The organism is Pseudomonas sp. XK-1 (assembly GCF_038069885.1).
GTDB lineage: Bacteria > Pseudomonadota > Gammaproteobacteria > Pseudomonadales > Pseudomonadaceae > Aquipseudomonas.
In genome coordinates this window covers 113,931-167,781 of the sequence record NZ_JBBPES010000010.1, presented here as the reverse complement: position 1 = coordinate 167,781, position 53,851 = coordinate 113,931, and the positions used below count along the sequence as shown (strand labels likewise).

At 63.2% G+C, this 53,851-nt stretch carries 60 protein-coding genes, 1 tRNA gene and 2 pseudogenes (2 of these 63 only partly in view); 38 read left to right on the top strand and 25 right to left on the bottom strand.

Features of this window, described 5'->3' with window-relative positions:
* Together pap and WMW70_RS21950 are read left to right on the top strand one after the other, a co-directional pair.
* Positions 1–495, top strand: partial view of a polyphosphate:AMP phosphotransferase gene (gene pap, locus WMW70_RS21955; RefSeq protein WP_341439583.1) — the end only. Its footprint begins 993 nt before the window's first position; the window shows 495 of its 1,488 coding nt (coding positions 994–1,488); the start codon falls outside the window, past its left edge; its stop codon occupies positions 493–495.
* A gap of 155 nt (positions 496–650) precedes the next feature.
* Positions 651–1,835: a thiolase family protein gene (locus tag WMW70_RS21950; protein WP_341439582.1), complete on the top strand. Its 1,185-nt coding sequence runs from the start codon at positions 651–653 to the stop codon at positions 1,833–1,835.
* A gap of 87 nt (positions 1,836–1,922) precedes the next feature.
* Here the strand turns inward: WMW70_RS21950 and WMW70_RS21945 are convergent, their stop codons facing one another.
* The gene (locus tag WMW70_RS21945) at positions 1,923–2,135 is read right to left on the bottom strand and encodes a DUF6316 family protein (protein ID WP_341439581.1); all 213 of its coding nucleotides are present in this window, start codon (positions 2,133–2,135) and stop codon (positions 1,923–1,925) included.
* A gap of 270 nt (positions 2,136–2,405) precedes the next feature.
* Here WMW70_RS21945 and WMW70_RS21940 point away from each other — a divergent pair, with 270 nt between their 5' ends.
* Positions 2,406–3,368 carry a DMT family transporter gene (locus WMW70_RS21940; RefSeq protein ID WP_341439580.1) on the top strand — a complete coding sequence of 321 codons (963 nt, stop codon included), beginning with the start codon at positions 2,406–2,408 and terminating at the stop codon, positions 3,366–3,368.
* Positions 3,369–3,436: 68 nt separating this feature from the next.
* Here the strand turns inward: WMW70_RS21940 and WMW70_RS21935 are convergent, their stop codons facing one another.
* Complete coding sequence (locus WMW70_RS21935) at positions 3,437–4,225, bottom strand: hypothetical protein (RefSeq protein ID WP_341439579.1); 789 nt, start codon at positions 4,223–4,225, stop codon at positions 3,437–3,439.
* A gap of 69 nt (positions 4,226–4,294) precedes the next feature.
* On the bottom strand, positions 4,295–5,266 hold the full coding sequence (locus WMW70_RS21930) for an alpha/beta hydrolase (protein WP_341439578.1): 972 nt from the start codon (positions 5,264–5,266) through the stop codon (positions 4,295–4,297).
* A 161-nt stretch (positions 5,267–5,427) separates the two neighbouring features.
* On the opposite strand from WMW70_RS21930, the gene aroC reads away from it, so the two are divergent.
* The 5 genes from aroC to WMW70_RS21905 are packed head-to-tail and all read left to right on the top strand — an operon-like array spanning position 5,428 to position 9,129.
* A complete protein-coding gene (gene aroC, locus WMW70_RS21925) occupies positions 5,428–6,519 on the top strand; it encodes a chorismate synthase (RefSeq protein WP_341439577.1) in 1,092 nt (363 codons plus the stop codon).
* A 58-nt stretch (positions 6,520–6,577) separates the two neighbouring features.
* Positions 6,578–7,729, top strand: coding sequence for an MFS transporter (locus WMW70_RS21920; RefSeq protein WP_341439591.1), 1,152 nt, complete (start codon positions 6,578–6,580; stop codon positions 7,727–7,729).
* 51 nt (positions 7,730–7,780) lie between these two features.
* Positions 7,781–8,329: an acireductone dioxygenase gene (locus WMW70_RS21915; protein ID WP_341439576.1), complete on the top strand. Its 549-nt coding sequence runs from the start codon at positions 7,781–7,783 to the stop codon at positions 8,327–8,329.
* Positions 8,330–8,363: 34 nt separating this feature from the next.
* Positions 8,364–8,555 (top strand): PLDc N-terminal domain-containing protein, encoded by a 192-nt coding sequence (locus WMW70_RS21910; protein WP_275961538.1) that lies wholly within the window; start codon positions 8,364–8,366, stop codon positions 8,553–8,555.
* A 31-nt stretch (positions 8,556–8,586) separates the two neighbouring features.
* Positions 8,587–9,129 (top strand): histidine phosphatase family protein, encoded by a 543-nt coding sequence (locus WMW70_RS21905; protein WP_341439575.1) that lies wholly within the window; start codon positions 8,587–8,589, stop codon positions 9,127–9,129.
* Here WMW70_RS21905 and WMW70_RS21900 read toward each other — a convergent pair.
* The 4 genes from WMW70_RS21900 to WMW70_RS21885 form a co-directional block, all read right to left on the bottom strand.
* Positions 9,126–9,623, bottom strand: a complete 498-nt coding sequence (locus tag WMW70_RS21900; protein ID WP_341439574.1) for a methylated-DNA--[protein]-cysteine S-methyltransferase — start codon at positions 9,621–9,623, stop codon at positions 9,126–9,128. The two genes, WMW70_RS21905 and WMW70_RS21900, sit on opposite strands and share 4 nt — an antisense overlap.
* 4 nt (positions 9,624–9,627) lie before the next feature.
* On the bottom strand, positions 9,628–10,512 hold the full coding sequence (locus tag WMW70_RS21895; RefSeq protein ID WP_341439573.1) for a DNA-3-methyladenine glycosylase family protein: 885 nt from the start codon (positions 10,510–10,512) through the stop codon (positions 9,628–9,630).
* Between the two features lie 191 nt (positions 10,513–10,703).
* Positions 10,704–11,246, bottom strand: coding sequence for a methyl-accepting chemotaxis protein (locus tag WMW70_RS22205; protein ID WP_445942183.1), 543 nt, complete (start codon positions 11,244–11,246; stop codon positions 10,704–10,706).
* A 993-nt stretch (positions 11,247–12,239) separates the two neighbouring features.
* The gene (locus tag WMW70_RS21885) at positions 12,240–13,292 is read right to left on the bottom strand and encodes an AraC family transcriptional regulator (protein WP_445942182.1); all 1,053 of its coding nucleotides are present in this window, start codon (positions 13,290–13,292) and stop codon (positions 12,240–12,242) included.
* A 198-nt stretch (positions 13,293–13,490) separates the two neighbouring features.
* On the opposite strand from WMW70_RS21885, the gene WMW70_RS21880 reads away from it, so the two are divergent.
* The 9 genes from WMW70_RS21880 (at position 13,491) to WMW70_RS21840 (ending at position 22,676) form a co-directional block, all read left to right on the top strand.
* Positions 13,491–14,336 (top strand): glycosyltransferase, encoded by an 846-nt coding sequence (locus WMW70_RS21880; protein WP_341439571.1) that lies wholly within the window; start codon positions 13,491–13,493, stop codon positions 14,334–14,336.
* A 234-nt stretch (positions 14,337–14,570) separates the two neighbouring features.
* Positions 14,571–16,046, top strand: coding sequence for a flavin-containing monooxygenase (locus WMW70_RS21875; RefSeq protein WP_341439570.1), 1,476 nt, complete (start codon positions 14,571–14,573; stop codon positions 16,044–16,046).
* A complete protein-coding gene (locus WMW70_RS21870) occupies positions 16,030–16,983 on the top strand; it encodes an alpha/beta hydrolase (RefSeq protein WP_341439569.1) in 954 nt (317 codons plus the stop codon). Before WMW70_RS21875 ends, WMW70_RS21870 begins: the two co-directional genes overlap by 17 nt.
* Positions 16,984–17,745 carry an SDR family oxidoreductase gene (locus WMW70_RS21865; RefSeq protein ID WP_341439568.1) on the top strand — a complete coding sequence of 254 codons (762 nt, stop codon included), beginning with the start codon at positions 16,984–16,986 and terminating at the stop codon, positions 17,743–17,745. It begins immediately after the preceding gene.
* A 249-nt stretch (positions 17,746–17,994) separates the two neighbouring features.
* The gene (locus WMW70_RS21860) at positions 17,995–18,336 is read left to right on the top strand and encodes a ribonuclease E inhibitor RraB (protein ID WP_341439567.1); all 342 of its coding nucleotides are present in this window, start codon (positions 17,995–17,997) and stop codon (positions 18,334–18,336) included.
* A gap of 123 nt (positions 18,337–18,459) precedes the next feature.
* Entirely contained in the window at positions 18,460–19,167 is a 708-nt protein-coding gene (locus WMW70_RS21855) for a type 1 glutamine amidotransferase (RefSeq protein WP_341439566.1), read from the top strand.
* Between the two features lie 352 nt (positions 19,168–19,519).
* Positions 19,520–20,929, top strand: coding sequence for a circularly permuted type 2 ATP-grasp protein (locus tag WMW70_RS21850; RefSeq protein ID WP_341439565.1), 1,410 nt, complete (start codon positions 19,520–19,522; stop codon positions 20,927–20,929).
* 2 nt (positions 20,930–20,931) lie between these two features.
* Entirely contained in the window at positions 20,932–21,882 is a 951-nt protein-coding gene (locus WMW70_RS21845) for an alpha-E domain-containing protein (RefSeq protein ID WP_341439564.1), read from the top strand.
* A complete protein-coding gene (locus tag WMW70_RS21840; protein ID WP_341439563.1) occupies positions 21,879–22,676 on the top strand; it encodes a transglutaminase family protein in 798 nt (265 codons plus the stop codon). The genes WMW70_RS21845 and WMW70_RS21840 overlap by 4 nt, the downstream gene beginning before the upstream one ends.
* Before the next feature lie 171 nt (positions 22,677–22,847).
* Here WMW70_RS21840 and WMW70_RS21835 read toward each other — a convergent pair whose 3' ends face one another.
* Positions 22,848–23,657 carry a cytochrome c gene (locus tag WMW70_RS21835; RefSeq protein ID WP_341439562.1) on the bottom strand — a complete coding sequence of 270 codons (810 nt, stop codon included), beginning with the start codon at positions 23,655–23,657 and terminating at the stop codon, positions 22,848–22,850.
* Positions 23,654–24,001, bottom strand: a complete 348-nt coding sequence (locus WMW70_RS21830) for a rhodanese-like domain-containing protein (protein ID WP_341439561.1) — start codon at positions 23,999–24,001, stop codon at positions 23,654–23,656. The genes WMW70_RS21835 and WMW70_RS21830 overlap by 4 nt, the downstream gene beginning before the upstream one ends.
* A 690-nt stretch (positions 24,002–24,691) precedes the next feature.
* On the opposite strand from WMW70_RS21830, the gene WMW70_RS21825 reads away from it, so the two are divergent.
* From WMW70_RS21825 to WMW70_RS21815, 3 genes are all read left to right on the top strand, one after another.
* Positions 24,692–25,897 (top strand): acetyl-CoA C-acetyltransferase, encoded by a 1,206-nt coding sequence (locus WMW70_RS21825; protein ID WP_341439560.1) that lies wholly within the window; start codon positions 24,692–24,694, stop codon positions 25,895–25,897.
* Positions 25,898–26,060: 163 nt separating this feature from the next.
* Positions 26,061–28,205: a 3-hydroxyacyl-CoA dehydrogenase NAD-binding domain-containing protein gene (locus tag WMW70_RS21820; RefSeq protein WP_341439559.1), complete on the top strand. Its 2,145-nt coding sequence runs from the start codon at positions 26,061–26,063 to the stop codon at positions 28,203–28,205.
* A 195-nt stretch (positions 28,206–28,400) separates the two neighbouring features.
* Positions 28,401–28,874: a hypothetical protein gene (locus WMW70_RS21815; RefSeq protein ID WP_341439558.1), complete on the top strand. Its 474-nt coding sequence runs from the start codon at positions 28,401–28,403 to the stop codon at positions 28,872–28,874.
* A gap of 33 nt (positions 28,875–28,907) precedes the next feature.
* Here WMW70_RS21815 and ptrC read toward each other — a convergent pair whose 3' ends face one another.
* Positions 28,908–29,102, bottom strand: coding sequence for a type III secretion system co-regulatory protein PtrC (gene ptrC / locus WMW70_RS21810; protein ID WP_341439557.1), 195 nt, complete (start codon positions 29,100–29,102; stop codon positions 28,908–28,910).
* A gap of 26 nt (positions 29,103–29,128) precedes the next feature.
* Positions 29,129–29,263, bottom strand: coding sequence for a hypothetical protein (locus tag WMW70_RS21805; protein WP_341439556.1), 135 nt, complete (start codon positions 29,261–29,263; stop codon positions 29,129–29,131).
* 220 nt (positions 29,264–29,483) lie between these two features.
* Between WMW70_RS21805 and WMW70_RS21800 the strand changes: the two genes are divergently transcribed.
* On the top strand, positions 29,484–30,212 hold the full coding sequence (locus tag WMW70_RS21800) for an amidotransferase (protein WP_341439554.1): 729 nt from the start codon (positions 29,484–29,486) through the stop codon (positions 30,210–30,212).
* A gap of 105 nt (positions 30,213–30,317) precedes the next feature.
* Here WMW70_RS21800 and WMW70_RS21795 read toward each other — a convergent pair whose 3' ends face one another.
* From WMW70_RS21795 to WMW70_RS21785, 3 genes are all read right to left on the bottom strand, one after another.
* Positions 30,318–31,289: a magnesium and cobalt transport protein CorA gene (locus WMW70_RS21795; RefSeq protein WP_341439553.1), complete on the bottom strand. Its 972-nt coding sequence runs from the start codon at positions 31,287–31,289 to the stop codon at positions 30,318–30,320.
* A 134-nt stretch (positions 31,290–31,423) separates the two neighbouring features.
* On the bottom strand, positions 31,424–32,149 hold the full coding sequence (locus tag WMW70_RS21790; protein WP_341439552.1) for a lysophospholipid acyltransferase family protein: 726 nt from the start codon (positions 32,147–32,149) through the stop codon (positions 31,424–31,426).
* A gap of 202 nt (positions 32,150–32,351) precedes the next feature.
* On the bottom strand, positions 32,352–33,041 hold the full coding sequence (locus tag WMW70_RS21785; protein ID WP_341439551.1) for a crotonase/enoyl-CoA hydratase family protein: 690 nt from the start codon (positions 33,039–33,041) through the stop codon (positions 32,352–32,354).
* Positions 33,042–33,246: 205 nt separating this feature from the next.
* Between WMW70_RS21785 and WMW70_RS21780 the strand changes: the two genes are divergently transcribed.
* The 5 genes from WMW70_RS21780 to efp all read left to right on the top strand — a co-directional run bounded on the left by WMW70_RS21780 (position 33,247) and on the right by efp (position 35,784).
* Complete coding sequence (locus WMW70_RS21780) at positions 33,247–33,474, top strand: hypothetical protein (protein WP_341439550.1); 228 nt, start codon at positions 33,247–33,249, stop codon at positions 33,472–33,474.
* 92 nt (positions 33,475–33,566) lie between these two features.
* A tRNA-Ser gene (locus tag WMW70_RS21775) sits at positions 33,567–33,656 on the top strand.
* A gap of 98 nt (positions 33,657–33,754) precedes the next feature.
* The gene (locus tag WMW70_RS21770) at positions 33,755–33,979 is read left to right on the top strand and encodes a hypothetical protein (RefSeq protein ID WP_341439549.1); all 225 of its coding nucleotides are present in this window, start codon (positions 33,755–33,757) and stop codon (positions 33,977–33,979) included.
* 52 nt (positions 33,980–34,031) lie between these two features.
* Positions 34,032–35,165 carry an elongation factor P maturation arginine rhamnosyltransferase EarP gene (gene earP, locus WMW70_RS21765; protein WP_341439548.1) on the top strand — a complete coding sequence of 378 codons (1,134 nt, stop codon included), beginning with the start codon at positions 34,032–34,034 and terminating at the stop codon, positions 35,163–35,165.
* A gap of 46 nt (positions 35,166–35,211) precedes the next feature.
* Positions 35,212–35,784 (top strand): elongation factor P, encoded by a 573-nt coding sequence (gene efp / locus WMW70_RS21760; RefSeq protein WP_325506236.1) that lies wholly within the window; start codon positions 35,212–35,214, stop codon positions 35,782–35,784.
* Positions 35,785–35,930: 146 nt separating this feature from the next.
* Here the strand turns inward: efp and WMW70_RS21755 are convergent, their stop codons facing one another.
* On the bottom strand, positions 35,931–36,887 hold the full coding sequence (locus WMW70_RS21755; protein WP_341439547.1) for a LysR family transcriptional regulator: 957 nt from the start codon (positions 36,885–36,887) through the stop codon (positions 35,931–35,933).
* Between the two features lie 106 nt (positions 36,888–36,993).
* Here WMW70_RS21755 and WMW70_RS21750 point away from each other — a divergent pair, with 106 nt between their 5' ends.
* Positions 36,994–37,749, top strand: a complete 756-nt coding sequence (locus WMW70_RS21750) for a sulfite exporter TauE/SafE family protein (protein ID WP_341439546.1) — start codon at positions 36,994–36,996, stop codon at positions 37,747–37,749.
* On the opposite strand, the gene WMW70_RS21745 is transcribed toward WMW70_RS21750, so the two are convergent.
* Positions 37,739–38,593, bottom strand: coding sequence for a LysR substrate-binding domain-containing protein (locus WMW70_RS21745; protein WP_341439545.1), 855 nt, complete (start codon positions 38,591–38,593; stop codon positions 37,739–37,741). The genes WMW70_RS21750 and WMW70_RS21745 overlap by 11 nt on opposite strands.
* 96 nt (positions 38,594–38,689) lie before the next feature.
* Here WMW70_RS21745 and WMW70_RS21740 point away from each other — a divergent pair, with 96 nt between their 5' ends.
* The 5 genes from WMW70_RS21740 (at position 38,690) to queF (ending at position 42,135) form a co-directional block, all read left to right on the top strand.
* Entirely contained in the window at positions 38,690–38,920 is a 231-nt protein-coding gene (locus tag WMW70_RS21740; protein ID WP_341439544.1) for a DUF1127 domain-containing protein, read from the top strand.
* Positions 38,921–38,968: 48 nt separating this feature from the next.
* Positions 38,969–39,907, top strand: coding sequence for a DMT family transporter (locus WMW70_RS21735; protein ID WP_341439543.1), 939 nt, complete (start codon positions 38,969–38,971; stop codon positions 39,905–39,907).
* Between the two features lie 19 nt (positions 39,908–39,926).
* Positions 39,927–40,400, top strand: a complete 474-nt coding sequence (locus tag WMW70_RS21730; RefSeq protein WP_341439542.1) for a DUF3291 domain-containing protein — start codon at positions 39,927–39,929, stop codon at positions 40,398–40,400.
* Between the two features lie 163 nt (positions 40,401–40,563).
* Positions 40,564–41,262 carry an orotidine-5'-phosphate decarboxylase gene (gene pyrF / locus WMW70_RS21725; RefSeq protein ID WP_341439541.1) on the top strand — a complete coding sequence of 233 codons (699 nt, stop codon included), beginning with the start codon at positions 40,564–40,566 and terminating at the stop codon, positions 41,260–41,262.
* A gap of 42 nt (positions 41,263–41,304) precedes the next feature.
* A complete protein-coding gene (queF, locus tag WMW70_RS21720; protein WP_341439540.1) occupies positions 41,305–42,135 on the top strand; it encodes an NADPH-dependent 7-cyano-7-deazaguanine reductase QueF in 831 nt (276 codons plus the stop codon).
* A 45-nt stretch (positions 42,136–42,180) separates the two neighbouring features.
* Here the strand turns inward: queF and WMW70_RS21715 are convergent, their stop codons facing one another.
* Positions 42,181–42,447 carry a DUF4404 family protein gene (locus WMW70_RS21715; RefSeq protein WP_325506254.1) on the bottom strand — a complete coding sequence of 89 codons (267 nt, stop codon included), beginning with the start codon at positions 42,445–42,447 and terminating at the stop codon, positions 42,181–42,183.
* A 158-nt stretch (positions 42,448–42,605) separates the two neighbouring features.
* The gene (locus WMW70_RS21710; protein ID WP_341439539.1) at positions 42,606–43,316 is read right to left on the bottom strand and encodes an HAD family phosphatase; all 711 of its coding nucleotides are present in this window, start codon (positions 43,314–43,316) and stop codon (positions 42,606–42,608) included.
* A 217-nt stretch (positions 43,317–43,533) separates the two neighbouring features.
* Between WMW70_RS21710 and WMW70_RS21705 the strand changes: the two genes are divergently transcribed.
* Entirely contained in the window at positions 43,534–44,235 is a 702-nt protein-coding gene (locus tag WMW70_RS21705) for an MlaA family lipoprotein (protein WP_341439538.1), read from the top strand.
* A 62-nt stretch (positions 44,236–44,297) separates the two neighbouring features.
* On the opposite strand, the gene WMW70_RS21700 is transcribed toward WMW70_RS21705, so the two are convergent.
* On the bottom strand, positions 44,298–44,597 hold the full coding sequence (locus WMW70_RS21700) for a PilZ domain-containing protein (protein ID WP_325506260.1): 300 nt from the start codon (positions 44,595–44,597) through the stop codon (positions 44,298–44,300).
* Positions 44,598–44,813: 216 nt separating this feature from the next.
* Between WMW70_RS21700 and rssB the strand changes: the two genes are divergently transcribed.
* The gene (rssB, locus tag WMW70_RS21695; RefSeq protein WP_341439537.1) at positions 44,814–45,998 is read left to right on the top strand and encodes a two-component system response regulator RssB; all 1,185 of its coding nucleotides are present in this window, start codon (positions 44,814–44,816) and stop codon (positions 45,996–45,998) included.
* 8 nt (positions 45,999–46,006) lie between these two features.
* Positions 46,007–46,489: an anti-sigma factor antagonist RssC gene (rssC, locus tag WMW70_RS21690; protein WP_325506578.1), complete on the top strand. Its 483-nt coding sequence runs from the start codon at positions 46,007–46,009 to the stop codon at positions 46,487–46,489.
* A 242-nt stretch (positions 46,490–46,731) separates the two neighbouring features.
* On the opposite strand, the gene tal is transcribed toward rssC, so the two are convergent.
* Entirely contained in the window at positions 46,732–47,658 is a 927-nt protein-coding gene (tal, locus tag WMW70_RS21685; protein ID WP_341439536.1) for a transaldolase, read from the bottom strand.
* 41 nt (positions 47,659–47,699) lie between these two features.
* Entirely contained in the window at positions 47,700–48,710 is a 1,011-nt protein-coding gene (gene dusA, locus WMW70_RS21680) for a tRNA dihydrouridine(20/20a) synthase DusA (RefSeq protein WP_341439535.1), read from the bottom strand.
* 116 nt (positions 48,711–48,826) lie between these two features.
* On the opposite strand from dusA, the pseudogene WMW70_RS21675 reads away from it, so the two are divergent.
* Both WMW70_RS21675 and WMW70_RS21670 read left to right on the top strand, forming a co-directional pair.
* Positions 48,827–48,964 (top strand): annotated as a pseudogene (locus tag WMW70_RS21675) (site-specific integrase); the annotation flags it as partial.
* 227 nt (positions 48,965–49,191) lie between these two features.
* Positions 49,192–49,442 (top strand): annotated as a pseudogene (locus WMW70_RS21670) (RND family transporter); the annotation flags it as partial.
* A 68-nt stretch (positions 49,443–49,510) separates the two neighbouring features.
* Here the strand turns inward: WMW70_RS21670 and WMW70_RS21665 are convergent.
* From WMW70_RS21665 to WMW70_RS21650, 4 genes are all read right to left on the bottom strand, one after another.
* Entirely contained in the window at positions 49,511–50,026 is a 516-nt protein-coding gene (locus WMW70_RS21665) for a hypothetical protein (protein WP_341439534.1), read from the bottom strand.
* A gap of 160 nt (positions 50,027–50,186) precedes the next feature.
* The gene (locus WMW70_RS21660) at positions 50,187–51,374 is read right to left on the bottom strand and encodes an acetyl-CoA C-acetyltransferase (RefSeq protein ID WP_341439533.1); all 1,188 of its coding nucleotides are present in this window, start codon (positions 51,372–51,374) and stop codon (positions 50,187–50,189) included.
* Between the two features lie 126 nt (positions 51,375–51,500).
* Positions 51,501–52,157, bottom strand: a complete 657-nt coding sequence (locus WMW70_RS21655) for a CoA transferase subunit B (protein ID WP_341439532.1) — start codon at positions 52,155–52,157, stop codon at positions 51,501–51,503.
* Positions 52,158–52,190: 33 nt separating this feature from the next.
* Positions 52,191–52,889 carry a CoA transferase subunit A gene (locus tag WMW70_RS21650; protein WP_341439531.1) on the bottom strand — a complete coding sequence of 233 codons (699 nt, stop codon included), beginning with the start codon at positions 52,887–52,889 and terminating at the stop codon, positions 52,191–52,193.
* 125 nt (positions 52,890–53,014) lie between these two features.
* On the opposite strand from WMW70_RS21650, the gene WMW70_RS21645 reads away from it, so the two are divergent.
* Positions 53,015–53,851: the 5' portion of a LysR family transcriptional regulator gene (locus tag WMW70_RS21645; protein WP_341439529.1), read on the top strand. The gene runs 66 nt beyond the window's last position; the window shows 837 of its 903 coding nt (coding positions 1–837); its start codon is at positions 53,015–53,017; its stop codon lies off the right edge, out of view.

Sequence of the window (53,851 nt, the reverse complement as noted above, 5' to 3'; positions counted from 1 at the left end):
GTGGCCGCACCCACCGAGGAGGAGCGTGCGCAACCCTACCTGTGGCGCTTCTGGCGGCATATTCCGGCGCGCGGCAAGTTCACTTTGTTCGACCGTTCCTGGTATGGCCGGGTGCTGGTGGAGCGGGTCGAGGGTTTTTGTAGTCCGGCCGACTGGCTGCGTGCCTACAGCGAGATCAACGATTTCGAGGAGCAACTGATTGACGCGGGCGTGGTACTGGTGAAGTTCTGGCTGTCGATCGATCAGGATACCCAGCTTGAGCGTTTCAAGGCTCGCGAGCAGATCCCCTTCAAGCGTTTCAAGATCACCGAAGAAGACTGGCGCAACCGCGACAAGTGGCCGCTGTACCGCGATGCGGTGGGCGATATGGTCGACCGGACCAGCACCGAGATCGCGCCCTGGACCCTGGTGGAAGCCAACGACAAGCGCTTTGCCCGGATCAAGGTCTTACGTACCGTCAACCAGGCACTGGAGGCAGCGTTCGAAAGGGATTAACGGCTGAGCCTTGCTGGGGGCAGGCACCACGGGGCTGCGCCTGAAACCATGGTTAACGATGTTTGCGCATACGTCTGCTGAATGATCGTCGCCGGCTTGGATTGTTCGGTTTTATTCTCACCCTAATTCAAACCCCAACAACAATGAGGTGCGGCATGCGTGAAGTGGTGATAGTGGACAGCGTGCGGACTGGTCTGGCCAAGTCCTTCCGTGGCAAGTTCAACCAGACACGTCCGGACGACATGGCGGCCCATTGCGTCAATGCGCTGCTGGCTCGCACGGGTATCGACCCGGCGCTGGTGGACGACTGCATCGTCGGTGCCGGCTCCAACGAAGGGGCCCAGGGCATGAATATCGGCCGCAACGTGGCAGTGCTGTCCGGTCTGGGCACCAACGTGGCGGGCATGACCCTCAATCGCTTCTGCTCCTCGGGCCTGCAGGCCATTGCCATCGCCGCCAACCAGGTGGCCTCGGGCTGCAGCGACATCATTGTCGCCGGTGGGGTCGAGTCGATCACCATGACCCTGAAAAGCATGAACACCGACAACCTGTTCAACCCCATCCTGCAAAAGGATGTGCCGGGTATCTACTACCCCATGGGGCAGACCGCCGAGATCGTCGCCCGGCGCTATAACGTCAGTCGCGAAGCCCAGGATGCCTATGCCCTGCAGAGTCAGCAGCGCACCGCGCGGGCCCAGGCCGAGGGCCTGTTCGACGACGAAATCGTGCCGATGAGTGTCAAATACCTGGTCGAGGACAAGGCCACCGGCGAGAAGAAGATCGTCGAGGGCGTGGTCGATCGCGATGACTGCAACCGTGCCGACACCACCCTCGAAAGCCTGGCCGCGCTCAAGCCGGTATTCGCCGACGACGGTTCGGTCACCGCCGGCAACGCCTCGCAGCTGTCCGATGGTGCGTCCATGACCCTGGTCATGACCCTGGAAAAAGCCATCGAACTGGGCCTCAAGCCGATAGCCTTCTTCCGCGGCTTTACCGTCGCCGGTTGCGAGCCGGACGAGATGGGTATCGGTCCGGTGTTCTCGGTGCCCAAGCTGCTCAAGGCTCGCGGTTTGAGCGTGGCCGATATCGACTTGTGGGAGCTCAACGAAGCCTTCGCCTCGCAGTGCCTGTATGCCCGCGACCGCCTGGACATCGACAACGCCAAGTACAACGTCAACGGTGGCTCGATTTCCATCGGCCACCCGTTCGGCATGACTGGCTCGCGCCAGGTCGGCCATCTGGTGCGTGAGCTGCAGCGGCGCAATCTGCGCTATGGCATCGTCACCATGTGCGTGGGCGGCGGTATGGGCGCAACCGGTCTGTTCGAAGCGGTGCGCTGAAGACGCGGGCAATGGCCCGATCTTTTGCTTGAACGAACGCAAACCCCGGCGCAGTCGAACTGCCCGGGGTTTGCTCGTTATGACGGACTAGAAACGATTGGATCGTGCGTAGAGTGCGTTGGAGACCTGCATGCGCTGGATATAGGCGTCTATTCCGTGTAGCGCATCGATGCGGGTGAAGTAGGGGCCTTCAAGGGTGCCTTCCCGGGTGGAAAAGAAGTATTGGCCATTGACCGAGCTGACCCGCTCGCTGCGGTAATGGGTGCCGGGGCTGGGATCCACATTGCGCTGACCAAACATGCTTACTCCTCCCACGTTAGTAGTCATTGACTTCAGTCTAATCGGCACCCGGTCTGATACGTGTTTTGGCGACCAATGGTCGCATATTGTTGGTTTTTCTCAGGTTTTCTTGAGTATTGACGCCATTTTCGTGGCGATTGCCGATGGCCATCAGCACAGTTCTGCTGTCTGACGGCCTGCAACTGTGACTGTAGTGCCATCTGGCCAGGCCCTAGAATGCGTCTTTGCGCCACCCGCGTAGCGGTTCTCGGGCGCGTACTCGAGGCTGTCATGCATATATCTTCCGGTCGCTGGCTCTACGGCATGTTTCTCGCGCTGGTCACCGCGGTGTTGTGGGGCGTGCTGCCGATCAAGCTCAAAGAGGTGCTGCAGGTGATGGATCCGGTCACCGTGACCTGGTATCGCCTGCTGGTTTCAGGCTCGATTCTGCTCGCTTACCTGGCCGCCAGCCGGCGCTTGCCGACCTTGCGTCTGCTGGGGAACAAGGGCCGCTGGTTGCTGGTTCTGGCGATTGCCGGGCTGAGTGCCAACTATGTGCTCTACCTGATTGGCTTGAACCTGCTGAGTCCGGGCACTACGCAGCTGGTGATCCAGGTCGCGCCGATTCTGCTGCTGATCAGCAGCCTGTTCGTCTTCCGTGAGCGTTTCAGCCTGGGGCAGGGCATGGGCCTGGCGGTGTTGCTGCTGGGGTTCGGCTTGTTTTTCAATCAGCGCCTGGGTGAGTTGCTGACTTCCCTGAGCGACTACACCGCCGGGGTGCTGATCGTGCTGCTGGCGGCACTCGTCTGGACGTTTTATGGCCTGGCGCAGAAGCAGCTGCTTACCGCCTGGAACTCGCTGCAGGTGATGATGGTGATCTACCTGGCCTGTGCCCTGTTGCTTACGCCCTGGGCGCAGCCGGCACAGGTGTTCGAGCTGAGTTCGCTGCAGGCCTGGCTGTTGTTCGCCTGCTGCCTGAACACCCTGGTGGCCTATGGCGCGTTTGCCGAAGCCCTGGCGCACTGGGAGGCGTCGCGGGTCAGCGCCACCCTGGCCATTACCCCGCTGGTGACCTTCGCCTCGGTGGCATTGGCGGCAAGCTGGTGGCCGGACCATGTGCAGCCCGAGCAGATCAACTGGATCGCCTATGGCGGTGCCGTGCTGGTGGTGCTGGGCTCGGCGCTGACCGCCCTGGGTCCCTCGCTGATGGCAAGCCTGCGCAACCGCCGCGCTCGCCTGGCCGCCCAGCTGTAGCCTCGGAGCCTGTCGGACTTAACGCTGTTTTACTGCGGAAAAGCCCGACAGGCTCCTAGCAGGTTGGCTCAGCGGGTGGCGATCCAGATCAGCAAGCCGGCCTGAAACAGGCAGAAGGCGATCAGGCAGGTGATGGTAAAGCGCAGGCTGCCATCTTCGCGGCGCAAGCGGTCGATGCGCTCATTGAGTTGACGGAGTTTGATGTCCTGCTCGCGCAGGCTCTGGTCGGCCTGTTGCAGCATGCCAGCGGCGTCGAGCAGTTCGACGATCTGCACCTTGTCGGCATTCCAGTCGCTGTGCAGCGTGCTGACCCGGGGTGCGCCATAGCGCGCCTTGAGCTGCAGCGGGTCGAGGTATTCGATGATAAAACCCTGGGCCTGCAGGCAGTGGTCGCGGCGCGCCCGGGCTTCTTCACTAAAGGCGTCCCGGCTCGGCAGATCGCCACCCTGCACCTGGTAATGGCTGTAATGCCGACGCGCCCAGGCAATGCCCTGGGCCAGGATAAAGCGGCCCAGGCCGCGGTTTTCCGGCTCCAGCTGCAGGCCGTTGTCCGGGGCGAAGCGCAACAGCTTCTGGCTGTGGTCGGCCCAGACCTCCAGCACATTCTGTTCCTTGCGCAGGTGCTGCCCGGGCAGCTGCAGGGTCAGGCGCAGCAGACTCTGTCGCGGGCTCTGGCGTTCGAGGCGGCCCATCTGGATAAAACGCAGGGGCCGCGGACCGGTATGGCGGTCGATGGGCAAGGGTGCCAGCCTTAACAGGCTGAACTGTTCCGGGCCGAGCTCGGCCCAGGGATGGGCTTTTTCCGCCTCTGGCGGGGCGGCCTCTTTAGAGGTGGGCTGCGTTTGCTGGTCAGTCATACACGCGGATCCTGTGCGCTATGCCGGTGCTTGCCGCACCTGTCATCCGGCTTATCGGCTGACCTGCGGTTATCTGGAGTCTGCGGCTGAGGTGCTGCGCTGGATAAAATCGGCAATTTCTGCACCGAGCACGCCTGCCAAGGGTAGCCGAGGGTTGTTGTAACTGGCCAGTTGCGCCGGCATGGCCAGCGGTACGATACGCAGAACATGGTTCATGCCGGGCACTATCAGCAGCTCGGCGTCCGGCTTGGCGGCGTGCAGGGCCTGGGCATCGGCGACGCTGACCTGGATGTCATGGCTGCCCTGGACAATCAGTGCGGGTATTTTCAGCCTGGCGAAGGCCTCGGCGGGATGCTGTTTGAACAGCGAAATCAGATAGGGCTGGACGCTGGGTCTGAACAGTACCCGCAGGGCGTCGGGCACCTGTGTGCTGGTCTGCCCGGCCAGCAGGCTGTCGAGCAGCCGGTTGCTCTGCGCCAGCAGGGGCGGCGGCAGGCGATAGGACAGTTGCTCGCGCAGCACCTGGTCGATCGGGCGGGCGCTGCCGGCCAATGTCACCAGGGCGTCGGCCCCGGCCTGTGGCGCGGCCAGGCTGGCGATCAATGCGCCTTCGCTGTGGCCGATCAGGATCAGCCGGTCGAAGGCCTTGTCACGCTTGAGCAGCCGGCCCCAGGCCACCGCGTCGGCGACATAGGCGTCTACGCTGAGGTCGCGTTCGTTGGGCGTCGCCGCACGGCTGGCGGCCACGCCGCGTTTGTCGTAGCGCAGGCTGGCAATGCCGTGTCGGGCCAGGTTCTGGGCCAGCTTCTTGAGGCTGTCGTTATGGCCGTCGGCGGGGTTGTTGCCATCCCGGTCGGTCGGCCCGGAGCCGGCGATCAGCAGGGCCACGGCCAGCGGCTCGTCACTGCGCGGCTGGAGCAGGGTGCCATGCAGCGTGCCCTGGGCGGTTTCCAGGCTGAGTGGGCGTTGCTCCAGGGTGTTGGGGGCGGCCTGGGCCAGGCCGGCAAGCAGGGGGAGGGTCACTAGAAGGGCTCGAAACATGGCGGGACACTGCAAGGGCGGGAGCATTTCGACGTTTTTCCAAGGCTAAGGTTCGAGGATGAACTCAATGGACGCCAAAGGGTATACTCGCCGCCTTATTTAACGAGGCCGGGCGCGGGTATGCGCCCGGCCTGTGGTCGATTCTTGCGGAGCCTTTGCACATGTCCGGCAATACCTACGGCAAGCTGTTCACTGTCACCAGCGCGGGCGAAAGCCATGGGCCGGCGTTGGTCGCCATCGTTGACGGCTGCCCGCCGGGGCTGGAGCTTTCCCTGGAGGACATGCAGCGCGACCTCGACCGGCGCAAGCCGGGCACCAGCCGCCACACCACCCAACGTCAGGAAGACGATGTGGTGGAAATCCTCGCCGGGGTATTCGAAGGCAAGACCACCGGTTGCTCGATCGGCCTGCTGATCCGCAATACCGACCAGAAGTCCAAGGACTACTCGGCGATCAAGGATTCCTTCCGCCCGGCCCACGCCGATTACAGCTATCACCACAAGTACGGCATTCGCGACTACCGCGGTGGTGGCCGCAGCTCGGCGCGCGAGACCGCCATGCGCGTGGCCGCCGGTGCCATCGCCAAGAAGTACCTGGCCACCCAGGGCATTGTGATTCGCGGCTATATGAGCCAGCTCGGCCCCATCGAGATTCCGTTCAAGAGCTGGGAGTCGGTGGAGCAGAACGCCTTCTTCAGCCCCGACCCGGACAAGGTGCCCGAGCTTGAAGCCTATATGGACCAGCTGCGCCGCGATCAGGATTCGGTGGGGGCGAAGATCACCGTGGTCGCCGAAGGGGTGATGCCGGGCCTGGGCGAGCCGATCTTCGACCGTCTGGACGCCGAGCTGGCCCATGCGCTGATGAGCATCAACGCGGTCAAGGGCGTGGAAATCGGCGCAGGTTTCGCCAGCGTGGCCCAGCGCGGTACCGAACACCGTGACGAGATGACCCCCGCGGGTTTCCTCTCCAACAACGCCGGCGGCATCCTCGGCGGCATCTCCAGTGGCCAACCGATCGTTGCCCATCTGGCGCTCAAGCCCACTTCCAGCATCACCACGCCGGGGCGTTCCATCGATGTCGACGGTAACCCGGTGGATATCATCACCAAGGGGCGTCACGACCCCTGTGTGGGCATCCGTGCCACGCCGATCGCCGAGGCGATGATGGCCATCGTGCTGATGGACCACCTGCTGCGCCACCGCGCGCAGAATGCCGATGTGCGGGTCAGCACGCCGGTACTGCCACAGCTGTGATAAGCATTGCTGCGCGGCCAGCCGCGTCCCGCAGCAGGGTTCCGGGTTTATGCACAGCATGAGCCCGGCACTGCCTTACTGGCGGCTGTCCGGTTTCTACTTCTTCTATTTCTCCCTGCTCGGTGCCACCGCGCCGTTTCTGGCGCTGTATTTCGACCACCTGGGGTTTTCCGCCGCGCGGATCGGCGAGCTGATCGCCATTCCCATGCTGATGCGCTGCATCGCGCCGAATCTGTGGGGCTGGCTGGGGGATTACAGTGGTCGCCGCCTGGCCATCGTGCGCTTCGGCGCGATCTGCACGCTGCTGTGCTTTGCCGGCATCTTTATCAGCCAGAGCTATGCCTGGCTGGCGCTGATCATGGCGTTGCACGCGTTCTTCTGGCACGCGGTGCTGCCGCAGTTCGAGGTGATCACCTTTGCCCATCTCAAGGAACAGGCCACGCGCTACAGCCAGATCCGCCTGTGGGGCAGCATCGGCTTTATCTTCGCGGTGGTGGGCCTGGGCAAGCTGTTCGAGCTGCTCAGCCTGGACGCCTATCCCTGGGCGCTGATCCTGATCATGGGCGGCATCGTGCTGAGCAGCTGGTGGGTGCCCAACGCCCAGCCGCAGATGCGTCCCAATACCCAGGACCAGGGCGGCTTTATCCGCCAGTTGCGCCGCCCGGGGATTCTCGCCTTCTACTTAAGCGTCGGCCTGATGCAGCTGAGCAACGGCCCCTATTACACCTTTCTGACCCTGCATCTTGAGAGCCTCGGCTACTCGCGTGGGTTGATCGGCCAGCTCTGGGCCCTCGGGGTGCTGGCCGAGATCGTGCTGTTTATGGTCATGGCCAAGCTACTCGCCCGCTACTCGCTGCGCAGCGTGCTGCTGGCCAGTTTTCTGATCACCGCCGTGCGCTGGCTGCTGCTGGGCAATCTGGCCGACCACCTGCCGGTGTTGCTGTTCGCCCAGCTGATGCACGCGGCGACCTTCGGCAGTTTCCATGCGGCGGCCATCCACTTCGTTCAGCGCAGCTTCGCCGACCGCCAGCAAGGCCAGGGCCAAGCCCTGTATGCCACCCTGGCCGGGGTGGGCGGTGCCCTGGGCGCACTGTATTCCGGCTACAGTTGGAATACCCTGGGGCCGGCCTGGACCTTCGCCATCGCCAGCCTGATTGTCCTGGCGGCGGCCTTGATCACTGTCATCTATATGCGCGAAGAACAGCCCTGAACGCCTTGCCGCGCCCATTGCAGCCCTTATCGAGAGTGCGAGAACCCGACCATGAGCAGCCTGACCGTCTATCACCAGTCCTCACCCGAAGCGCCGAACAAGCTGCTGACCCACGCCGAAGACATCGCCAGTACCCTGGCCGCGGTCGGCGTGCAGTTCACCCAGCTGCCGGTATCGGTGTCTGTGCAGGCCGGCAGCGCGGTCGAAGAGGTGATCGCGGCCTGTCGCGTCCAGCTCGACCAGCTGATGAGCGAGCATGGCTTCGCCAGTTTCGATGTGCTCAGCCAGCGTACCGAACCCCGTTATCAGCACGGCCCGCGTACCAGCCTGCCCACGGCGCAACGCTATGACGTGGCGCAGCTGCATTACTGCCTGGCGGGGCGGGGCCTGCTTTGCCTGCATATCGACGACTATGTCTATGCTCTGCTGTGCGAGAAGAACGACCTGGTGCGACTGCCGGCCGCCACCCTGTATTGGTTCGACACCGGCGAGCAACCGCGGGTTACTCTGTTGCGTCTATTCGACAGCGCTCAGTTGCCAGTCGCCGAACCTGCCGATGATGCAATGGTCGCAAGCATTGCCGGGCTGGATGACTGCTAACTGATCCGCGCACCCCACACTCAGGAGAGTCAACATGGGTTCCACTTTTAACGGTTTACTGGGCTTGGTCATTCTGGCTCTGGATATCTGGGCGATTCTCAGCGTCATCAAAAGCAACGCCGAAACAGGTATCAAGGTGTTGTGGATATTGCTGATCGTATTGCTGCCGGTGATCGGCCTGATCATTTGGGCGTTGATGGGGCCCCGTGGCACGGTCAAGTTTTAACCATGTGACGTGGCGGGCCGGCGCTTGGCTTTTGGCGCTGTGCCTGCTGAGCGGCGCGGTCCAGGCCAGCGATGAGCACGCCTGGACGGCGCTGCGTGAAGGCCGCGCCGTTCTGCTGTTGCGCCATGCCACCGCGCCTGGCACGGGGGATCCGGCGAATTTCCAGCTGGGTGACTGCCGCACTCAGCGCAATCTCAATCAGCTCGGCCGTGAGCAGGCGCAGCGCTGGGGTCAGCTGTTGCGCAGCCAGCGTATCGAGCGCCCGCGAATACTCAGCAGTCGTTGGTGCCGGGCTCTGGATACCGCACAGGAGATGGGCCTGGCTGCCGTCGAACCCTTGCCGGCGCTGGACTCCTTTTTCGTGACACAGGCGCGGGCCGGCGAGCAGACCCGGCAACTGCTTGAGGCGGTCAACCGCCTGGCTCGCGGCGCGCCGTTGGTACTGGTGTCGCACCAGGTCAATATCACCGCCCTGAGCCGGATTTATCCCGCCTCGGGCGAAGGCCTGATCCTCGCTCTACCGCTCAGTGCACCGGCCCGGGTGTTGGCTCGAATTCCTCCCCCTGATATTTAGAACCCCAGCAGCTTCTGCTCCGGTAGTTGCGCACCTTCCAGTTTGAGCAACAGGGCCTTGCGCGGCAGGCCGCCGGCATAGCCGGTGAGGCTGCCATCGCGGCCGATTACCCGGTGGCAGGGGATGATGATGGCGATTGGGTTGGCCCCATTGGCTGCGCCGACCGCGCGCACCGCCTTGGGCCGCTCGATCTCGGCGGCCAGGGCGCTGTAGCAGCGGGTCTGGCCAAATGGAATCTGCAGCAGTGCCTGCCATACGGCCTGCTGAAACGCCGTGCCCTGAGGCGCTAAGGGCAGCTCGAAGCGTTGTCGGCGTCCGGCGAAATACTCGTCCAGCTGCCTGCACACCTGATCCAGCTCAGCGCCGGCGCTGCGCCACTGCTCGGCGATTGGCCAGGGCTTGTCGTCGATATCCATCAACACGTGCTGCAGGCCGCTGGCATCGCCGCTTAGCAGCAGACGGCCGATAGGGCTGTCGTGGTAGCGGTAGAGCATCGGTTTAGCCCTCCGAGTAGTTGTGCCACAGGTGCGCCGCCGCATAAGCGCGCCAGGGTCGCCAGGCTTCGGCACGGGCCTTGAGCTGTTTGGCCTCGATACCGACCGGCCCCCAGAGCGGTGCCTTGAGCAGGCCCAGGTCGCTGGCGGGAAAGGCGTCGGCCTCGCCGAAGGCGCGCAGGGCGATATATTCCGCGGTCCAGGGGCCGATGCCGGGCAGGGCGCAGAGACGTTCGATCAAAGCGGCGCAACCGTCGCGCAGATCCAGCTGCAGTGCGCCGCTGGCCACCTCGGCGGCAAAGTGCTGCAGGGTCTGCACCCGTTTACCGGGCATGCCGATATTCTCCAGATTGGCTTCGGCGATGGCCGCCGCGCTGGGGAACAGCCGTTGAATCTCTGCCGCATCGGCAAACTGCAGTGGCTCGCCCAGGCGTGTGACCAGACGGCCGGTGATGGTTACCGCGGCCTTGACCGTGACCTGCTGGCCGACGATGGCACGCACCGCCTGCTCGAACGGCTCGAAGGCGGTGGGCAGGCGCAGGCCGGGGTTGCGGGCGACCAACGCACCGAGTTGCGGGGCGGTGGCAAGGTGAGCGGCTATCTGCTGTGGCTGGCAGTCGAGGTCGAACATCTTGCGCACCCGGGCAATCAGCACAGGCAGGCAGGGGCGCAGCGATTTGCTGTAGTGCAGCTGCAGCGCGTGCTGATCATCCAGCACTTGCACGCGGAACCAGCCGCGCTGGCCATCGAGCAGCACGCTGCGTGCGTAGCTGCGCGGCTGCAGGCTTTCGACCCCGGCCAGCGCGCGCAGGGCGAAATGACCGTGGAACTGCTGCCACTGCCAGGGCGGCTGGTAGTCGAGCAGTAGGGGGGCAGGGGACAGGTTCATGGCTGGACGATAAACGCCGCCGGGGTGCTTGTCAGCGCCGAACTGACTTTCAAACAAATCCCTTCCAATCCTTAAGGCTTCCACAGCCCGCTGGCACCTTGGGGGTGCTGTGCGCATCAGGCGCTAGCGCGCATGGGCGGTGCGCCTGGCCTATCCGACTTCTTGCTGAAGCAGGCGGGCTGGCGCGGCACTCAGTGCTGCTCGGCCATCCGCTGATGCAGCTGGTGGGACAGCTGTTCGAGCTGTTCGCCAAGCAGCACCAGCGATTCCTGCGAGCTGAGCAGCTCGGCGCTGGCGACCCGTTGACGCTGGCTGGCCTCGCGCTGTGCGGCGCTGTTGTCACGTACCTGGGCCAGCTGCCGGTGGGCGCGGTCGAGGCTCTGGCTGTGGTGCAGGATGGCATCGGATAGGTTGTCGGTCAGCCCGGCATTGCTGGACAGGGCGGTGCCGACTTCACTGACCTGGTCCGCGCCGGTGTCGACTATCTGTTGCGACTGGCCCAATACGTTTTGCACGGTTTCGGCGGTGGCGTTGCTGCGCTGGGAAAGGTTGCGCACCTCGTCGGCGACCACCGCGAAGCCACGCCCGTGTTCGCCGGCGCGGGCCGCCTCGATGGCCGCGTTGAGTGCCAGCAGGTTGGTCTGCTGGGCAATAGCGCTGATCATCTGCATGGATTCGGCGATGCGCTGGTTGCTCTGCTGGATGGCCTGCATGCTGCTCTGGGCCTCCTGCATGCGCTGGGCGCAGACATTGACCTGGCTGCTGCTGTGCTGGGTGTCCTGGCTCAGGCGCTGCATTTGCCCAGTGCTTTCGGCCAGGTTTGCCAGCACCTCATGCAAAGCCAGATCCAGTTGTTGCATGGCGTCAGCCTGTTGCTGCACATCGGTGTCGATGCTCTGGCAGCGCAGGCGGATACCGCCCAGGGTTTGCTGCAGTTGCCTGGCCATCTGCAGCAGGTCGCCGGCACTGCCGCGCACTTCGTCGACCATTGCCGCCAGTTGCTGCTGATTGCGTGCGGCGCTGTCGCCGAAGGTGCGGGATTCGTTCAGGGCCTGCTCGGCATCGGTCAGGGCCTGGTTGCGCAGTTTGGCGCTGTACCACTGGGCCAGCCAGACGGTGAGTACCGGCAGGATGTAACCGGAGTAGGTGTTGACCGCGGCATCCCTGGGGCTCAGTTCGAAAACCGGCAGCGCCGCGCCACTGCGTTCCAGGTGAATCAGCCAGAACACGAAGATCGCCTGCACCAGGCTCCAGAACATGGCGCTGCGATTACCGGCCAGCAGGTAGGCGAAAACGATGATCACCACCGGCCAGTAGATATGCGCCGAGTGCAGACCGCCCAGCTGGTCGATCAGGATCATCGAGTAGCTGGCCATACAGGCCAGGGCCAGATTGGCCGCCAGTGCCAGGGGGAACAGGGCGCTGCGCAGGAGCAGCAGCATCAGCGGCATGCCCAATACCAGCAGCAGCGAGCCATACATCAGCGGCTCGTTACCCAGGCGGCCCCACTTGATGCAGCTGTACAGGCCGATGACCACACTGCACAGGCCGCTGAAGGCCAGGGTACGGGCCAGCAGCAGGCTGGCCTGGTCGTTGAGATCATGTGGCAGGAACTGCCCGAGGAAACCCTGGCGCATGAATACTCCGAATGGGTGAGTTGCCCAGATTATCGGCGCATATGGCTGCTTGCTTTAGTGTGGAAAGCGCCAAAGTCGCGGCGTAAATGATCAATGCCTACCGGGCCCTCTGCTCCCGGTGGAGCCGAGGCTGCGACGGTACTGGCCCGGGGGCAGTCCTTTCCAGCGCCGAAAGGCATGCACGAAGTTCGACACTTCGCTGTAACCGAGGCGTTCGGCGATTTCCTCCTGGTTCAGGCCGCCAGTGGCCAGCAGCTCTTCGGCCAGGGCCTGGCGAACTTCTTCCTGCAGCTGGCGAAAGCTGCTGCCCTGTTGTTCCAGGCGGCGGCGCAGGGTGCGGCTGCTGAGCTGCAGCTCGCTGGCGACCTGTTCCATATCGGCCAGGCGGCCCGGGGTGCTGAGTAGGCGATCGCGTACCTGGCCGGCCAGCCCGCTACGGACCTGACGTTTGGCCAGCAGGGCCTGGCATTGCTGTTCGCACAGTCTGGTCATCGGGGCGTTGGCGTGGGGCAGCGGCGCATCAAGCCAATGCCGGGCAAAGCTGATGCGGTTTTCCGGGCTGGAAAATTCTGGCTGCAGGCCAAACTGTTGGCTAAAGGCCGCCAGCTGGCGCGGCGCACTCATGCGTAATTGCACGCGGCTCAGGGGCAGGGCGGTGCCAGTCAGCTCGCGCTGGATCACCATCACCGCCACCGCATCGCGCAGCACCAGAAAGCCGCGCAGGTCCGGCGGCAGGTGCGCGTCATCGAAGTGCAGGTGGGCATGGTCGTGATCTTCGCTCAGGCGGATATGGCTAAAGGCGTAGGTCAGGTCGAGGTAACGCAGCCCCAGTTCGGCGGCCTGGCGAAAGTCCTGGCTGCTGAGCAGGGCGTAACCCCAGATGCCATAGGTGATCAGCCGGTAGCGCAGGCCGGCCTGCAGGCCCAGATCCGGCACGCCGGGCAAGGCCGCTACCAGGTTGGCGATCAGCTGCAGTTCCTGCTGCGGGGCGATTTCGCCCTGCGGGTCGGCCAGTTGCAACGGCGTCAGGCCGCAGTCGCGCAGGCAGGTTTCCAGACTCAGGCCAAGTTCCAGGCCCAGCTGGGTGAGCAGTTGCGCGCTGGTGATGCTGCGTCTGGAGACGCTAGGGGCGGGGCGGGGCATGCGTCTGGCCGAAAGTCACAAAGAAGTGGCCGACTATGCCACAGCTCCGGGCCGCCATGCGAAGTCCGGTCAGGCGGCTGTCTGCTTGATCTGCCAGCGGCAAAGCATTAGCGTACGCCGAAATTTGCGTTCGGCTCCCCAGGGCTGGCGTGCATCAGGTTTTAGCGGAGCCAGGCAGTGGCAGAGGAGCCCCAGGGTATGCAGGAAGTAATCAAGGTATTCGTTGGCTGCGACCCCAACGACTGTGATCTGGAGCAGATGATGGTGCTGGACTACAGCATCCGCAAACACTGCTCTCTGCCGGTCGAGATCCACTGGATGCAGCTTTCCCGCGACCCGCAGAGCTTCTGGTATTCCAATCCGGCGCAGCAGCAGGGCTGGCGCACCGAAGCCTGGGCCACGCCGTTTTCGGGTTTTCGCTGGGGCATTCCGGCCTACTGTGGTTATCAGGGCAAGGCCATCTATATGGACACGGACGTGATTGTCCTGTGCGACCTGGCCGAGCTTTGGCAACTGCCCTTCGAGCCCGGCAAGGTGGTCATGGCCAAGGGTGGTCAGGAGTCCTGGCGGTTCTGCGTGTCGATGTGGGACTGCGCCGCGGCTGAAAAACACCTGCCGGCGATCGAGGAGATCAAGAGCCGGCCGGAGGTCCATCAGCAACTCAAGAAATACTACAAGGTCAATACCGGGGTGATTCAGCCGTTCGACACCGAGTACAACAATATTGACGGTGAGAACAGTCCGATCGAGCAGATCAAGATCCTCCACTACTCGGACATGGGCACCCAGTTCTCCCACTCTCTTTCGGTGCCGCGTCTGGCCGGGGAAGGGCGCAAGCACTGGTTCGATGGCCAGGTTATGGCGCATCCGCGCAAGGACCTGCAGAGCCTCTTCGACCTCTATTACCAGGAGGCGCTGGACAACGGCTACAGCCTGGATAACTACCGCTTGCCCGAAGTGTTTGGCGAGTTTCCCAAGTTTTCCCAGAAGGCCTACACCGGCAACCGCGTGACGCGGCCCAAGCGCTGGTGGAAGTTCTGGTAGCTATTACGGCGTGGTAATGAGCGGCGCACTGCGCCATTTCTGACCCGCGCCCTGTGCGCTTCCTCGGGGTATTCCACATCCCGGGTTTTGGCTGTACTTGGCATGGCTTCGGCCTGCCGCCATCATGTGTTCTGTCCGAAAGTCACAATCTGTTGTCCGACTATGCCATAACCCTTGTCTACCCAGGCAAGTAGCATCCTGTGCTGTCAAACAGATGCGATTGGGGAGATAACAATGCATAACAGTTCCCGCCCGACAGCACCCTTGCGCGTGTTGATCATCGGCAGCGGTTTTGCCGGCCTGGGCATGGCCATTCGCTTGCAGCAGGCTGGTATCGAGGATTTTCTGATCCTGGAGAAGGCGGCCGATATCGGTGGCACCTGGCGCGACAATAGTTACCCGGGGGCGGCCTGCGATGTGCCTTCGCACCTCTATTCGTTTTCCTTCGAGCCCAAAACCGACTGGAGCCGCAAGTTTGCCCCCCAGACGGAAATTCACGCCTATATGCAGCACTGCGTGGCCAAATACCGTCTGCGCCCGCGTATCCGCTGCAATGCCGAGGTGTTGTCGGCGAGCTTCGATCAGGCCGCCGCACTCTGGCGGGTGACCCTGGGCAACGGCGAGGAGCTGAGCGCCGCGCTGCTGATCAGCGCATGTGGGCAACTCAATCGCCCGGCCTACCCAAACCTGCCTGGTATCGAGCAGTTTAAGGGGGAGGCTTTCCACTCGGCGCGCTGGCGGCATGATCTGGATCTGAAGGGCAAGCGTGTGGCGGTGATCGGCACCGGTGCCTCGGCGATTCAGTTTGTGCCGCAGATCCAGCCCCGGGTGGCCGAGCTGAAGCTGTTCCAGCGCTCGGCTGCCTACGTGCTGAGCAAGCCGGATCGGGCCTATCGCGCCTGGGAGCTGGCGCTGATGCGTCGCCTGCCCTGGCTGCAGCGCATCGACCGTATGCTCAAGTACATCCAGCACGAAGCCCGCGGGCTGGCCTTTATCAGCATGCCCTGGCTGATGAAGCCGATGCGTTTGAGCTTCGAGCGTCATCTGCGCCGGCACATCCGCGACCCACAGCTGCGTGCGCAGCTGCAGCCGGATTACCCCATGGGCTGCAAGCGCATCCTGATCAGCAACGACTATTTACCGGCGCTGACCCAGGCCAATGTGCAGGTGGTCAGCGAGGCGATCAGCCAGGTCCGCGAGCACTCGCTGGTAACCACCGACGGCCAGGAGCACCCCTGTGATGTGCTGATCTACGGCACCGGCTTTGCCGCCACGGAGTTTCTCGCCCCCATGCAGATTCGCGGGCTCGGCGGGCTGGAGCTGAACCAGGCCTGGCGCGATGGCGCAGAGGCCTACAAGGGCATCAGCGTCAGCGGCTTTCCCAATCTGTTTATCCTCTACGGGCCCAATACCAACCTGGGGCATAACTCGATCATTTATATGCTCGAGAGCCAGTTCCGCTATGTGCTGGGCTGCATCGATCTGCTGCGTGATCAGGGCCTACGCTATGTGGATGTCAAAGCTTCGGTGCAGCAGGACTATAACCAGCGGATTCAGGCCCATTCACATCGAACGATATGGGAGCAGGGCTGTACCAGCTGGTACAAGACCGCCACCGGTAAAAGTACCAATAACTGGCCGGGCTATACCTTTGCTTATCGCCACCTGACCCGCGCGCCGGAGTTGATCGACTATGAATGCACCCGCTGAATTCACCCCGCCCGCCGTCGAACAGGCGCTGCTGCGCACGCTGCTGCGCGGCGGTCTGCGCCTGCTGTTTCGCGGCCTGGTGCGCCCGCCCATGCCGATTGCCGGGCAGCGCGCGGTGCTGCGCCTGCTGACGGCGGTCAGTCCGGCTCCCCGTGGCATCACGCGCAGCACCGGCACCCTGGCCGGGCGGCCCTGCGAATGGCACAGGCCGCAAAGCGGACAATGGCACGGGCCGCAGAGCGGCCGCGGCACTGTGCTGCTGTATCTGCATGGCGGTGCCTACCTGATCGGCGGGCCGAACACCCACCGGGCGATCTGCTCCACCCTGGCCAAACGCGGGCAGATGGATGTGTGCGCCCTGGATTACCGCCTGGCCCCGGAGCACCAGTACCCGGCCGCCCGTGAGGACGCCGTAGCAGCGTTCCAGGCGCTGATCGAACTTGGCTACAAGCCCGAGCAGATCGTGATCGGTGGCGATTCGGCCGGCGGCAACCTGAGCCTGATCACCAGCCTGCACCTGCGCGACCTGGGCCAGGCGCAACCGGCGGCGCTGGTGTGTTTCTCGCCGGTCACCGACTTTACCGGCACGCAGCTGCACGAACCGCCGGCGGGGGATCCGCTGATTCACCGCAAATGGGTGGAACAGGCCCTGGCGCTGTATTGTCCGGCCGGGCTGGCCCATGACGACCCCGGCCTGTCACCGCAGTTTGCCGATCTGCACGGCCTGGCCCCGCTGCTGATCCAGGTGGGCGAAGACGAAATTCTGCGTAACGACAGCCTGCGTTTTGCCGACAGGGCCAAGGCCGCGGGTGTGGATGTGCGTCTGCAGCGTTATCCCGATCTGTGGCACGTGTTCCAGGCCCACGCCGGCATGCTCAAGGCGGCGGATTTTGCCCTGGCCGAAGTGGTGAGCTTTCTGCGCCAGCGAGGCTGCTGAATGAACACTATCCTGATTACCGGCGCGGCCTCGGGTATCGGCGCGGCGACTGCGCGCCTGTTCCACCGCCAGGGCTGGCAGGTGGGCCTGCTGGATATCGATCATCAGGCCCTGGCGACACTGGCGGCCGAGCTGGGCAATGTCTGGCATGCCGAGCTGGATGTGGCCGACCCGGCAGCCGTCAAGGTTGCCCTGGCGGATTTCTGCGCCCTGCATGGCGGCAAGCTGCGCTTGCTGTTCAACTGCGCCGGAATTCTGCGCTGCGGCCATTTCGAGGAGATTGAGGCGGCCGAGCATGCGCGCATTCTGCAGATCAACGTGCTGGGGCTACTGCAGATGACCCACGCCGCCTTCCCCTACCTGCGCGTCACACCAGGGGCCCAGGTGATCAATATGGGCTCGGCTTCAGGCGTCTATGGCGTACCGCATCTGGCCAGCTATTCGGCCTCGAAGTTCGCCGTGCGTGGGCTGACCGAGGCGCTGGATCTGGAATGGGCGCGCCACGGCATCCGGGTCGGCGACCTGATGCCGCCCTTTGTCAGCACGCCCATGCTCAATAACCAGCAGTTCCAGGCCCCGGTGCTGCAGCGCCTGGGGGTCAAGCTGCAGGCCGAGGACATTGCCGAGGCGGCCTGGCAGCAGGCCCACAGCAGTGCGGTGCACCGCCCGGTCAGCCTGCAGTTCAAACTGATGTACTGGGCGGGGCAGCTGACCCCGGCCTGGATCAGTCGCTTGATCATGCGCGGGCTTAGCCGCGACTGACGCTGGCTGGCCCCGCAAGTTTTGCTGGGCAAAGTGCTCTGGATAGGGCTAGTCTGCAAGTGACGCTTCCGGTCTGTTCGCCCTGAACAGCCCGGCGTCGACCAGCCCTGGCTTCAGGACTGGCTTATGACACATCAAGCAGCTCCTTGCTTGAATCTCGGGCGGCTCAGCGACTTGTGCCGCGACACCGCCGGTTTCTGGCGGTTGCAATGGGAAAGTAGTTAATCCATCGCCTGAGGAGGTCACTTCATGAGCACAGCCTTGCACGATGATGTCAGTAACGGGGTTTTACGGCGGATGAAGGAGGGTGGCTTCGACTTTGCCAGCTTCCATCCCATCGAGTTCTACGCCATTTTCCCTGACGAGGAGCGGGCCCGCATGGCGACCCGCAAATTTCGTGGTGAATCTTTACACGCCCTGGTGACCGAGCGTGATGACGGTGTATGGCACCTGCAAGTCAGTAAGGTAATGTTTGCCACCTACCACGGCATTGGTGACTTCGAGCATGATCTGGAGTCCGTGGTTGCACCGCTTGGCGGCAAGCTGGACGGTTGGGGCGTTACCCAGGAGATAAAGAACCTGCAGCCTTGAACCCATCGGCCAGCTTAGCTGGCCGATGTTTTATCTGCTGTCCCTCGACCTCCATCCCGCCTTCCTGCAGACTGCCCGGCCCATGCGCAATCCGATAGCGCTGAGACCGACAGGCCTGTAGCCATGAGCGATGTTCTGATTTTTACCCATATCGATTACTGCCCGCCGGGTCATCTGGGCCAGGTACTGGAGCAGGCTGGCTGCTCGTTCAGGGTGCTGCGCGCCGATCTGGGCGAGTTGGACGGCATCGATCTGGAGCGGCCCAGGGCCGTGGCCATCATGGGCGGGCCGATGAGCGTCAACGATCCGTTGCCCTGGCTGCAGACTGAAGTGGCGGCGCTGCAGCAGTTGATCCGTCGCGAGATCCCGCTGATCGGCCACTGCCTGGGCGGCCAGCTGCTGGCCAAGGCCCTGGGCGCGGAAATCACCCGTATGCCCTATACCGAGAGCGGCTGGCAGAGCCTCAGCCGCCAGCCAGGGGGTGCCGACAGCCCCTGGCTGGCCCATCTGCCCGCCGAGTTCCCGATGTTCCAATGGCATGGCGACAGCTTCGCCATTCCCGAGGGCGCGCAGCCCTTGCTCAGCAGCCTCTGGTGCAGCAATCAGGCCTTTGCCTGGGGCGACAAGGTACTGGCCCTGCAGGGTCACCCGGAAATGACCGAGGCCCTGGTGCGCGAATGGCTCGACGACTGGCACCACCTGCTGGATGACAGCCAGGCCAGCCAGCAGAGCAGGGCGCAGATGCTGGCAGACCTGCCCGCCAAGGTCGCTGAACTGAACCGCGTGGCCGAAGGTTTCTATCGGCACTGGCTGCGGCTGTCCGGGCTTTGACATACGGGGGAAGGTGGATGGCGTTTTACCCATCCACCATCGTTTGCCCTCGTAGTGGATAAAAGCAGCGCCATCCACCCTGGCTGATTTTGATAGCGCCGCCGTGTGAGTGGGTAGGCTGCGCCTTACGCCCCCAAGGACCGGCACCTGCACCGGTGCGCATGACGCACCCTGCGCGATCCCCAGGTACACGCCTTAAAAAGGCGCGTGCGCGACTGCCTGGTCACTGTCTTGCACATCTTTGGTGCGCCAATCTCGGAGTGGATATTCAAGTCATTGATATTTAAGGCTTGTTGCCTCTGGCGCGGCCCTTGCAAAGCTGACTCCATGTCCGGGTGACAAGGAGTACGGCATGGCCCGCACCTTTTATGACGAAATGTACGACGCGAGCGGCGCAGTCCGTCCGCACTATCAAACCTTTGCTCGCTGGTTGGCGGACACGCCGGATGAGCTGCTGGCCCAGCGTCGCCGCGAGGCGGATCTGCTGTTTCACCGCGCCGGTATCACCTTCACCCTGTATGGCGACGACCAGGGCACCGAGCGGCTGATCCCCTTCGACATCATCCCGCGCAGCATCCCCGCCAGCGAATGGCGTATGGTCGAGCGCGGCTGCATCCAGCGGGTGCAGGCGCTGAACATGTTCCTCGCCGACCTGTACCACGACCAGCACATCATCAAGGCCGGGATCATCCCCGCCGAGCAGGTGCTGGCCAACGAGGGGTATCAGATCGCCATGCAGGGCCTCAATCTGCACCGCGATCTCTACGCCCACATCTCCGGGGTCGACCTGGTGCGCGATGGCGACGGCAGCTACTACGTGCTGGAAGACAACCTGCGCACCCCCAGCGGCGTCAGCTATATGCTCGAAGACCGCAAGATGATGATGCGCCTGTTCCCCGAGCTGTTCGCCGCCCAGCGCGTGGCTCCCATCGATCACTACCCGAATCTGCTGCTCGATACGCTCAAGTCCTCCAGCCCGCTGGACAACCCCAATGTGGTGGTGCTGACCCCGGGGCGTTTCAATAGCGCCTACTTCGAACACGCCTTCCTCGCCCGGGAAATGGGTGTGGAACTGGTCGAGGGCGCGGACCTGTTCGTGCGCGACGACAAGCTGTTTATGCGCACCACCGCCGGGGCCAAGCAGGTGGACGTGATCTATCGCCGCCTCGACGATGCCTTCCTCGACCCCCTGGCCTTCAACCCGGACTCCATGCTCGGCGTGCCCGGCCTGCTGGCCTGCTACCGCAGCGGCAACGTGGTGCTGGCCAACGCCATTGGCACCGGGGTGGCGGACGACAAGTCGATCTACCCCTATGTCGACGAGATGATCCGCTTCTACCTGACCGAGGAGCCAATCCTCAAGAACGTGCCGACCTGGCAGTGTCGCAAACCCGCCGACCTGTCCCATGTGCTGGCCAACCTGGGCGACCTGGTGGTCAAGGAAACCCAGGGCTCCGGCGGCTACGGCATGCTGGTCGGGCCGGCGGCGAGCAGGGCCGAGATCGAGAATTTCCGCGAGCGCCTCAAGGCCAACCCCGCGGCCTATATCGCCCAGCCGACCCTGTGTCTGTCGACCTGCCCGACCTTTGTCGACAACGGCATCGCGCCACGCCATATCGACCTGCGCCCCTTCGTCCTTTCCGGCAAGGAAACCCGCATCGTCCCCGGTGGCCTGACCCGTGTGGCGCTGCGCGAAGGCTCGCTGGTGGTCAACTCGTCGCAGGGCGGCGGAACCAAGGACACCTGGGTGGTGGAGGACTGAGCATGCTGAGTAGAACTGCTTCCGATCTGTACTGGATGTCGCGTTATCTGGAGCGTGCCGAGAACCTCGCGCGCATGCTCGAAGTCAGCTATTCGCTGTCGCTGATGCCCCAGGACGGCCGTGGCGATGGCCTGGAAGAACTGGCCCTGCCGCTGCTGATCACCGGCACCCTGGACGACTACCTGGCGTTGCACGGGCCGCTGCATGCCGAGCGCATGCTGCACTTTTTCGCCCTCGACCCGCAAAACCCGGCGAGCATCTACTGCTGCCTGCAGGCCGCGCGCAGCAACGCCCACGCCGTGCGTGGGCGGATCACCGCCGATATGTGGGAGAACATCAACGCCACCTGGCTGGAGATGCGCGGCATCTCCGAGCAGGGCTTCGGCCGCTACGGCATCAGCAGCTTCTGCGAGTGGGTCAAGGAGCGTTCGCACCTGTTCCGCGGGGCCACCTTCGGCACCATCATGCGCGGCGACCCCTATCGCTTTATCCGCCTGGGCACCTTTATCGAGCGCGCCGACAACACCCTGCGTCTGCTTGACGCGCGCTACGAGATGCTCGGCGAGGACATCGACGAAATCGACGGCCGCCCGGCGCGCAGCTACTACCAGTGGACCGCGCTGCTGCGCGCGCTGTCTTCCTTCGAGGCCTTCGCCGAGATCTACCGCGGCTCGCCGGGCACGCGCAAGGTCTCCGAACTACTCTTGTTGCGTGCCGATGTGCCGCGCTCACTGCGCGCCTGCATGGACGAGCTCAGCCTGATGCTCGCCAGTCTGCCCGGCGACAACGGCCGCCCGGCCCAGCGCCTGGCCGCCGAACTGGAAGCGCGGCTGCGCTACACCAGCATCAACGAAGTACTCGACGAAGGCCTGCATGCCTGGCTCACCGATTTCATCCTGCTGGTACGCCAGCTGGGTCAAGCCATTCAAACGTCCTATCTGGAGGTCGCATGAGACTGTCAATCAGCCACGACACCGTCTACCGCTACGAAGACCAGGTGCGCAACAGTATTCAGTATCTGCGCCTGACGCCTCACGACAGTGAGCGCCAGCAGGTACTCAGCTGGGAGCTGACCCTGCCGCGGCCGGTGCGCGCGCAGCTCGACCCCTACGGCAATATTCTCCACGTGCTCACCCTGGACGAACCCCACGAGTCCATCGTCATCGGTGCCCGCGGCCAGGTGGATATCGACGAATCGCGCGAAGCCGAGCATGAAAGCCAGTCGCCGCTGCCGTTTCTGCGCTTTACCCGCCTGACCAGTGCCGACGAGGCCTTGCGCGAATTTGCCCTGCGTCAGAGCAACAACCGCCAGGACCGCAGCAGCCTGATCGACCTGATGCATGCCCTCAATGCCCATATCAGCTATCAGCCCGGCACCACTGCGGTGGAAACCAGCGCGGCGGAAGCCTTCGCCAGCGGCAAGGGCGTGTGCCAGGATCACACCCACGCCTTCCTTGCCTGCGCCCGCAGCCTCGGCATCCCGGCGCGCTATGTGTCCGGCTACCTGTTTGCCGACAGCGCCGACCACCTGGCCAGCCATGCCTGGGCCGAAGCCTGGCTGGACGGTGCCTGGTACAGCTTCGATGTGACCAACTGCCTGGCCAAACCCGAACGCCACCTGAAACTGGCCGTGGGCCTGGACTACCTCGACGCCTGCCCAGTGCGCGGCATGCGCCGCGGCGGCGGTTGCGAGCAGATGCATGCGCGGGTGGATGTGTCACCGTTGCTGCTGGTGCAGCAGCAGTAGGGCTGCGCTACATCCGTAGGGTGGAAAACCGCGAAGCGTTTTCCACTATGGCGATTTGATCGGTATCGCGTTGTTCAACTGCGCGGCCCGATCTACGCGGCCAGACCTACGCGGCCCGACCCATCCGGCTCACCCGTCTCCGGCTCCCCCGCGGGCTGGCTGCGCCAGCCTTCAAGGCACGACCTTGCGCTCCACCATATGCCCCAGATATTCGATCAACTCCGCCAGCTCCTGCTCATTCAATACCTCAAGGGAAAACCCCGGCATCTTGCCCTGCGGCCAGTGCCGCAGGCTTTGCGGGTCGCGGATATAGCGGCTGAGGAAGTCGCCGCTGAAATATTCCGTCGGGTTATACGGCACATTCAGGTCCGGGCCGAACTGCGAGTCTCCCGCACCGTTGAGGCGGTGGCAGGCCATGCAGTGTTTCTGGTACTGGAGCAAGCCGGCCTGCACCGAGGCGCTGGCTTCGTCGGCCGGTAGCAGCTGCGGGAAGCGCTGCGCCACCGAGCCCAGCTTGCGGATGGCCACCACCTGAAAGGGCCATTGCTCCGGGCCGATCTGGCTGGCAGCGGGGTTTTGCCAGACCAGGTAGAAGGGCCCGGCGCTGGCCTTGCCGACGCCAAGAACGGGCCAGGGCTGGTCCGGGTCTTCGATGGCCAGCCAGGCCTGGCTGCCGCCCGGGGCGAATACCAGGGCGGCGGGCAGTTCGGCGGCAAAACCGTCGCTGGCCACCAGTTGCAGATGTTCATCGGCCTGCACGCCCTTGAGCAGCGCCGCCAGCGGCACGGCGCGGTAGCTCATGGGGCCTTTGTAGCTGACGTCATGGTCGATTTCGATCTGTTGCGCCTGCGGGTGCCTGAGCAGTTCGGCGCTGTTCCAGTGCTGGCTCTCGGCCCCTATATCGAGGAGCAGTTCGGCGGCCTGCAGGGGGCTGCCCAGCAGCAGGGCCAGCAGGCCGATCACTAATGGGCGGCTGTTCACTTGCGCTTCTCCAGGGCCAGTTTCAGTTCGCTATAGCCACCGGCATTGATCAGGTTGCGATAGCCCAGTTCGCGCAAGCTGGCTTCGGCCAGCGCCGAGCGACGGCCGCTACGGCAATAGAGCACGATGGGGGTGTTCAGGTCGGGTGCCAGGCTGGTGATCTGCGCCGCTATCTCCTCATGGCCGATGCGCAGGGCACCGGCGGCGAACTCCTCGGCGGTGCGCACATCGATCAGCAGACCGTCGGGTGATTGCAGCGCGTCGAGCACTGCGGGTTGTTCGGCTTCGCAGGCCGACAGCAGCAGGCCGGCGATCAAGCCAAGGGCGGCAACTAGTGAGCGCATGGTGCTCTCCTGAACCAACAATGGTGTCACCCTAGCACAGGGTCTGGCCGGTCCGCAGGGGCGGGTTCAGGGGTGGGCAGAGGCGCAGCAAAGCCCGCTGCCGAGGCGCTGCAGCGCAGCGAGCCCAGCAGCAGGACGAGGGACTTCAGCTGACCAGGCGGGTCAGGTTGGGGAGGATCAGTATCAGGGTGGTGGCAAATACGATCACGCTGGCCTGACGAATCTTGGCTTGATTGAACATGGCGACTGACCTTGTTGTTATTGGTGTGGCTTTCCCTGCTCGCTGTCACTGCCTGCGGGCCGCGGCGTCACGCCATTGGTGGTTCAAGCCGCCCCGGCAAAACCCGGCGGCGGCACCAGCTCAGGCAGCGGGTAATACCAGTGCCTGAATCAACTGTAGGGGCACCCGGCCCGGGGCTATAGATGTGTTGATTGCTAGAGCTGCCGGGGTTGCTCCCGCAGGTTATGACGAAGGGCCTTCGGGGCATGACGAAGCCTTGAACTAGACAGCATCCGCGGCCATGGCCGGAGCACCTGACCGTTCGTCTGAGCTGAGCGGTCAATAGCCCTGAGCATTTCGGTCATTGAGCCTGCAAAGTCAGGGCGTATGGTGTAACCAGCCCAACAACAACAGGCGCAATCGATCGATATGCGCCGCCAGCCACCCTCCATCGGAGGTCTGAGGACGTCATGACCGAAGCATTTATTTTCGATGCAGTGCGCACGCCCCGCGGCAAAGGCAAGAAGGACGGCGCGCTTTACAGCGTCAAGCCTGTCGACCTGATCGCCGGCCTGCTCAAGGCGCTGCAAGCGCGCAATAACCTGGACACCAGCCAGGTCGACGACATCGTGCTCGGCTGCGTGACGCCGGTGGGGGATCAGGGCGCGGACATCGCCAAGACCGCGGCGATGGTCGCCGATTGGGATGTCAGCGTGTCGGGCGTGCAGCTCAACCGTTTCTGCGCCTCGGGTCTGGAAGCGGTGAACCTCGGCGCGATGAAGGTGCGTTCCGGTTTCGAGGATCTGGTGGTGGTCGGCGGCGTCGAGTCGATGTCGCGCATTCCCATGGGCTCGGACGGTGGTGCCTGGGTGATGGACCCTGCGACCAATATGCACACCCATTTCACCCCGCAGGGTATCGGCGCGGACCTGATCGCCACCCTGGAGGGCTTCAGCCGTAACGACGTCGACAGCTTCGCCCTGCGCTCGCAGCAGAAGGCCGCCCGGGCCAGCACGGACGGCTCGTTCAAAAAATCGCTGATTCCGGTGACGGACCAGAACGGTATCGTGTTGCTCGACCACGACGAATTTATCCGCGGCGAATCCACCCTCGAGGGCTTGGGCAAGCTCAAGCCGAGCTTCGAGATGATGGGCCAGATGGGCTTCGACAGCACCGCGCTGCGGGTCTACAGCCACGTCGAGCAGATCAACCATGTGCACACCCCGGGCAACAGCTCCGGCATCGTCGACGGTTCGGCCCTGATGCTGATCGGCAGCGCTGCCAAGGGCAAGGAGCTGGGCTTGAAACCGCGCGCGCGCATCGTCGCCACCGCCGTGACCAGCACCGACCCGACCATCATGCTTACCGGCCCGGCACCCGCCACGCGCAAGGCGCTGGCCAAGGCCGGGCTGGACATAAACGACATCGACCTGTTCGAGGTCAACGAGGCGTTCGCCTCGGTGGTGATGAAGTTTATGAAGGACATGGGCGTCAGCGAGGACAAGGTCAACGTCAACGGCGGCTCCATCGCCATGGGCCACCCGCTGGGCGCGACCGGCTGCGCGATCCTCGGCACCCTGCTCGACGAGCTGGAGAAGCGCCAGTTGCGCTACGGCCTGGCCACCCTCTGCGTGGGCGGCGGTATGGGTATAGCCACCATCATCGAACGTATTTAAGGAGCTATCACGGGCTACTGCGCTCGGTCATGCTGCGTTGGAAATCCTCCGGAAATGCTCATTTGCACCAGCAAACTCCGCTTTCCGAATGATTTCCGCCTTGCCTGACCTTCGCTCGTGACGCCCCTGAAGCGCTCCCCCGACATCTGGGAAGTGAATAGAAATGACTGACGCCATCCGTTACGAAAAAGACCAGGACAATATCGTCGTTCTGACCATGGACATGCCTGGCCAGAGCGCCAACACCATGAACGCGGTGTACCGCGAGGCTATGGGCAAGATCGTCGAACGCCTGGAAGCCGAGAAGGACTCCATCGCCGGGGTGATTGTCACCTCCGCGAAGAAGACCTTCTTCGCCGGCGGCGACCTGAATGAGCTGATCAAGGTGACCAAGGCCGACGCGCCGGTCTTCTACCAGATGATCCTCAATATCAAGGGCCAGCTGCGCCGCCTGGAGTGTCTGGGCAAGCCGGTAGTTGCTGCGATCAATGGCGCGGCCCTGGGCGGCGGCTGGGAAATTGCCCTGGCCTGCCATCACCGTATCGCCCTGGACAGCTCCAGCGTCCAGCTCGGTCTGCCGGAAGTAACTCTCGGCCTGCTGCCGGGCGGCGGCGGGGTGGTGCGCATGGTGCGCCTGCTCGGTCTGGAAAAGGCTCTGCCGTATTTGGCCGAAGGCAAGAAGGTTCGTCCCGATGCCGCACTCAAGGCCGGCCTGATCCACGAGTTGGCCTCCGACAAGGATGACCTGCTGGCCAAGGCCCGGGCCTGGATCGCCGCCAACCCGGCACCCAAGCAGCCTTGGGATATGGCCGGCTACAAGATCCCCGGCGGTACGCCGTCGAGCCCGAATGTGGCGCAGATGCTGGCCATCGCCCCGAGCGTATTGCGCGACAAGACCAAGGGCTGCTTCCCAGCACCAGAGAAAATCATGTGCGCCGCCGTCGAGGGTGCGCAGGTCGACTTCGACACCGCGCAGATTATCGAGGCGCGCTACTTCACTGAGCTGACCTGCGGCCAGGTGGCGAAGAACATGATCGGCACCTTCTGGTTCCAGCTCAATGAAATCAACGCCGGCGGCTCGCGCCCGCAGGGCTTCGCGCCCTATGTGACCAAGAAGGTCGGCGTACTCGGTGCCGGCATGATGGGCGCGGGCATCGCCTATGTGTCGGCAGCAGCCGGTATCGAGGTGGTGCTCAAGGACATCTCCATCGAAGCCGCCGAGAAGGGCAAGGCCTACTCGGCCAAGCTGCTGGAGAAGAAGGTTGGCCGTGGCCAGATGAGCGCCGACAAGCGCGATGGCATTCTGGCGCGGATCAAGCCCGCCGTCAGCGATGCCGACTTTGCCGGCTGCGACCTGATCATCGAAGCGGTGTTCGAGGATCGCGACCTCAAGGCCAATGTCACTGCGGCGGCCGAGCGTGCGGCGCTGGCTGATGCGGTGATCGCCTCCAACACCTCGACCCTGCCGATCACCGGCCTAGCTGCGGCAGTGCAGAAGCAGGACAAGTTTATCGGTCTGCATTTCTTCAGTCCGGTGGACAAGATGCCGCTGGTGGAAATCATCAAGGGTGAGCAAACCAGCGACGAGACCCTGGCGCGCGGCTTCGACTACGTGATGCAGATCAAGAAGACCCCGATCGTGGTCAACGACAGTCGCGGCTTCTTCACCTCGCGGGTGTTCGGCACCTTCACCAACGAAGGCCTGGCCATGCTCGGTGAAGGCGTGAGCGCGGCGATGATCGAGACCGAAGCGCGCAAGGCCGGCATGCCGGTCGGCCCGCTGGCGATCAGCGACGAAGTGTCGATGAGCCTGATGAACCATATCCGCCAGCAGACCATCAAGGACTTGGCCGCCGAGGGCAAGCAGATCCCCGCGCACCCGGCGTTCGCGGTGATCGACATGATGCTCAATGAGTACAAGCGCCCGGGCAAGGCCGCGGGTGCGGGCTTCTACGATTACCCTGTAGGGGGAAAAAAGCACCTGTGGCCGGAGCTGAAAGCGCGTTTCGAGAAGCCGGACGCGCAGATTGCGCAGATCGACGTGCGTGATCGCATCCTGTTTATCCAGGCCATCGAAACCGTGCGCTGCGTGGAAGAGGGCGTGCTCAAATCGGTGGCCGACGCCAATATCGGCTCGATCATGGGCATCGGTTTTGCCGCCTGGACGGGCGGTGCGCTGCAGTTTATCAACCAGTATGGCGTGCAGGACTTCGTCGCCCGCGCCCAATACCTGGCCGAGCAGTACGGCGAGCGCTTCCTGCCGCCGGCGTTGTTGCTGGAGAAGGCAGCGAAGAACCAGACGTTCTAACCATCCGCTGGGTACTCGATGCCGTTCGCTTTCCCAAGCGAACGGCATTTTTGTTGTTACGCGGACACGGCGCGCTGGTGGTGCTGCCTTGCTCTTCAACCTGACAGTCTTGTGGGCCAATAGCGGTTTTTGCCTATGGCCCATGGCCATTATTGGCCTGCTTGTTTAGGCTGCGTGTTTTTCAGGGAGATGGGCATGTTACGCGCAGCTACTTTGGTGTTGGCGACACTGGCCGGTATGGCGCAGGCGGCCGAGGATCGGGTGTATCTACTGGCGACGGCCAATCTGGGCGGTTCCAACCTGGCCCAGAGCGTGTTTCTCCACGAGCCTGATATCACCACCCTGGCCGATTGCGAGGCGGCGCGGCTGCAGGGCATACGCGAGCGGGACTGGGTGCGGTACCACCACATCTTTATGCGCGATCGCATGCAGGGTTTTACCGTGCAGCGCCAATATCGCTGCGTGGTCAGCGCTCAGCTGATCGATGCCTGGTATGACAAGGACCGCTACGACCACGCCTACCTGATCACGGTCGATGGCGAGGCGCGTTTGCGCCTGCGTAAAACCAGTAGCCTGGCCGCCTGCACGGGGCAGTTGGAGAGCCTGAGCGGCAGCGCGCGGGAGCAGGCGCAATGCGCCAAATCCAATCAGCGGTTGCTGAGTGAATAGTGATCCTAAAAGCGCCTCTGGGACGGCCAGAGGTCAGGACCTGCAAGTGTTCAGCAGTTGGCTGATGGCCTGGCGCTCGCTCAGGCCGGTGGGCATCTTCAGGGTGGTCAACTTGCCATCGACCGACTGGATGGCCAGTTCGGACTCGAAGTGAATGCCATTGCGGTCGACAGTGGCGTAGGTCACGCCATAGACGTTCTGGTGGCTTAGCGCGTGGGCGATGCTCATGGCGTCCTCCTGATTGCGGGGCGCAGTTATCTGGCGGTGTTCTGGTCAGTCTTGAGTTGTGCGGCTTGCACTTTCTCGGCTTGGCGCTGGCTGCTCGCACTCTGGTTGCTGTTAAAGGCCGATGCGGCAAGCAGGCTGGCGATGGCGGAAAAACTGGTCATGGTTATGTCCTCTGGTAAGTGGGGCGCAGTGCCCGATGGCCAGATCATCTGCGCGCGCCGCTATCGACAGAAGTGAATGGTGCTTATGGTGACTATCGAAGCCGCTGATAGGCCCGGGTAATTGGTCGGGTTTAGCCCGCAGCTATTGCCTTGCAGCCTGTCAGCAGGCACGCTTGCGCGCTGGTAAAACAACCCTCCTGCGCCCTAGGTAACCGCCCATATGCCGCTGCAGATCTGCATCCTGGAAACCGATGTTCTTCGCCCTGAATTGGTCGACCAATACGACAGTTATGGCCGTATGTTCGAGCAGTTGTTCGCCCGCCAGCCGATTGCTGCCGAGTTCAAGGTGTACAACGTGATGGAGGGCCATTACCCGCCGGACAGCGAGCATTACGATGCCTATCTGGTGACCGGTAGCAAGGCGGACTCCTTCGGTAGCGACCCCTGGATTCAGACCCTGAAAACCTACCTGCTGGAGCGCTACAACCGTGGCGACAAGCTGCTCGGCGTGTGTTTCGGTCACCAGTTGCTGGCGCTGCTGCTGGGCGGCAAGGCCGAGCGCGCGGTGCAGGGCTGGGGTGTGGGTATTCATCAGTACCGCATGGAGAACAAGCCGACCTGGATGAGCCCCGATCTGGAAGATCTGACCCTGCTGATCAGCCACCAGGACCAGGTCACCCAGCTGCCGGATAACGCCACCCTGCTGGCCAGCAGCGAGTTCTGCCCGATTGCCTCCTACTGCATCGGCGATCAGGTGCTGTGCTTCCAGGGCCATCCCGAGTTCGTGCATGACTACTCGCGCGCGTTGCTCGACCTGCGCCAGCAGCATATAGGCGAGCCGGCGTATTCCAAGGGCGTCGACAGCCTGCAGCACGATCACCAGGGTCACACCGTGGCCGAGTGGATGATGCGCTTTGTCGCCCATGGCCGTGCCGGTCTGGCTGAGTAACACGCGCCTGCACGAAAAAGCCCGGTCACTGGCCGGGCTTTTTTATGGCGTGCCATCCATGGTCGCCACCCTACGGGCCGCCGCTACGCGACGTTAAAAATCGCTCTATAGCCAGCCGGAACGCTTAAAGCTGGCATAGAGCCCGACGCAGCCGGTGGTGATCAAACCGAGCACGCCGAAGTAGCCATACTGCCAGGCAAGCTCTGGCATGTTCTGAAAATTCATCCCGTAGATTCCTGCCACCGCTGTGGGGAAGGCCAGGATCGCCGCCCAGGCTGCGAACTTGCGCTGGGTGATGCTTTGCCGTGAGGACTCCAGCAGCAGGCCGATTTCGATGGCGTGGTCGGCCATCTCGCGCAGGCCAGTGAGGTCTTCCAGCAGGCGGTTGACGTGGATCGCCACGTCGCGGAAGTAGGGGCGCATGTTCTTGTCGATAAACGGGAAGTCGAGGCGTTGCAGCTCCTTGCAGATTTCCGCCAGCGGCCCGATATAGCGGCGTAACCGCAGCAGATCACGGCGTAAACCCTGGATGCGTTCGACATCGGCCTGGCTCAGCGGATTTTTCAGCACATGCTGCTCCACTTCCTCAAGCTCGACGTGGTAGTTGTCCATCAACGGGCGATAGTTCTCGATGACGAAGCTGAGTAGGGCGTAGAGCACGAAATCTTCGCCGTGCTCGAGCAGCAACGGGCGCGCTTCGCAGCGTTGGCGCACCTGGGAGTAGGGCGCGGATTCGCCGTAGCGGGCGCTGATGATATAACCGTTGCCGGCAAACAGCTGGGTTTCGACAAAGGTCAGCTCGTCGTCGACCAGAATGGGCGAGTAGAGCACCAGAAACAGCGCGTCGCCGAAGGTTTCCAGCTTGGGCCGGGTGTGCCGCTGCAGGGCGTCTTCCAGCGCCAGTTCATGCAGGTCGAATTGTCGCTGCAGGTTGGTCAGTTCTTCGCTGGCGGGGTCATGCAGGCCAATCCAGACAAAGTGCCCCGGTTTTTTCGCCCACTGCTTGCCTTCGTCGAGGCTGATATTGCAGACCTTCTGGCCCTTGCTGTAAACGGCGGCGGCAACAACGCGACCCATAGTCTTTCCTTATTGGCGGTGACCTCAGCACGCAGCTTAGCGGCTTGCTCGCCGCCGGTGTGGCTGAGCGACCGTTGCGCAGGCAATAAAAAGCCCAGCACGCGGGCTGGGCTTTGCGGGCGTCGCGGGCTGCCTCAGGCACACTGACCGAGTTGCCGATCCATGGTTTCGATGCACTGCTGCATCTGTGCGTGGCAGCTTTCCATCAGCTGCGGTAAGTCATCCGGGCCCAGGCCGGTGGTGGCGATGGGCGGCAGGGCACGAATCATGATCTCGCCGCTGTTCCAGCGGTTGAGCCGCATATGCTTGACGTAGGTGCTGGCGCACACCGGAATGATCGGCACGCCGGCGGCAATCGCCATCTGGAAGGCCCCTTTCTTGAACGGCAGCAGGCCGTCGCCCAGGTTGCGGGTGCCTTCGGGGAACACCCAGATCGAGGTGTCCTTGTGCTTGAGGGTCTCGGTGGTGGTGAGCATGGCCTGTCTGGCGCGCATGGCATTGCCGCGGTCGAGCAGGACGTTGCCGGCCAGCCAGTAGAGCTGGCCGAAGAAGGGTACCCACTTCAGGCTTTTCTTACCGATGCTGACGGTGCGCCTGGGTACCACGGCACCCAGCACATAGAGGTCGTAGTTGGACTGGTGGTTGGCCACTATCACGCAGGGCTCGCGTTGCTTGAGTAGCGAACCGACCTCGGTTTGCAGGCGCAGACGCAGCAGCCACAGCGCCGGCAGACTGTACAGGCGTGCGCAGAGACGGCTGTTATCCGGGTTGAACGGCCGGCAGATGCCCAGCAGCAGGCCGAGGATTCCGGCGAGGATAAAGTGCACGGCCATCGCCAGCATGCGCAGAAGGAAAAGCATTTGGTACGTCCGTCATAAGAAAAAGGCGCGCAGTGTACGGGCGTGCACTGTTTTCGGCAATTGCTGCAAACAGTCGACTTACTGTCGCCATCGGCGCTTATCGTGCGGGAGCAAGGCGGGCAGAATGGCCGGTTCAGCCATGTTTGCGCGCACAATAAAAAGCCCGGCGCTCAAGGCCGGGCTGTATATGGGCGGTGCGGGGTCAGATCAGCTGCTGCTTATCCAGTTCGACGGCCAGGTCGAGGGCTTCGAGCAGGGCCTTGCGCACTTTCAGTTTGGTGTTCTTGTGCGCGGTCATATTGATCTTCTTCATCTGCTGGGCGACGGCCAGGGCGGTTGCCTGCAGCTGTTCGGCCGGCACCACCTTGTCGAGGAAACCGGCATCCACCGCACCCTGCGGGTCGAACATCTCGCCATTGATCACCGAGCGGTGGAAGGCCGACTTGCGCAGGCGGTCGCGGGCCAGTTCGATGCCGGCGTGGTGCATGGTCATGCCGATCTGCACTTCGTTGAGGCCGATGCTGAAGGCACCCTCGACGCCGATGCGGTAGTCGGACGACAGCAGGATAAAGGCCCCCTTGGCCACCGCATGGCCAGGGCAGGCGACGATGATCGGGAAGGGGTGGGCGAGCATACGGCGGGCCAGGGTCGAACCGGCGGCCACCAGATTGATCGCGTTCTGCGGGCCCGAGGTCATCACCTTGAGGTCGTAGCCGCCGGATAGAATGCCCGGCTGGCCGGTGATGATGACGATGGCCTTGTCCTGTTCGGCGCGATCCAGGGCCGCGTTGAAGGCGGTGATCACGTCCGGGGAAATGGCATTTACCTTGCCGTTGCACAGGGTCAGGGTGGCGATGCCATCTTCGAGTTGGTAGCTGATCAGGTCGCTCATGGTCGGGTTCCTTGGACTGAAGTGGAGCAGACGTTACTCATCCGCACAGGCCAGGTAAAGCGCCATGGCTGACTGGTGAGTCAGCGCTTCTGGCGGTTCGCGTCGCCGGGAACGGTGTGCGCTGCCTATCGCGTCGATCAATAGAGGCAATTGGCTGCAGGCGCGCAGCTGGCTCATGGTCCGCATCCGACCGTGGAGAAGCCCAATGCTCAGATCAACCCCCGCACAACCTATATGGCGCGCCGTGCTGGCCATGGCTTTGTTGCTTGGCCTGCTGCTGCTCGCCACCCACAGCAGCAGCCAGACCCCGCTGGGCACCCTGGGCGTGTTTGCCTTCAGCCTGTTTATTTCCCTGGGTTTTCTCCTGTTCGGCCGCCAGACATTTCCGCGGGCCGAACAGGACCCGCCTTCCGATCCCGAGCAGCGGGCATAAGCACATGAAAATTCTGAAAAAAACTTTTGCCTTTGACGGGCTGTTCGGCTAGATTAGCGCGCCTCGACAGACAGCAATGAATGTCGATACCCGGTGAAGTGTCCGAGTGGCTTAAGGAGCACGCCTGGAAAGTGTGTATACGAGAAATCGTATCGAGAGTTCGAATCTCTCCTTCACCGCCATATAGATTTAGTTAAGGCCCTGATAACTAACAAGTTGTCGGGGCCTTTTGCTTTCTGGCGTTTGTTCGCTGCATTCCTGTGTTCGAGCCGCGACTTGGTTGCTCGGTCAGGAGGGCGACTACTGGCTGAGGCATAACCTGGATTTCCACGCGGCGCTGGAGCGTGTCGAGCCGCCGCTGCAGGAAAAGCATTATTACCGGGCCTATTCGCAGGCCTTTTACCAGCGTCACGTCGCGCTGGTGCAACGCAGTTGGCAGGGCGTCGCGTCAGCACGGGAATCGACCCTGTTTCGCCAGCAGCTGGAAGCCAGCGTGCTGGATTGAGCGGCGGGTGCGCGAGTCTTGATAAACTGCGCGCCTATTGATGGGGCGGTGCATGAAGGCGAGCTGGGATATTTTCTGTAGCGTGGTCGACAACTACGGCGACATCGGGGTGACCTGGCGTCTGGCCCGGCAGCTGGTCGCCGAGCATGACCTGGCGGTGCGCCTGTGGGTGGATGACCTCGGCGCTTTTGTCCGTCTGTGCCCCGAAGCCGATCGGCAGGCGGCGCAGCAGAGGCAGGCGGGGGTCGAGATCCGTCAGTGGTCTGTGCCCTGGCAGCCGGTTGAACCTGCCGATGTGGTGATCGAGGCCTTTGCCTGTGCGTTACCCGAAGTCTATGTTGCTGCCATGGCGGCGCGGCCGAACAAGGTGCTGTGGCTGAACCTGGAGTACCTCAGCGCCGAAGACTGGGTCGAAGGTTGTCACGGGCTGCCGTCGCTGCAGGCCAATGGTCTGTCCAAGTTCTTCTTCTTTCCCGGCTTTACCCCAGGCAGTGGCGGGTTGCTGCGCGAGCGCGGGTTGCTGGCGCAGCGTCATGCCTTTCAGGCCGATCCAGCGGCGCAGGAGGCTTTTTTACGCAGCATTGGCGTGGAGCCCGTAATCGGAGCGCGGCGGATTTCCCTGTTTGCCTACGAGAACAGCGCCCTGGCCAGCTGGCTGGATGCCTTGGCCAGTGCTGGCCAGCCTAGCCAGTTGCTGGTGCCGGAGGGGCGCATCCTGAGCGATCTGCAGGCCTGGGTCGGCGGCGCGCCCTTGTCGGTCGGGACGGCGCTGCAGCGCGGCCAGCTGCATATCCAGGTGCTGCCGTTTGTCCGTCAGGACCAGTACGACCGTCTGCTCTGGTGTTGCGATCTGAATGCGGTACGCGGCGAGGATTCCTTTGTGCGTGCGCAGTGGGCGGGGCGGCCGCTGCTGTGGCATATCTATCGGCAGGAAGAGGCCGCGCACCTGGAAAAGCTCGAGGCTTTTCTGACGTTGTATAAAGAGGGCTTGTCGCCTGCTGCGGGCGAGGCGCTCAGTGGTTTCTGGCGGGCCTGGAACGGCGGCGAGGAACTCGCCGACGACTGGCAGGCCCTGCTCAACTGCTGGCCGGAACTGGCCGAGCATGCCGAAAGCTGGTGTCTGCGACGGGCCTCGCAGCCCGATCTTGCCGCAGCGCTGGTGCAGTTTTACCTAAATTGGCTATGATACGCAGCCTAGAAATCTGTAACTCCATCCAAACCCGGATATTCGTATGAAAACCGCACAAGAAATGAAGCCCAACAGTGTGGCCCTGATCGACGGCCAACCTTGGCTGATCCAGAAGGCCGAATTCACCAAATCCGGTCGTAACAGCGCCATCGTTAAAATGAAGTTGAAGAACCTGCTAAGCGGCTCCTCGACTGAAACCGTGTACAAAGCCGACGACAAAATGGAGCCGGTGATCCTCGATCGCGTAGCGGTGACCTACTCCTACTACAGCGAGCCGAACTACGTCTTTATGGACGAAGAGTTCAACCAGTACGAGCTGAACAAGGACGACCTGGAAAGCGTAATGCCGTACATCGTCGATGGCATGACCGACGTCTGCGAAGCCGTGTTCTTCGAAGGCAAAGTGGTTTCGGTTGACCTGCCGACCACCATCGTTCGCCAGATCACCTACACCGAAGGTTCCGCCCGTGGCGACACTTCCGGCAAGGTAATGAAGCCAGCCAAGCTGAGCAACGGTACCGAGGTCAAGGTCGCCGATTTCTGCAACATCGACGACTGGATCGAAATCGATACCCGTACCGGTGAATACAAATCCCGCGCCAAGGCTCCGGTTTAAGACCGACAGCCCTCGCGAGACGAAAAAGCCCGGCCTTAGAAGCCGGGCTTTTTTATGGCCTGCCATCCATGGCGGCCACCCTTCGGGTCGTCGCTGCGCGACGCTAAAAATGATTCCCGATCATTTTTTCTGCCTGCCGTCTGGCTTTAGCCACGGTTAAGCCCACTCTGTAGCGCCAGATCCCAGGGCGCGACCGGGCCGAAGCGGTTCTTCAGAAACTCCAGCAACAGGCGGCTGCGCGAGTCGGTTTCCCGTTCCAGGCGCAGGGCGTAGATGCCGCTGGGTTCGGGGGCGGGCAGGCTGTTCTCGCAGAACAGTGGCAACAGCTCGCCGCGTAACAGGTAGTCGCTGATCAGCCAGGTGGGCAGGTGGGCGATGCCCAGGCCGGCGAGGGCGCTGAACAGCAAGGCCTCGGCGTTGTTGGCGGTCAGGCGCAGGCGTTTGGGCCGGCACAGCTGCAGCTTGCCACCCTGTTCGAAGCGCCAGGCATAGGGCGGGGCCAGGCCGTCCCAGTCGAGGCCGTCGTGTTCCAGCAGTTCGTCGGGGCTGCGCGGCACGCCGCGGCGCGCCAGATAGTCCGGGCTGGCGCAGACGATCCGTACCATGGGCGACAGCGCAGTGGCAACCAGGCGAGTGTCGGCCAGCGGGCCGATGCGCAGCACCAGATCGACTTCGCCCAGGTGGGTGCCGTGCAGGTCGACGAAGCTGTCGATCAGGCGCAACTGCACATCCAGGCCCGGATAGGCGAGCAGAAACTCGGCAATCGCCGGGGCCAGGTGGCGGCGGCCGAAGGGGGTGGGGGCATCGATGCGGATCAGGCCCTCGGGGGCGCTGCTCAGCGACACGGCTTCGGCGCGGGCCAGGTGCAGCTCGGCGAGAATGCGCCGCGCGCGCTCGGCAAAGGCCAGGCCGGCTGGGGTGACCCGCACCGCGTGAGTGCTGCGGCTGAACAGGTTGCTGCCCAGGGAGCGCTCCAGGCCATCGATGCGCCGGGCCACGGCCGAGGGCGTCAGGGGGTGGCGGCGGGCGGCGGCGGAAAAACTGCCGGTTTCCAGCACGTCGAGAAACAGGCTGAGCTGATCGGTCAGGACATCGGGATTCATGGTTAGGCTCGGCTGTGCGCTATAGGCACAGCCATTGTGCGCTGCTGTGCGTTTCCCTGCCAGCGACCAGTGTTTAGGCTAGCCGCTGGTTATCTGGAGTGCCCCCATGACATTGCTCGACTTTGCCCTGAATCTGCTGCTTGGCCTGGCGCTCGGTACCCTGGGCGGGCTGTTTGGCATCGGCGGCGGGCTGATTGCGATTCCGGCCCTGGGCGTGCTGTTCGACCTGGATCAGCAACTGGCCCAGGGCACGGCCTTGGTGATGGTGGTGCCCAATGTGCTGCTGGCGTTGTGGCGCTATCACCAGCGCAACCGTATCGACCCGCGGCACGCCCTGGCGCTGGCGCTGAGCGGCCTGCTCTTCGCCCTGCTCGGGGCCGCCTGGGCGGTGACCCTGGAGGCCGAGCGCATGCGCCTCGGTTTTGTCGGCTTTCTGCTGCTGCTGGCGCTGTACAACCTGTCGCGCCTGTATTGGCGACCGGCACCGGCTCTGACTCATTTGCGCTACCCCTGGCCCTGGCTGGGCGTTCTGGGCAGCGGAGCGGGGTTGCTGGGCGGCTTTTTCGGGGTCGGTGGTGCGGTGCTGGCCGTGCCGGTATTGACCGGCCTGTTTGGCACCACCCAGGTGGTGGCCCAGGGCCTATCCCTGGCGCTGGCGGCACCCAGCACCGGGGTGACCCTGGCCACCTATGCGCTGCATGGCCATGTCGACTGGCTGCTGGGCTTGCCCCTGGCGCTGGGCGGGTTGCTCAGCATCAGTTGGGGGGTGAAACTCGCCCATGCCTTGCCGGAGCAGGTGCTGCGTGGCCTGTTTACCGTCTTTCTGTTGCTCTGTGCGCTGCTGCTGGGGCTTAAAACCTGAAGCCTTCGACGATGTGCTCGGCCAGGGTTTCGGTGACCGGCGACTGGGTGCGCTCATTGCGCAGCAGCACGATGCTGGCCATGGGCATGCTCGGCAGCCCTTCGGCCTCGCCAATTACCTGCAGGTCCGGGGTGACCAGGCTTTGCAGCTGCGCGGTAATCGCCAGGCCGGCGCTGACCGCAGCCATGATCGCCGACAGGCTCGGGCTGGTGTAGGCGATGCGGTAGTTACGGCCCAGGGCATCCAGGCCGTTGCAGGCCCAGGAGCGGCAGAAGCACTGCGAATTGAACATGGCCAGGGGCAGGCTGTCGCGCTCGTGCAGGTTGCTGCCGCGGGCCTGAGCCCAGACCAGATGTTCCTGGCGCAGCAGCTGGCCGATCTCGGTGCCCGGCTCGCGGGTGACGATGGTCAGGTCCAGATCCTGGCGTTGCAGCAGCTGGAAGGACGGCTCGCAGTGCAGTTCCACCTGCACCAGCGGGTAGCTTTCGGCAAAGCGCACCAGAATGCCCTGCATAAAGCGCATCACGTAATCGTCCGGGGTGCCGATGCGCACGGTGCCGACCATATGCGGCTCGCGCATGTTGTTCATCACTTCGGCATGCAGCTTGAGAATGCGCCTGGCGTAGCTCAGCAGCAGCTGACCCTCGGCGGTCAGGCTGAGCTGGCGGCCGTCGCGCTGAAACAGCGGGCGCTGCATCACGTCTTCTTCCAGGCGCTTCATCTGCATGCTGACCGCCGACTGGGTGCGGTTGACCATCTCCGCGGCACGGGTAAAGCCGCCGTGATCGGCAATGGCGACAAAGGTGCGCAGCAGCTCGCTGTCGATACTCGGGTGGCTGGCCATTCATCAATCTCCGAGATGCATAGCATAAGAAACATTCGTTGGATTGATCATAAGCTCAGCGCGAGACTGTCGCCAACCCCACAGGAGGGCGACGAGATGAAAGGTCAAAAAGGTTATGTACTCGCAACAGTCTTGCCCCGGCAGCCAAGCCTGGGCGCATGGTTCGGCAAGCTTGGACGGCAGCTTAAGCGCTGGTACCAACTGGCCGAACAGCGCCGGCAGTTGGCGACGCTGGATGAAACCGCACTCAAGGATCTCGGCTTGAGCCGGGGCGATGTAATGCAGGAAGTCGAGCGGCCATTCTGGGATGATCCGCTGTCGCGTTGAGTGTTCGATTGAAGGAGTTTGTATGCCAGGCGCAAGCAGGGTGCGCGCATGAGTGGTACGCGCAAGGGGGCGGATGTATTTCTGTTTCAACTGATGCTGTTGTTGTGCGCCATCTGGGGTTTGCAGCAGGTGGCGATCAAGCTGGCTGCGGCGGATATCGCGCCGCTGCTGCAGGTGGCGCTGCGCTCGGGCATTGCCGCGCTGCTGGTTGGCGCGTTGATGCTCTGGCAGCGCGGCTGGCAGGGCTGGCTGGGCGCTACCTGGGGCGGCGGTGTGCTTGCGGGCGTGCTGTTCGCTCTGGAATTCTTCTTTATCGCCCTGGGCCTGCAGTACACCTCGGCTTCGCATATGGCGGTGTTTCTCTACACCGCGCCGATCTTCTCCGCCCTGGGCCTGCACCTGCTGTTGCCGAGCGAGCGTCTGCGCGTGCTGCAGTGGCTGGGTATTGGCCTGTGTTTCGCCGGTATCGCGGTGGCCTTCGGCGCGGGCATGGACTGGGCGGCGCTGGATCAACGGATGTTGCTGGGCGATGCCCTGGGGTTGCTGGCCGGCATGGCCTGGGGCGCGACCACTGTGGTAGTGCGCGCTTCGCGCCTGTCGGAAGCACCGCCGACCCTGACGCTGTTCTATCAGCTGGGAGTTTCCTTCGTGCTGTTACTGAGTTATGCCGCGGCGACCGATCAGCTCGGGCCGATCCACTGGACGCCGATCAGCTTCGCCAGCGTGCTGCTGCAGGGCGTGGTGGTGTCCTTTCTCAGCTACCTGGCCTGGTTCTGGTTGCTGCGGCGCTACCTGGCATCGAATATGGCGGTGTTCTCCTTTATGACTCCGCTGTTCGGGGTGAGCTTCGGCGTGCTGATCCTTGATGAGCCCCTGAGCCTGAACTTTGTTGCGGGTGCGGTGCTGGTGTTATTCGGTATCGTCCTGGTCAGCAACCACGCCTGGGTGGGCAAGCGCCTCAGTCTCTGGCGCTACGCTGAACGATAGAGACAAGGAGAAGAACAGCATGGCCCTTTACCAACTCGCGCAACTGAATATCGCCAGCATGCTGCAACCGCTGGAGTCGCCGGGCATGGCGGATTTCGTCGCCAATCTAGAGCGCATCAACGCCCTGGCCGAAGCCTCGCCGGGTTTTGTCTGGCGACTGCAGGACGAGGCGGGGGATGCCACCGCCATCCGCCCCTTTGGCGAGGAGGTGCTGGTCAACCTGTCGCTCTGGCGTGATGTCGAAGCGCTAAGGGACTATGTGTATAAATCCGCCCATGCCGAGATACTCAAGCGCCGCGCCGAGTGGTTCGCGCGTATGGGCGAGGCGCATATGGTGCTGTGGTGGGTGCCGGCCGGCCATCTGCCCAGCGTCGAGGAGGCCGCCGAGCGCCTGCGCTTGCTGCGCGAGCAAGGGCCGAGCGTGCAGGCTTTTAGCTTCCGGCAGACCTTTCCGGCTACGGATATGCAGGCGGTTGCGCTTGGTTCCGAGTAGGTAATGGGTGCTTGGTGCGCACGGCGCACCCTACGGGGCGGGGCTCATCAGTACCGCTATTGGGGGGGGCAATTCTCCTGAAGTGGGCTGATTGCCGGGCCGGTAATTGTGTACGGCTTCCGCTACAATGCGCGGCGAATTTGTCATGCCCGAGAGCCCGCCCATGTCCGCCTGCCAGACCCCGATCATCGTTGCCCTGGATTTCCCGACCCGTGATGCCGCCCTGGCCCTGGCCGCCCGGCTCGACCCCGCGCTGTGTCGGGTCAAGGTTGGCAAGGAGCTGTTTACCCGTTGTGGCCCGGAGATCGTTGGTGCGCTGGCCGATCAGGGCTTCGAGGTGTTCCTCGATCTGAAATTCCACGATATCCCCAACACCACCGCCATGGCGGTCAAGGCCGCTGCCGAGATGGGCGTGTGGATGGTCAACGTGCACTGCTCCGGTGGTCTGCGCATGATGGCGGCCTGTCGCGAGACCCTCGACGGGTTGAGCGGGGCCAAGCCGCTGCTGATCGGCGTGACCGTGCTGACCAGCATGGAGCGCGAGGACCTGGCCGGTATCGGTCTGGATCTCGAGCCGCAGGCCCAGGTGCTGCGCCTCGCCGGGCTGGCTGCGCAAGCCGGCCTGGATGGCCTGGTCTGTTCCGCCCAGGAAGCCCGGGCTCTGAAAGCCGCTTACCCGGCGCTGCAGCTGGTGACCCCGGGGATTCGTCCGGCCGGCAGTGCTCAGGACGACCAGCGGCGCATTCTGACGCCGCGTCAGGCCCTGGAGGTTGGTTCCGATTACCTGGTGATCGGCCGGCCGATCAGCCAGGCTGCCGATCCGGCCCAGGCGCTGGCCGCCGTTGTAGCCGAACTGGTCTGAGGCGTCAGCCCGTTCCTTATTTGACTTGATCAGGTTTTTGCCATGCACCCTGCTGCCGAAGATTCGCCCCTGGGTAAATCCAGCGACTATATCGCGACCTATACGCCGTCCCTGCTGTTCCCCATTCCCCGTGCGGCCAAGTGGGCCGAGCTGGGCCTGAGCGCCGAGAACCTGCCGTACCAGGGCGTGGATTTCTGGAACTGCTTCGAGCTGTCCTGGTTGCTGCCTTCGGGCAAGCCGGTGGTGGCCATGGGCGAGTTCGCGATACCTGCCGACTCGCCGAATATCATCGAGTCCAAGTCGTTCAAGCTCTACCTCAACTCGCTGAACCAGACCGTGTTCGCCGATGACGCCGAGTTGCTGGCAGTGCTGGTCAAGGACCTCTCGGCGGCGGCGGGCAAGCCGGTTGGGGTGCGCCTGCGCAGCCTGGCCGAGGTGACGGCCGAAGGCGTGGTGGCAGCGCCTGGCATCTGTATCGACGAACTGGATGTGACCATCAGCAATTACGCCCAGCCAATGCCAGAGCTATTGCGCTGCGACCCCGCGCGGGTGGTGGAGGAAAGCCTGCACAGCCATCTGCTCAAATCCAACTGCCCGGTCACCGGCCAGCCGGACTGGGGCACCCTGGTGGTGGAATACCGTGGCGCGGCTCTGGATCATGCCAGCCTGCTGGCCTATCTGGTGAGCTTCCGCCAGCACGCGGATTTCCACGAGCAATGCGTGGAGCGGATCTTTCTCGACCTGCAGCGCCTGCTCAAGCCCGAGTGGCTGACGGTCTATGCGCGCTATGTGCGCCGCGGCGGCCTGGATATCAATCCCTATCGCAGCAGCGCAGCCATCACACCGGAAAATCGCCGGCTGGTACGCCAGTAACGAAAAACCCCAGCCAAGTGCTGGGGTTTTCTTGGCGCATGGGCTTTAGATCCCCATATTGGCCAGGCTCTGCATGATATTGCGCAGGGTGCCGGCCAGGGTCGGATGGCTGACTTCGAAACGCTCCACGGCCAGGTTGACTCCGTCGATCAGGGTGGCGTCCGGTGCGGCGGCGGCCTGGTGAGCCAGTTGCAGTTCGATCTCCTGGGTCAGGACAAACAGTTCGGCGCGCTCCTCTTCGCTGAGCGGCGGCTCTTCCGACAGTTGATCGCGCAGGTCTTGCAGTTGTTGCTGCAGGCGGCTTGCGGGCATGTGCTTCTCCCTTCTTGGTACATCAATCGATAGACCTTGTGCCGGGGCGCAAGGTACGTGCATGTGTCCAAGGGTAATCCAAGCGCCGGGGCTTTGCTTGCTTTGGATCAACACGGCTGCCGTCGCCGGGTCGGGTGATACGTGCCAAGGGCCCGCCGTCAGGGCTTTTCACCTTTTTGCCGGCGCTGCGCGAGGTCGTCCAGGCAGGCGGGCAGATCGCTCAACTGATCGATCACCGAGTGCACGCCCAGGCGATAGAGGGCCAGGGTGGCCTGGCTGCGCAACTGATCGCGCTCTCCCGAGGCCAGGCTTTGCCAGTCCGCCGGTGCCTGCCCGCAGAGGGGGCCGCAGATGGCCAGGCCGACGGTCCAGAGCCCGGCCCTCAGGCCGGCCTGGAGCAGGCGCGGTTCGCCGCTGACCAGCACGCCGCCGTCGAGATGCTCGACCTGCAGCTCGATCAGGCTCTGCCAGATGGCGTCGGGTGCAGGCCAGGGGCGTTCGTGCCGCTGCGCTGTCGCGGGCAGCCAGGCGGGCAGGGCGCTGGCCAACTGGATGCTGACATCTCGAGGCAGCTCGTCGAGCCAGGCGCAAGGCACGCCTTGCTGGTGCAGCTGGGTCAGAACCTCCAGCGCTCCCGGGGTGGCTTCGGCATGCTCGCTGGCTGCCACGCTCAGGGCGTCCTGGTAGGCCAGTTGTTCATGGAGTTGTGCTGGGCGGCCGAGCAGTTGCTCCAGGTCGCGCTGCGGGCCGGCATCCGGGTAGAGACGCTGCAAGGCCAGCGGGGCCGTGCGTGCACCGAAGTCGACCAGGCAGCCAGATAGGCCGAACAACAGGGCGCTGAAGCGGGGCGGGGAGGGCAATAGGGTCATGAGGTTCGTCCTTGTCGTCATGTGCAGGCTAAGGCAGCTAGATGACAGAACGATGAACCTTGGGTGACAGCGCAACCCAGGCCTTGCCCGGCATCGCCAGTTTTCCTGCGCACGGTTGATCCGCTATGCTGCCATCACCCTGGCCGACGTCTTATACTGCGCGCCTTTGAATGGCTGCCCATGGGCGGCTCACTACTGCTGTCAAGGAGAGGCTGTAATGCGTGTGATCGCTGCGAGTTGGATTGAGCGGCTGGGCTGCCTGGTTGTTTGTGCCGGTCTGGCGCTGCTGCCAACGCTGGCACAGGCCAGTGAAGAAGACCCCTGGCAGAGCTACAACCGCTTTATGTTCCGCATCAACGACAATGTCGATGCCTACACCCTCAAGCCTTTGGCCAAGGGCTATCAGGCAGTCACCCCGCAACTGCTCGAGGACGGGGTGCACAATATCTTCAGAAACATCGGCGATGTCGGCAACCTGGCCAACAATGTGCTGCAGGGCAAACTGCATGATGCCGGGGTGGATAGCGGGCGTCTGATCTTCAACACCACCTTCGGCTTGCTGGGCTTCTTCGACGTGGCCACGCAAATGGGCCTGCAACGCAGCGATGAAGATTTTGGCCAGACCTTCGGTGCCTGGGGGCTGGGTAGCGGTCCCTATGTGGTATTGCCTCTGCTGGGGCCAAGCACCGTGCGTGACACCATCGGCAAGATTCCCGACAGCATGCTGACCGTGCAGGCCACCATCGACCACGTGCCGACGCGCAATGTCGTGCATGCGGTCAATGCCGTGGATACGCGCGCCAGCCTGCTCTCGGCGGAGAAGCTGATCAGTGGCGACAAATACATCTTTATTCGCAATGCCTACTTGCAGAACCGCGAGTTCCGGGTGCGTGATGGCGATGTCGAAGACGACTTCTGAACCACCGGCAACAAATGCAAAAGGCGGCTCAATGGCCGCCTTTTGCATGTTTGCCACCTGGCTCAGGTCATCGAGATAATCGCCAGCCCCAGGGCCTGACGGCCATCTTCCAGGGTGTTGACCCGCACTACCTCGGCCTGAGCATCCAGTCCGCGCAGCTCGTTATGGTCCGAGGCGATATGCACCCTGACCTTGTCGCCCAGGCTCAGGGTGCTTTCAGCTTCCAGTTGCATGCCGGTGCTGGACAGGTCGAGGCACAGCGCCGGGAGTTCCTTGCCCGCATAAAGCAATGTGACCGGTGCTTCCAATCGCATACGGATGTAATCACGTTTTTCACTGTAAGCATGATCATTTTGGCTCATGGGCATTTTCCTCTTATTATCGGGGCTGTCCTGCGACTCTTATAACCTTGGCCGATTTCGGGTGTAAAGGCGAACTGCGACGATCGGCAGTCGCTTGAATCGAGGTGCGGATGGGAGTACCGTCTGCGCCTTGATGCAAGCCGAGTTCGCGCGTTCGGGGCAATGCCCCTGACGTATAAGCCAACCCATACCCGGCGCAGTTTGCCTGGATACCCCATGCACAAAACCAGTGCCACGCTGCTGATAATCGATGACGACGATGTAGTGCGCGCGAGCCTCGCGGCCTACCTGGAAGACAGTGGTTTTCATGTACTGCAAGCCGCCAATGGCCTGCAAGGCCTGGAAGTCTTCCACAGCGAAAACCCGGATCTGGTGATCTGCGACCTGCGCATGCCTCAGGTCGATGGTCTCGAGCTGATTCGCCGAATCAATGCCCTGCAAGTGGAAACGCCAGTCATCGTGGTCTCCGGTGCCGGGGTCATGAGCGATGCCGTGGAAGCCTTGCGCCTGGGGGCCGCCGACTACCTGATCAAGCCCCTGGCTGATCTGGCGGTGCTCGAGCACTCGATTCGCCGCGCCCTCGACCGGGCCAACCTGCGTCTGGAAAACCAGCGCTATCGCGAAGAGCTGGAAACCGCCAACCGCGAGTTGCAGGCCAGCCTGCACCTGCTTCAGGAAGATCAGAACGCCGGTCGCCAGGTGCAGATGAATATGCTGCCGGTGACCCCCTGGCAGGCCGACGGCCTGAACTTTGCCCACCAGATCATCCCCTCGCTCTATCTGTCCGGTGATTTCGTCGATTATTTTCGCGTCGACGACAGCCGCATCGCCTTTTACCTGGCCGATGTCTCCGGCCATGGCGCGTCCTCGGCCTTTATCACCGTACTGCTGAAGTTCATGACTACCCGTCTGCTTTACGAGTCCCGTCGTGCCGGTGGTTTGCCCGATTTCAAACCGTCGGAAGTGCTCGGTCATATCAACCGTGGCCTGATCAACTGCAAGCTGGGCAAGCACGTGACCATGCTCGGCGGGGTGATCGACCTGGAGCACAATCGTCTGACCTACAGCATCGGCGGCCATCTGCCGCTGCCGGTGCTGTACAGCGAGGGCCAGGCGCAGTACCTGCAGGGCCGCGGCCTGCCAGTGGGCCTGTTCGTCGAAGCCGAGTATCAGGATCAGCAGATGGAGCTGCCCGAGTCGTTCAGCCTGACGCTGATGTCCGATGGCATCCTCGACTTGATGCCCGGTGATACCCTGAAAGAGAAGGAAGCGTTGCTGCCGGAATTGATCAGTAACGCCGGAGGCACCCTGGATGGCTTGCGCAAGGCCTTTGGGCTGGCCAATCTGGGTGAGATGCCGGATGATATCGCCTTGCTGGTGTTAAGCAGGAACCTTGCATGAAGCCTGGGATAAGCCCCGGTAGAATCCAGTTCGCCGAACAAGACGGAACCTTTATCCTCAAGTTCGTCGGCGAAGTACGCCTGACCCTGTGTTCGGCCCTGGACGCTACCATCGAAAAGATCTTCACCGCGCTGAATTTCTCGGCCATCGTGATCGATCTGACCGAAACCCGCAGCATCGACAGCACCACCCTCGGCCTGCTGGCCAAGCTGTCGATCCTTTCGCGGCAAAAAATCGGCCTGCTGCCCACCGTGGTCACCACCCACGAGGACATCACCCGCCTGCTGCAGTCCATGGGCTTCGATCAGGTATTCAATATCGTCGATACCCCGGTGCCGTGCCCTGAGTGTCTGGATGACCTGCCGTCGCAGGACCAGTCGGAAGAGGTGGTGCGGGCCAAGGTGCTGGAAGCGCACCGGATTCTGATGGGGCTGAACGACTCCAACCGCGAAGCCTTCCACGACCTGGTCAATGCCCTGGAACACCATTGAGTGGTGCAGGGGTAACGAAACGGGGCGCTCATTGAGCGCCCCGTTTGTTTTTGGCTATATCCCAATCATGTGCTGCAAGCGGCTTTGTAGGGGGCACCGGGCCGGCCCAGGCCCTACGCACCGGGCCTGCTGCAGACTCTTGCTGCGTTGAACGCCAACCTACGACTTATCGCCTGAAAACAGGCAATGGCTACATCGCCTGTTTACCCTGCAAGGCCACGCAGCAGGTCGTGAGCGGGTTCTCAGGCCAGAGCCGTCAGCAGTTTTTCCAGTTTCTCCTGATCACGGGCGAACTGGCGGATGCCTTCGGCCAGTTTCTCGGTGGCCATGGCGTCTTCGTTCATCGCCCAGCGGTACTGGCTTTCGCTCAGGCTCTGCTTGGCTTCGGCAGCCTGGCCTGGGTTTAGCAGGCGTGCCAGTGGCTGCTGGTCATCGGCCAGCTGCTGCAGCAGCTCGGGGCTGATGGTCAGGCGGTCACAGCCGGCCAGTTGTTCGATCTGGCCGATATTGCGAAAGCTCGCGCCCATCACCACGGTCGAGTAGGCATGGGCCTTGTAGTAGTTGTAGATGCGCGTGACCGACTGCACACCAGGGTCTTCGGCACCGACAAAATCACGGCCTTCGGCCTTCTTGTACCAGTCGTAGATGCGCCCGACGAAGGGCGAAATCAGAAACACCCCGGCATCGGCGCAGGCCTGGGCCTGGGCGAAGGAGAAGAGCAGGGTCAGGTTGCACTGGACACCAGTTTTTTCAAGCTGCTCGGCGGCGCGGATGCCTTCCCAGGTCGAAGCGATCTTGATCAGCACCCGTTCACGGCCGATGCCGGCTTGATCATAGAGATTGATCAGGCGTTCGGCGCGGCGCAGGGTGGCCTGGGTGTCGAAGGACAGCCGCGCATCCACTTCGGTGGAAATGCGCCCGGGGATGATTTTGAGGATTTCGCTGCCCACCGCGACGCCAAAATGGTCGCAGGCCAGGCCCAGGTCGCCCTGGCTGGCTGTGACTGCGCTTTTCAGCAGCTCGCCATAGCCTGGCATGGCCGCGGCCTTGAGCAGCAGGGAAGGGTTGGTGGTGGCATCGACCGGCTTCAGGCGGGCGATGGCGTCGAGGTCGCCGGTGTCGGCGACTACGGTGGTGAACTGCTTGAGTTGATCCAGCTTGGAGGTCATGACACAGCCTTGTTGTTGCGGATGCCCTGACCTTACCCGAGTCAGCGCCCTTGCAGCAATTGCGCAGCTTGATCGAACAGCGCCAGCGGATCATCGCTCTTGTGAATGTCCACCGAGAGCAGCTGGCGGAAGCGCCGCGCGCCGTTGAAACCCTGGCCCAGGCCGAGCATATGGCGGGTGATATGGTGCATGCTGCCGCCTTCGGCCAGGTGCGCGGCGATATAACCGCGCATGCTCTGCATGGCCTCCAAACGGCTCAGCACCGGGCGCGTGGCCCCGAACAGCTGCTGGTCGACCTGGGCCAGCAGATAGGGGTTGTGGTAGGCCTCGCGGCCGAGCATCACCCCGTCGAAGGTCTGCAGATGCTGCTGGCATTGCTCCAGAGTCTTGATGCCGCCGTTGAGGATGATCTCCAGATCGGGGAAGTCCTGCTTGAGCTGCGCGGCGATGTCGTAGCGCAGCGGCGGTACTTCGCGGTTCTCCTTGGGCGACAGGCCCTCGAGAATGGCGATGCGCGCGTGCACGGTAAAGCTGCGGCAACCGGCGTCGCGCACGGTGCCGACGAAATCGCACAGCTCGGCGTAGCTGTCGCGGCCGTTGATGCCGATGCGGTGCTTGACCGTCACCGGGATGCTTACCGCGTCCTGCATGGCCTTGACGCAATCGGCGACCAGCTGCGGGTGACCCATCAGGCAGGCACCGATCATATTGTTCTGCACCCGGTCGCTGGGGCAGCCGACGTTGAGGTTGACCTCGTTATAGCCCGCGTCTTGCGCCAGCTTGGCGCAGGCCGCCAGCTCCACCGGCACGCTACCGCCCAGCTGCAGGGCCAGAGGGTATTCGGCCGCGCTGTGACGCAGAAAACGCGCGCTGTCGTTATGCAGGATCGCACCGGTGGTGACCATCTCGGTATAGAGCAGGGCGTGCTGCGACAGCTGGCGCAGGAAGAAGCGGCAGTGCCTGTCCGTCCAATCCATCATCGGCGCAACGGAGAAGCGGCGCGACACTGTGGATGGCGTGATGGCTGGGTTAGAGGCGGATTCTAGAGGCATTTTTGAATCGTGTTCTCGACGTGTTTTCGGAGGTTTTCAGGCGATTTTCTCAGGTAGGTGGCAAAACGTACCGCCTGAAAAACTTCGTGTACCACCGGCCAGGAGATCCAGTGGCCGTGGCAACCATTCGAGCCCGAAAGAGTGCGGACGGATCACTCCGCTACACCGCACAACTCCGGATTAGGAATAACGGAGCGCAAGTCTACCAAGACAGCCAGACATTCTCCCGTAAACAGGCCGCGCAAGTCTGGAGTAGCGGTTCGAGGTTTCCTGGCTGGTCGGCGATCTGATGCAGGTGATGCTGTACTTCGGCGTATCCCATGGCGCGCAGAAGATGAACGGCATCATGCAGGACGCTGGCCGCGGCCCCATCCATTGTTGGCAGCGTGCTACATCATTCCCGTCTGTTCCTTGCCGGCCTGACCGCACTGCTGGCCGATGATCCAGGATCTGGCCATTTCCGCCAGTATTGGCGTAGACACTCAGTGCGCAACTGACCCTGCAACGTGCCGGGTTCCCCCTGACAGCAGCCTACAAGACTGTGCTGGCGTTTACCGGCAAGGTGGTTGCCTTGATTGGCAGCACGCTGGTTGCAGGCGTGGTCATCTGGGGGCGATCAAGTTCCAGGTCGACATGGGTATCCTGCTGACCTTCATGTTTATCTGGAACATGATCGGGGCACTGGTACTGATTCCGGCCTTGTCGCATTTCCTGCTGACAAAGGCCGCCTGACAGGGGGCCGAGTGATAGTTTTCACACCCTCCCTCCAAGGAGAGGGCTGGGGAAGGATATTGGCGTTCTTAGCCCTCATTCCTCCCCAGCAGCACTTTGCGGATTCCTTCGCCGCCAATGGCGCGAAAGAACTCGATGCTGGCGATCAGCGGTATCAGGATCAGCAGCATCAGCGTGATGGGGGCGACGAGCTCGATCCAGGATCGATCCAGCAGCTCTGCCATGATCCGGGCGGTTGTTTCGCCGTGGTGCCAGCCCACGACCAGTTCCTCCAGGGCCTTGAATGCCAGCAGAAACAGCAGCATCGCCAGGGCTTTCCAGGCGATCTTGTGCAGCAGCGGCGCGCCCCCGGAGAGTTGGCCAACTGACAAGACATGGCCGATCAGGATGACTTTGCCCAGCACCAGCGCCTTGATCAGGGCAACGCCATATGGGGCGAACTGAACGTCGTGGACCTGCAGGAGCGCGGCTTCGTTCATGGCGAGAACGCCGAAGCAGACGTACAGATACGCGCTGATTAGCAGGTAGTTGCGCAGCTCCTGCAGCACACGTTGTGATTTGCTCAAGCCGGTCTCGGCATCCATGTTTTGCCCCCCAGTCCAGGGTTTACCGACAACCTCGGATTCCGCTGCTGCGGCGTCAAGTTGGCCATTATGCGTCAACTCACCCGAGCTCTTCACTGATGATCGAAGTGCCTGCCGCAGCCGTTGCACATGAGCCACGATGCTGCGACAGGGGAGTCCGTTATAAACCGGGTCTGGAAAGCGCCAGCGCCACGCCCTGACCGCCGCCGGTGCACAGGGTGGCCAGGCCCTTCCTGGCGTTGCGCTTGATCATCTCATGCAGCAGGGTCACCAGAATCCGGCAACCGGAGCCGCCGATGGGGTGGCCGAGGGCGATGGCACCGCCGTTGACGTTGACCTTGCTGGCGTCCCAGCCCAGTTCCTGGCCTACGGCCAGGGCTTGGGCGGCGAAGGCCTCGTTGGCTTCGATCAGGTCCAGCTCGTCGAGCTGCCAGCCGGCCTTGGCCAGGCAGCGCCGGGTGGCGCTGACCGGGCCAATGCCCATGATCGCCGGGTCGACGCCGGCGTTGGCGTAAGCAGCGATTTTCGCCAATACCGGCAGGCCGAGGGCCTCGGCTTTGGCGGCGCTCATCAGCAGCACCGCGGCGGCCCCGTCGTTGAGGCTGGAGGCGTTGCCGGCGGTGACGCTGCCGTCCTTCTTGAATGCGGGCTTCAGCTTGCCCAGCGATTCGGCGGTGGTGCCGGTGCGGGGTTGTTCGTCCGTGGCGAAGGCGATGGGATCGCCCTTGCGCTGGGGGATCAGGATCGGGGTGATTTCCTCGACGAAGCGCCCGGCTTCGATGGCAGCGCAGGCTTTCTGCTGCGAGGCCGCGGCGAATGCGTCCTGGGCTTCACGGCTGATACCGTACTTGTCCACCAGATTCTCGGCCGTGATGCCCATGTGGTAGTCATTGAAGGCGTCCCACAGGCCGTCGACGATCATCGTGTCGAGCATCTGCGCGTGGCCCATGCGCAGGCCGGTGCGGGCCTTGGGCAGGACATAGGGCGACAGGCTCATGTTCTCCATGCCGCCGGCGATCATCACCTCGGCATCACCGCAGCGGATCGCCTGGGCGGCCAGATGCAGGGCCTTGAGGCCCGAGCCGCAGACCTTGTTCAGGGTCAGGGCCGGCACGGCGTGGGGCAGGCCGGCGAGAATCGCCGCCTGGCGCGCCGGGTTCTGCCCGCTGCCTGCGGTGAGTACCTGGCCGAGTATCACTTCGTCGACCTGCGCACCGTCCAGGCCGGTTTGCGCCAGCAGCTGACGGATCACCGCCGCGCCCAGTTCGGGGGCGGGGATGCTCGCCAGCGAACCCTGGAAGCTGCCGGTGGCGGTACGGGTGGCGGCGACGATAACGACTTCTTGCATGGTGCTCTCCCTTGGGGCAGTGAACGGATAACGCTGCACGCAGCGTGGATGATTCGCCCCATTCGATAAGTTAAAACCGCCCCGCAGGCAGCCAGGCGTGGTGGCAGCTTGCGGGGCGGGGGTTGCTCAGAAGCTCATTTCGATGACGTCGTCTGGCACGATCAACTTGCCGGCGGTCTTGCTGACAATTTCCTCGATGCTTACGCCCGGCGCGCGTTCGCGCAGGATAAAGGCACCGCCCTCGATCTCCAGATAGGCCAGGTCGGTCAGCACCTTGCGGATACAGCCGCAGCCGGTGAGCGGCAGGCTGCAGTGGTTGAGCAGCTTGGATTCGCCGTCCTTGGAAGCGTGGGTCATGGTGACGATGATGTTGTCGGCACCGGCCACCAGGTCCATCGCGCCGCCCATGCCCTTGATCAGCTTGCCGGGGATCATCCAGGAGGCGATGTTGCCGCGCACGTCCACCTCGAAAGCACCGAGCACGGTGAGGTCGACGTGGCCGCCACGGATCATGGCGAAGGACTCGGCGGAGGAGAAGATCGAAGCGCCGGCGCGGGCGGTGACCGTCTGCTTGCCGGCGTTGATCATATCGGCGTCCACTTCATCCGCCGTGGGGAAGGCCCCCATGCCGAGCAGGCCGTTTTCCGACTGCAGCATCACATCGATGCCGGCGGGCACGTAGTTGGCCACCAGGGTCGGGATGCCTATCCCCAGGTTGACGTAGTAACCATCCTTGAGCTCACGCGCGACGCGCTGAGCCATCTGTTCACGGGTAAGTGCCATGGCGAAATTCTCTTGTCGTTTAGTCGTGGACGATCAGGCGCGCAGGGTGCGCTTCTCGATGCGCTTCTCGAAGTTGCCCTGGATGATGCGATCGACATAGATGCCCGGGGTGTGGATCTGGGTCGGATCCAGTTCGCCCGGCTCGACTATTTCCTCCACCTCGACCACGGTGATGCGCCCGGCAGTGGCCACCACCGGGTTGAAATTCTGCGCGGTGTGGCGGTAGATCACATTGCCGAAGTGGTCGGCCTTCCAGCCTTTGACGATGGCGAAGTCGCCGGTGATGGCCGGTTCGAGGATGTAGTGGCGGCCGTTGATCTCGCGTGCCTCCTTGCCCTCGGCGACCAGGGTGCCGTAGCCGGTGGCGGTGAAGAACGCCGGGATGCCGGCACCGCCGGCGCGCAGCTTCTCGGCCAGGGTGCCTTGCGGGGTCAGTTCGACCTCCAGTTCGCCGCTCAGCAGCTGCTGCTCGAACAGGGCATTTTCGCCGACATAGGAGGCGACCATCTTGCGGATCTGCCGGTCCTCCAGCAGTACGCCGAGGCCGAAGCCGTCGACGCCGCAGTTGTTGGAAACCACGGTCAATCCGCTGACGCCGCGGCGGCGGATCTCGGCAATCAGGTTCTCCGGAATTCCGCACAGACCGAAGCCGCCTGCCAGGACGGTCATGCCATCGGTGAGACCGGCCAGGGCCTCCTCGTAGCTGCCTACACGTTTGTCGAGTCCACTCATGCTGCTGCGCCTCTTGTCATTGTTGGGCCGGCAATCGTGCTGCCGGGAAGCGAGGCAGAGCTTCTCTTGCATAGACTGTTTTGTTAAGTTTGTTTTTCTTTGCGATTGATCACTAAAGTAAATAAATGACCGTCAAGCAATTGCGTGCCTTTCTCGCCGTGGCCCAGAGCCTGAGTTTTGCCCAGGCCTGCGAGCGCCTGCACCTGTCTCAGCCGGCCCTGAGCCTGGCGATCAAGAATCTGGAAGAGTCCCTCGGTGGCCAGTTGCTGACGCGCACCACCCGCAGCGTCAGGCTGACCCCGGAGGGCGAGACCCTGTTGCCCATCGCCCGGCGTCTGCTGGTGGACTGGGACAACACCGAGGAGTTGCTGCGCCAGCACTTCACCCTGCAATTGGGCAAGGTGGCAGTGGCGGCCATGCCGTCCTTCGCCGGCAACCGTCTGCCGGCGGCGCTCAAGGCCTTTCGCGACGCCTACCCGCGGGTCAACGTAGCGGTGCATGACGTGATCAATGAGCGGGTGATGGAGATGGTGCGCGAGCGCCGCGTCGAACTGGGCGTGGCCTTCGAGCCGGCGGCGCTCGATGGCCTGCAGTTCACCCCGCTGTACAACGACCGCTTCGTCGCCGTGGTACCGGCCAGCAGCGAATTGGCCAGTCGCGATGCGCTGAGCTGGGCGGATCTGTTGGGCCAGCCCTTTATCGCCCTGCAGCGTCCTTCCGCCGTGCGGCTACTGCTGGAAGACAGCATCGCCGCCCTGCACGGCAAGTTGCCGGTGGCTTTCGAGAGTCATCAATTGGCAACGGTGGGGCGTATGGTCGCCGAGGGTCTGGGGGTAAGCGCGGTACCCAGCCTATGCCGAGGGCAGATGGAGGAGTTGGGCGCGCGCTGCTTACCTCTCAATGAGCCTCAGGTGGAACGCCGCGTCGGCCTGCTGCACCTGGCCGGTCATCAGTTGTCGAGT

Coding starts and splice junctions, on each gene's coding strand:
- WMW70_RS21730 (WP_341439542.1), top strand. CDS start 39,927: ATGGCCCTTTACCAACTCGCGCAACTGAATATCGCCAGCATGCTGCAA.
- WMW70_RS21865 (WP_341439568.1), top strand. CDS start 16,984: ATGAACACTATCCTGATTACCGGCGCGGCCTCGGGTATCGGCGCGGCG.
- WMW70_RS21900 (WP_341439574.1), bottom strand. CDS start 9,623: ATGCTCTACCGCTACCACGACAGCCCTATCGGCCGTCTGCTGCTAAGC.
- WMW70_RS21870 (WP_341439569.1), top strand. CDS start 16,030: ATGAATGCACCCGCTGAATTCACCCCGCCCGCCGTCGAACAGGCGCTG.
- WMW70_RS21895 (WP_341439573.1), bottom strand. CDS start 10,512: ATGAACCTGTCCCCTGCCCCCCTACTGCTCGACTACCAGCCGCCCTGG.
- WMW70_RS21820 (WP_341439559.1), top strand. CDS start 26,061: ATGACTGACGCCATCCGTTACGAAAAAGACCAGGACAATATCGTCGTT.
- WMW70_RS21755 (WP_341439547.1), bottom strand. CDS start 36,887: ATGAATCCCGATGTCCTGACCGATCAGCTCAGCCTGTTTCTCGACGTG.
- WMW70_RS21795 (WP_341439553.1), bottom strand. CDS start 31,289: ATGGGTCGCGTTGTTGCCGCCGCCGTTTACAGCAAGGGCCAGAAGGTC.
- WMW70_RS21920 (WP_341439591.1), top strand. CDS start 6,578: ATGAGCCCGGCACTGCCTTACTGGCGGCTGTCCGGTTTCTACTTCTTC.
- WMW70_RS21915 (WP_341439576.1), top strand. CDS start 7,781: ATGAGCAGCCTGACCGTCTATCACCAGTCCTCACCCGAAGCGCCGAAC.
- WMW70_RS21855 (WP_341439566.1), top strand. CDS start 18,460: ATGAGCGATGTTCTGATTTTTACCCATATCGATTACTGCCCGCCGGGT.
- WMW70_RS21830 (WP_341439561.1), bottom strand. CDS start 24,001: ATGCGCTCACTAGTTGCCGCCCTTGGCTTGATCGCCGGCCTGCTGCTG.
- WMW70_RS21910 (WP_275961538.1), top strand. CDS start 8,364: ATGGGTTCCACTTTTAACGGTTTACTGGGCTTGGTCATTCTGGCTCTG.
- WMW70_RS21785 (WP_341439551.1), bottom strand. CDS start 33,041: ATGAGCGACCTGATCAGCTACCAACTCGAAGATGGCATCGCCACCCTG.
- WMW70_RS21780 (WP_341439550.1), top strand. CDS start 33,247: ATGCTCAGATCAACCCCCGCACAACCTATATGGCGCGCCGTGCTGGCC.
- WMW70_RS21650 (WP_341439531.1), bottom strand. CDS start 52,889: ATGAGTGGACTCGACAAACGTGTAGGCAGCTACGAGGAGGCCCTGGCC.
- WMW70_RS21700 (WP_325506260.1), bottom strand. CDS start 44,597: ATGAGCCAAAATGATCATGCTTACAGTGAAAAACGTGATTACATCCGT.
- WMW70_RS21750 (WP_341439546.1), top strand. CDS start 36,994: ATGACATTGCTCGACTTTGCCCTGAATCTGCTGCTTGGCCTGGCGCTC.
- rssB (WP_341439537.1), top strand. CDS start 44,814: ATGCACAAAACCAGTGCCACGCTGCTGATAATCGATGACGACGATGTA.
- aroC (WP_341439577.1), top strand. CDS start 5,428: ATGTCCGGCAATACCTACGGCAAGCTGTTCACTGTCACCAGCGCGGGC.
- earP (WP_341439548.1), top strand. CDS start 34,032: ATGAAGGCGAGCTGGGATATTTTCTGTAGCGTGGTCGACAACTACGGC.
- WMW70_RS21815 (WP_341439558.1), top strand. CDS start 28,401: ATGTTACGCGCAGCTACTTTGGTGTTGGCGACACTGGCCGGTATGGCG.
- WMW70_RS21850 (WP_341439565.1), top strand. CDS start 19,520: ATGGCCCGCACCTTTTATGACGAAATGTACGACGCGAGCGGCGCAGTC.
- WMW70_RS21745 (WP_341439545.1), bottom strand. CDS start 38,593: ATGGCCAGCCACCCGAGTATCGACAGCGAGCTGCTGCGCACCTTTGTC.
- WMW70_RS22205 (WP_445942183.1), bottom strand. CDS start 11,246: ATGCAGGAGGCCCAGAGCAGCATGCAGGCCATCCAGCAGAGCAACCAG.
- pyrF (WP_341439541.1), top strand. CDS start 40,564: ATGTCCGCCTGCCAGACCCCGATCATCGTTGCCCTGGATTTCCCGACC.
- WMW70_RS21845 (WP_341439564.1), top strand. CDS start 20,932: ATGCTGAGTAGAACTGCTTCCGATCTGTACTGGATGTCGCGTTATCTG.
- WMW70_RS21665 (WP_341439534.1), bottom strand. CDS start 50,026: ATGGATGCCGAGACCGGCTTGAGCAAATCACAACGTGTGCTGCAGGAG.
- WMW70_RS21885 (WP_445942182.1), bottom strand. CDS start 13,292: ATGCCCCGCCCCGCCCCTAGCGTCTCCAGACGCAGCATCACCAGCGCG.
- WMW70_RS21825 (WP_341439560.1), top strand. CDS start 24,692: ATGACCGAAGCATTTATTTTCGATGCAGTGCGCACGCCCCGCGGCAAA.
- WMW70_RS21655 (WP_341439532.1), bottom strand. CDS start 52,157: ATGGCACTTACCCGTGAACAGATGGCTCAGCGCGTCGCGCGTGAGCTC.
- WMW70_RS21935 (WP_341439579.1), bottom strand. CDS start 4,225: ATGACTGACCAGCAAACGCAGCCCACCTCTAAAGAGGCCGCCCCGCCA.
- ptrC (WP_341439557.1), bottom strand. CDS start 29,102: ATGAGCATCGCCCACGCGCTAAGCCACCAGAACGTCTATGGCGTGACC.
- WMW70_RS21860 (WP_341439567.1), top strand. CDS start 17,995: ATGAGCACAGCCTTGCACGATGATGTCAGTAACGGGGTTTTACGGCGG.
- queF (WP_341439540.1), top strand. CDS start 41,305: ATGCACCCTGCTGCCGAAGATTCGCCCCTGGGTAAATCCAGCGACTAT.
- WMW70_RS21705 (WP_341439538.1), top strand. CDS start 43,534: ATGCGTGTGATCGCTGCGAGTTGGATTGAGCGGCTGGGCTGCCTGGTT.
- WMW70_RS21660 (WP_341439533.1), bottom strand. CDS start 51,374: ATGCAAGAAGTCGTTATCGTCGCCGCCACCCGTACCGCCACCGGCAGC.
- WMW70_RS21735 (WP_341439543.1), top strand. CDS start 38,969: ATGAGTGGTACGCGCAAGGGGGCGGATGTATTTCTGTTTCAACTGATG.
- WMW70_RS21740 (WP_341439544.1), top strand. CDS start 38,690: ATGAAAGGTCAAAAAGGTTATGTACTCGCAACAGTCTTGCCCCGGCAG.
- WMW70_RS21940 (WP_341439580.1), top strand. CDS start 2,406: ATGCATATATCTTCCGGTCGCTGGCTCTACGGCATGTTTCTCGCGCTG.
- WMW70_RS21930 (WP_341439578.1), bottom strand. CDS start 5,266: ATGTTTCGAGCCCTTCTAGTGACCCTCCCCCTGCTTGCCGGCCTGGCC.
- WMW70_RS21840 (WP_341439563.1), top strand. CDS start 21,879: ATGAGACTGTCAATCAGCCACGACACCGTCTACCGCTACGAAGACCAG.
- WMW70_RS21945 (WP_341439581.1), bottom strand. CDS start 2,135: ATGTTTGGTCAGCGCAATGTGGATCCCAGCCCCGGCACCCATTACCGC.
- WMW70_RS21800 (WP_341439554.1), top strand. CDS start 29,484: ATGCCGCTGCAGATCTGCATCCTGGAAACCGATGTTCTTCGCCCTGAA.
- tal (WP_341439536.1), bottom strand. CDS start 47,658: ATGACCTCCAAGCTGGATCAACTCAAGCAGTTCACCACCGTAGTCGCC.
- WMW70_RS21880 (WP_341439571.1), top strand. CDS start 13,491: ATGCAGGAAGTAATCAAGGTATTCGTTGGCTGCGACCCCAACGACTGT.
- WMW70_RS21790 (WP_341439552.1), bottom strand. CDS start 32,149: ATGCTTTTCCTTCTGCGCATGCTGGCGATGGCCGTGCACTTTATCCTC.
- WMW70_RS21715 (WP_325506254.1), bottom strand. CDS start 42,447: ATGCCCGCAAGCCGCCTGCAGCAACAACTGCAAGACCTGCGCGATCAA.
- dusA (WP_341439535.1), bottom strand. CDS start 48,710: ATGCCTCTAGAATCCGCCTCTAACCCAGCCATCACGCCATCCACAGTG.
- WMW70_RS21805 (WP_341439556.1), bottom strand. CDS start 29,263: ATGACCAGTTTTTCCGCCATCGCCAGCCTGCTTGCCGCATCGGCCTTT.
- WMW70_RS21875 (WP_341439570.1), top strand. CDS start 14,571: ATGCATAACAGTTCCCGCCCGACAGCACCCTTGCGCGTGTTGATCATC.
- WMW70_RS21710 (WP_341439539.1), bottom strand. CDS start 43,316: ATGACCCTATTGCCCTCCCCGCCCCGCTTCAGCGCCCTGTTGTTCGGC.
- WMW70_RS21950 (WP_341439582.1), top strand. CDS start 651: ATGCGTGAAGTGGTGATAGTGGACAGCGTGCGGACTGGTCTGGCCAAG.
- efp (WP_325506236.1), top strand. CDS start 35,212: ATGAAAACCGCACAAGAAATGAAGCCCAACAGTGTGGCCCTGATCGAC.